Source organism: Rhizobium sophoriradicis, from assembly GCF_025200795.1.
Classification (GTDB): Bacteria; Pseudomonadota; Alphaproteobacteria; order Rhizobiales; family Rhizobiaceae; genus Rhizobium; species Rhizobium sophoriradicis.
Genome location: NZ_CP104154.1, coordinates 113,843 through 168,665, shown reverse-complemented (window position 1 = coordinate 168,665; position 54,823 = coordinate 113,843). Strand labels below are relative to the sequence as shown.

The 54,823-nt window shown below is 61.3% G+C and carries 58 protein-coding genes and 3 pseudogenes (2 of these 61 cut by a window edge); 35 read left to right on the top strand and 26 right to left on the bottom strand.

Features of this window, described 5'->3' with window-relative positions; translation table 11 throughout:
• Positions 1–529, top strand: partial view of a carbohydrate ABC transporter permease gene (locus N2597_RS26390; RefSeq protein WP_077989873.1) — the 3' portion only. The gene continues 365 nt to the left of window position 1, outside the view; only the last 529 of its 894 coding nucleotides appear in the window; the start codon falls outside the window, past its left edge; its stop codon occupies positions 527–529.
• 4 nt (positions 530–533) lie between these two features.
• Positions 534–2,252 (top strand): GH32 C-terminal domain-containing protein, encoded by a 1,719-nt coding sequence (locus N2597_RS26385; RefSeq protein ID WP_183601945.1) that lies wholly within the window; start codon positions 534–536, stop codon positions 2,250–2,252.
• A 63-nt stretch (positions 2,253–2,315) separates the two neighbouring features.
• Here the strand turns inward: N2597_RS26385 and N2597_RS26380 are convergent, their stop codons facing one another.
• The gene (locus tag N2597_RS26380) at positions 2,316–2,819 is read right to left on the bottom strand and encodes a YciE/YciF ferroxidase family protein (RefSeq protein WP_183601947.1); all 504 of its coding nucleotides are present in this window, start codon (positions 2,817–2,819) and stop codon (positions 2,316–2,318) included.
• 337 nt (positions 2,820–3,156) lie between these two features.
• On the opposite strand from N2597_RS26380, the gene N2597_RS26375 reads away from it, so the two are divergent.
• Together N2597_RS26375 and N2597_RS26370 are read left to right on the top strand one after the other, a co-directional pair.
• Positions 3,157–3,684: a sigma-70 family RNA polymerase sigma factor gene (locus N2597_RS26375; protein ID WP_040112008.1), complete on the top strand. Its 528-nt coding sequence runs from the start codon at positions 3,157–3,159 to the stop codon at positions 3,682–3,684.
• 141 nt (positions 3,685–3,825) lie between these two features.
• Positions 3,826–5,163: a cytochrome P450 gene (locus N2597_RS26370; RefSeq protein WP_183601949.1), complete on the top strand. Its 1,338-nt coding sequence runs from the start codon at positions 3,826–3,828 to the stop codon at positions 5,161–5,163.
• Between the two features lie 51 nt (positions 5,164–5,214).
• On the opposite strand, the gene N2597_RS26365 is transcribed toward N2597_RS26370, so the two are convergent.
• From N2597_RS26365 to N2597_RS26350, 4 genes are all read right to left on the bottom strand, one after another.
• Entirely contained in the window at positions 5,215–5,385 is a 171-nt protein-coding gene (locus tag N2597_RS26365) for a hypothetical protein (RefSeq protein ID WP_183736540.1), read from the bottom strand.
• Entirely contained in the window at positions 5,385–5,537 is a 153-nt protein-coding gene (locus N2597_RS26360; protein WP_183601951.1) for a hypothetical protein, read from the bottom strand. Before N2597_RS26360 ends, N2597_RS26365 begins: the two co-directional genes overlap by 1 nt.
• 143 nt (positions 5,538–5,680) lie before the next feature.
• A complete protein-coding gene (locus N2597_RS26355) occupies positions 5,681–6,442 on the bottom strand; it encodes a Crp/Fnr family transcriptional regulator (protein ID WP_183601953.1) in 762 nt (253 codons plus the stop codon).
• 126 nt (positions 6,443–6,568) lie between these two features.
• Positions 6,569–7,081, bottom strand: coding sequence for a ferritin-like domain-containing protein (locus N2597_RS26350; protein ID WP_106796426.1), 513 nt, complete (start codon positions 7,079–7,081; stop codon positions 6,569–6,571).
• Positions 7,082–7,241: 160 nt separating this feature from the next.
• Between N2597_RS26350 and N2597_RS26345 the strand changes: the two genes are divergently transcribed.
• From N2597_RS26345 to N2597_RS26335, 3 genes are all read left to right on the top strand, one after another.
• The gene (locus tag N2597_RS26345) at positions 7,242–7,739 is read left to right on the top strand and encodes a DUF4142 domain-containing protein (RefSeq protein ID WP_183601955.1); all 498 of its coding nucleotides are present in this window, start codon (positions 7,242–7,244) and stop codon (positions 7,737–7,739) included.
• Positions 7,736–8,719: an alpha/beta hydrolase gene (locus N2597_RS26340; protein WP_341356271.1), complete on the top strand. Its 984-nt coding sequence runs from the start codon at positions 7,736–7,738 to the stop codon at positions 8,717–8,719. Before N2597_RS26345 ends, N2597_RS26340 begins: the two co-directional genes overlap by 4 nt.
• 256 nt (positions 8,720–8,975) lie before the next feature.
• On the top strand, positions 8,976–9,695 hold the full coding sequence (locus N2597_RS26335; RefSeq protein WP_040142355.1) for a Crp/Fnr family transcriptional regulator: 720 nt from the start codon (positions 8,976–8,978) through the stop codon (positions 9,693–9,695).
• 60 nt (positions 9,696–9,755) lie between these two features.
• Here N2597_RS26335 and N2597_RS26330 read toward each other — a convergent pair whose 3' ends face one another.
• The 3 genes from N2597_RS26330 to N2597_RS26320 form a co-directional block, all read right to left on the bottom strand.
• Positions 9,756–10,184 carry a DUF983 domain-containing protein gene (locus N2597_RS26330; RefSeq protein WP_183602187.1) on the bottom strand — a complete coding sequence of 143 codons (429 nt, stop codon included), beginning with the start codon at positions 10,182–10,184 and terminating at the stop codon, positions 9,756–9,758.
• Between the two features lie 72 nt (positions 10,185–10,256).
• Positions 10,257–10,532, bottom strand: coding sequence for a hypothetical protein (locus N2597_RS26325; RefSeq protein WP_077989869.1), 276 nt, complete (start codon positions 10,530–10,532; stop codon positions 10,257–10,259).
• Between the two features lie 104 nt (positions 10,533–10,636).
• Positions 10,637–11,008, bottom strand: a complete 372-nt coding sequence (locus N2597_RS26320; protein WP_040112015.1) for a hypothetical protein — start codon at positions 11,006–11,008, stop codon at positions 10,637–10,639.
• Positions 11,009–11,285: 277 nt separating this feature from the next.
• On the opposite strand from N2597_RS26320, the gene N2597_RS26315 reads away from it, so the two are divergent.
• Positions 11,286–11,585 (top strand): hypothetical protein, encoded by a 300-nt coding sequence (locus N2597_RS26315; protein ID WP_009996582.1) that lies wholly within the window; start codon positions 11,286–11,288, stop codon positions 11,583–11,585.
• 16 nt (positions 11,586–11,601) lie between these two features.
• On the opposite strand, the gene N2597_RS26310 is transcribed toward N2597_RS26315, so the two are convergent.
• The 3 genes and pseudogenes from N2597_RS26310 to N2597_RS26300 form a co-directional block, all read right to left on the bottom strand.
• On the bottom strand, positions 11,602–11,856 hold the full coding sequence (locus N2597_RS26310; protein WP_183736539.1) for a hypothetical protein: 255 nt from the start codon (positions 11,854–11,856) through the stop codon (positions 11,602–11,604).
• Positions 11,857–11,875: 19 nt separating this feature from the next.
• A pseudogene (locus N2597_RS26305) lies at positions 11,876–11,996 on the bottom strand (Crp/Fnr family transcriptional regulator); the annotation flags it as partial.
• A 7-nt stretch (positions 11,997–12,003) separates the two neighbouring features.
• The gene (locus N2597_RS26300; protein ID WP_183602189.1) at positions 12,004–13,383 is read right to left on the bottom strand and encodes a sensor histidine kinase; all 1,380 of its coding nucleotides are present in this window, start codon (positions 13,381–13,383) and stop codon (positions 12,004–12,006) included.
• A 235-nt stretch (positions 13,384–13,618) separates the two neighbouring features.
• Between N2597_RS26300 and N2597_RS26295 the strand changes: the two genes are divergently transcribed.
• Entirely contained in the window at positions 13,619–14,347 is a 729-nt protein-coding gene (locus N2597_RS26295; RefSeq protein WP_183601959.1) for a Crp/Fnr family transcriptional regulator, read from the top strand.
• A gap of 412 nt (positions 14,348–14,759) precedes the next feature.
• On the opposite strand, the gene N2597_RS26290 is transcribed toward N2597_RS26295, so the two are convergent.
• Positions 14,760–15,020 carry a hypothetical protein gene (locus N2597_RS26290; RefSeq protein ID WP_009996590.1) on the bottom strand — a complete coding sequence of 87 codons (261 nt, stop codon included), beginning with the start codon at positions 15,018–15,020 and terminating at the stop codon, positions 14,760–14,762.
• A gap of 226 nt (positions 15,021–15,246) precedes the next feature.
• On the opposite strand from N2597_RS26290, the gene N2597_RS26285 reads away from it, so the two are divergent.
• The 11 genes and pseudogenes from N2597_RS26285 (at position 15,247) to N2597_RS26235 (ending at position 28,113) form a co-directional block, all read left to right on the top strand.
• Positions 15,247–16,005 (top strand): FadR/GntR family transcriptional regulator, encoded by a 759-nt coding sequence (locus N2597_RS26285; protein ID WP_009996592.1) that lies wholly within the window; start codon positions 15,247–15,249, stop codon positions 16,003–16,005.
• Between the two features lie 21 nt (positions 16,006–16,026).
• Positions 16,027–17,001 (top strand): sialic acid TRAP transporter substrate-binding protein SiaP, encoded by a 975-nt coding sequence (locus N2597_RS26280; protein ID WP_096770034.1) that lies wholly within the window; start codon positions 16,027–16,029, stop codon positions 16,999–17,001.
• A gap of 246 nt (positions 17,002–17,247) precedes the next feature.
• On the top strand, positions 17,248–17,820 hold the full coding sequence (locus N2597_RS26275; protein WP_040112020.1) for a TRAP transporter small permease: 573 nt from the start codon (positions 17,248–17,250) through the stop codon (positions 17,818–17,820).
• A gap of 4 nt (positions 17,821–17,824) precedes the next feature.
• Positions 17,825–19,231, top strand: coding sequence for a TRAP transporter large permease (locus N2597_RS26270; protein ID WP_040112021.1), 1,407 nt, complete (start codon positions 17,825–17,827; stop codon positions 19,229–19,231).
• Positions 19,232–19,241: 10 nt separating this feature from the next.
• On the top strand, positions 19,242–20,276 hold the full coding sequence (locus tag N2597_RS26265) for an L-idonate 5-dehydrogenase (protein WP_183602191.1): 1,035 nt from the start codon (positions 19,242–19,244) through the stop codon (positions 20,274–20,276).
• A gap of 178 nt (positions 20,277–20,454) precedes the next feature.
• Positions 20,455–21,627 carry a helix-turn-helix domain-containing protein gene (locus N2597_RS26260; RefSeq protein WP_183601961.1) on the top strand — a complete coding sequence of 391 codons (1,173 nt, stop codon included), beginning with the start codon at positions 20,455–20,457 and terminating at the stop codon, positions 21,625–21,627.
• Between the two features lie 94 nt (positions 21,628–21,721).
• Positions 21,722–22,126: a response regulator gene (locus N2597_RS26255; RefSeq protein WP_096762447.1), complete on the top strand. Its 405-nt coding sequence runs from the start codon at positions 21,722–21,724 to the stop codon at positions 22,124–22,126.
• A gap of 26 nt (positions 22,127–22,152) precedes the next feature.
• Positions 22,153–22,545, top strand: coding sequence for a response regulator (locus tag N2597_RS26250; RefSeq protein WP_183601963.1), 393 nt, complete (start codon positions 22,153–22,155; stop codon positions 22,543–22,545).
• Positions 22,546–22,677: 132 nt separating this feature from the next.
• The gene (locus tag N2597_RS26245) at positions 22,678–23,700 is read left to right on the top strand and encodes a chemotaxis protein CheB (RefSeq protein ID WP_183601965.1); all 1,023 of its coding nucleotides are present in this window, start codon (positions 22,678–22,680) and stop codon (positions 23,698–23,700) included.
• 64 nt (positions 23,701–23,764) lie between these two features.
• Positions 23,765–27,737, top strand: a pseudogene (locus N2597_RS26240) (CheR family methyltransferase).
• Entirely contained in the window at positions 27,730–28,113 is a 384-nt protein-coding gene (locus N2597_RS26235; protein WP_183601967.1) for a response regulator, read from the top strand. The pseudogene N2597_RS26240 and the gene N2597_RS26235 overlap by 8 nt, the downstream one beginning before the upstream one ends.
• Positions 28,114–28,193: 80 nt before the next feature.
• Here N2597_RS26235 and N2597_RS26230 read toward each other — a convergent pair whose 3' ends face one another.
• Positions 28,194–28,424: a hypothetical protein gene (locus N2597_RS26230; RefSeq protein ID WP_040112032.1), complete on the bottom strand. Its 231-nt coding sequence runs from the start codon at positions 28,422–28,424 to the stop codon at positions 28,194–28,196.
• A 414-nt stretch (positions 28,425–28,838) separates the two neighbouring features.
• On the opposite strand from N2597_RS26230, the gene N2597_RS26225 reads away from it, so the two are divergent.
• Both N2597_RS26225 and N2597_RS26220 read left to right on the top strand, forming a co-directional pair.
• Positions 28,839–29,009: a hypothetical protein gene (locus tag N2597_RS26225; protein ID WP_183601969.1), complete on the top strand. Its 171-nt coding sequence runs from the start codon at positions 28,839–28,841 to the stop codon at positions 29,007–29,009.
• A complete protein-coding gene (locus N2597_RS26220) occupies positions 29,006–29,488 on the top strand; it encodes a DUF2243 domain-containing protein (RefSeq protein WP_183601971.1) in 483 nt (160 codons plus the stop codon). The genes N2597_RS26225 and N2597_RS26220 overlap by 4 nt, the downstream gene beginning before the upstream one ends.
• A gap of 190 nt (positions 29,489–29,678) precedes the next feature.
• Here N2597_RS26220 and N2597_RS26215 read toward each other — a convergent pair whose 3' ends face one another.
• Positions 29,679–30,971 carry a GGDEF domain-containing protein gene (locus N2597_RS26215; protein ID WP_040112033.1) on the bottom strand — a complete coding sequence of 431 codons (1,293 nt, stop codon included), beginning with the start codon at positions 30,969–30,971 and terminating at the stop codon, positions 29,679–29,681.
• 152 nt (positions 30,972–31,123) lie between these two features.
• On the opposite strand from N2597_RS26215, the gene N2597_RS26210 reads away from it, so the two are divergent.
• The 3 genes from N2597_RS26210 to N2597_RS26200 all read left to right on the top strand — a co-directional run bounded on the left by N2597_RS26210 (position 31,124) and on the right by N2597_RS26200 (position 33,453).
• Complete coding sequence (locus N2597_RS26210) at positions 31,124–32,818, top strand: sensor histidine kinase (protein ID WP_183601973.1); 1,695 nt, start codon at positions 31,124–31,126, stop codon at positions 32,816–32,818.
• Entirely contained in the window at positions 32,815–33,171 is a 357-nt protein-coding gene (locus N2597_RS26205; RefSeq protein ID WP_010048629.1) for a response regulator, read from the top strand. Before N2597_RS26210 ends, N2597_RS26205 begins: the two co-directional genes overlap by 4 nt.
• A gap of 96 nt (positions 33,172–33,267) precedes the next feature.
• Positions 33,268–33,453 (top strand): hypothetical protein, encoded by a 186-nt coding sequence (locus N2597_RS26200; protein WP_040112035.1) that lies wholly within the window; start codon positions 33,268–33,270, stop codon positions 33,451–33,453.
• A gap of 34 nt (positions 33,454–33,487) precedes the next feature.
• Here the strand turns inward: N2597_RS26200 and N2597_RS26195 are convergent, their stop codons facing one another.
• The 4 genes and pseudogenes from N2597_RS26195 to N2597_RS26180 form a co-directional block, all read right to left on the bottom strand.
• The gene (locus N2597_RS26195) at positions 33,488–34,006 is read right to left on the bottom strand and encodes a hypothetical protein (protein ID WP_040112036.1); all 519 of its coding nucleotides are present in this window, start codon (positions 34,004–34,006) and stop codon (positions 33,488–33,490) included.
• A gap of 101 nt (positions 34,007–34,107) precedes the next feature.
• Positions 34,108–34,641, bottom strand: a pseudogene (locus tag N2597_RS26190) (GXWXG domain-containing protein).
• Positions 34,642–34,732: 91 nt separating this feature from the next.
• Positions 34,733–35,230, bottom strand: a complete 498-nt coding sequence (locus N2597_RS26185) for a metallophosphoesterase family protein (protein ID WP_106796440.1) — start codon at positions 35,228–35,230, stop codon at positions 34,733–34,735.
• A 41-nt stretch (positions 35,231–35,271) separates the two neighbouring features.
• Positions 35,272–36,093, bottom strand: coding sequence for a DUF1206 domain-containing protein (locus tag N2597_RS26180; protein ID WP_183601975.1), 822 nt, complete (start codon positions 36,091–36,093; stop codon positions 35,272–35,274).
• Between the two features lie 97 nt (positions 36,094–36,190).
• Here N2597_RS26180 and N2597_RS26175 point away from each other — a divergent pair, with 97 nt between their 5' ends.
• Positions 36,191–36,661: an NUDIX hydrolase gene (locus N2597_RS26175; RefSeq protein WP_183601977.1), complete on the top strand. Its 471-nt coding sequence runs from the start codon at positions 36,191–36,193 to the stop codon at positions 36,659–36,661.
• Between the two features lie 95 nt (positions 36,662–36,756).
• Here the strand turns inward: N2597_RS26175 and N2597_RS26170 are convergent, their stop codons facing one another.
• Positions 36,757–37,755 (bottom strand): LacI family DNA-binding transcriptional regulator, encoded by a 999-nt coding sequence (locus N2597_RS26170; RefSeq protein ID WP_077989859.1) that lies wholly within the window; start codon positions 37,753–37,755, stop codon positions 36,757–36,759.
• Between the two features lie 384 nt (positions 37,756–38,139).
• Here N2597_RS26170 and denD point away from each other — a divergent pair, with 384 nt between their 5' ends.
• From denD to N2597_RS26140, 6 genes are all read left to right on the top strand, one after another.
• Entirely contained in the window at positions 38,140–39,126 is a 987-nt protein-coding gene (gene denD, locus N2597_RS26165) for a D-erythronate dehydrogenase (protein ID WP_183601979.1), read from the top strand.
• Positions 39,123–39,896, top strand: a complete 774-nt coding sequence (locus N2597_RS26160; protein ID WP_040141551.1) for an SDR family oxidoreductase — start codon at positions 39,123–39,125, stop codon at positions 39,894–39,896. The genes denD and N2597_RS26160 overlap by 4 nt, the downstream gene beginning before the upstream one ends.
• 66 nt (positions 39,897–39,962) lie before the next feature.
• Positions 39,963–41,030 (top strand): ABC transporter ATP-binding protein, encoded by a 1,068-nt coding sequence (locus tag N2597_RS26155; RefSeq protein ID WP_183601981.1) that lies wholly within the window; start codon positions 39,963–39,965, stop codon positions 41,028–41,030.
• A gap of 155 nt (positions 41,031–41,185) precedes the next feature.
• The gene (locus N2597_RS26150) at positions 41,186–42,490 is read left to right on the top strand and encodes an ABC transporter substrate-binding protein (RefSeq protein WP_077989857.1); all 1,305 of its coding nucleotides are present in this window, start codon (positions 41,186–41,188) and stop codon (positions 42,488–42,490) included.
• Positions 42,491–42,570: 80 nt separating this feature from the next.
• Positions 42,571–43,497 carry a carbohydrate ABC transporter permease gene (locus tag N2597_RS26145; protein WP_040112046.1) on the top strand — a complete coding sequence of 309 codons (927 nt, stop codon included), beginning with the start codon at positions 42,571–42,573 and terminating at the stop codon, positions 43,495–43,497.
• A gap of 12 nt (positions 43,498–43,509) precedes the next feature.
• The gene (locus N2597_RS26140) at positions 43,510–44,409 is read left to right on the top strand and encodes a carbohydrate ABC transporter permease (protein ID WP_077989855.1); all 900 of its coding nucleotides are present in this window, start codon (positions 43,510–43,512) and stop codon (positions 44,407–44,409) included.
• Positions 44,410–44,586: 177 nt separating this feature from the next.
• Here N2597_RS26140 and N2597_RS26135 read toward each other — a convergent pair whose 3' ends face one another.
• The 7 genes from N2597_RS26135 to N2597_RS26105 all read right to left on the bottom strand — a co-directional run bounded on the left by N2597_RS26135 (position 44,587) and on the right by N2597_RS26105 (position 50,859).
• Positions 44,587–45,633, bottom strand: coding sequence for a hypothetical protein (locus N2597_RS26135; RefSeq protein ID WP_183601983.1), 1,047 nt, complete (start codon positions 45,631–45,633; stop codon positions 44,587–44,589).
• The gene (locus N2597_RS26130; protein ID WP_183601985.1) at positions 45,630–46,391 is read right to left on the bottom strand and encodes an ATP-binding cassette domain-containing protein; all 762 of its coding nucleotides are present in this window, start codon (positions 46,389–46,391) and stop codon (positions 45,630–45,632) included. The genes N2597_RS26135 and N2597_RS26130 overlap by 4 nt, the downstream gene beginning before the upstream one ends.
• Positions 46,392–46,393: 2 nt before the next feature.
• A complete protein-coding gene (locus N2597_RS26125) occupies positions 46,394–47,416 on the bottom strand; it encodes an ABC transporter permease (RefSeq protein WP_183601987.1) in 1,023 nt (340 codons plus the stop codon).
• Positions 47,417–47,485: 69 nt separating this feature from the next.
• The gene (locus N2597_RS26120) at positions 47,486–48,427 is read right to left on the bottom strand and encodes a substrate-binding domain-containing protein (protein ID WP_077989851.1); all 942 of its coding nucleotides are present in this window, start codon (positions 48,425–48,427) and stop codon (positions 47,486–47,488) included.
• Between the two features lie 94 nt (positions 48,428–48,521).
• The gene (locus N2597_RS26115; RefSeq protein WP_096762461.1) at positions 48,522–49,358 is read right to left on the bottom strand and encodes a 3-methyl-2-oxobutanoate hydroxymethyltransferase; all 837 of its coding nucleotides are present in this window, start codon (positions 49,356–49,358) and stop codon (positions 48,522–48,524) included.
• Positions 49,355–49,666: a MocE family 2Fe-2S type ferredoxin gene (locus tag N2597_RS26110; RefSeq protein ID WP_077989890.1), complete on the bottom strand. Its 312-nt coding sequence runs from the start codon at positions 49,664–49,666 to the stop codon at positions 49,355–49,357. The genes N2597_RS26115 and N2597_RS26110 overlap by 4 nt, the downstream gene beginning before the upstream one ends.
• Positions 49,667–49,713: 47 nt before the next feature.
• On the bottom strand, positions 49,714–50,859 hold the full coding sequence (locus N2597_RS26105; protein WP_183601989.1) for a fatty acid desaturase family protein: 1,146 nt from the start codon (positions 50,857–50,859) through the stop codon (positions 49,714–49,716).
• 441 nt (positions 50,860–51,300) lie between these two features.
• Between N2597_RS26105 and N2597_RS26100 the strand changes: the two genes are divergently transcribed.
• The 3 genes from N2597_RS26100 to N2597_RS26090 form a co-directional block, all read left to right on the top strand.
• Entirely contained in the window at positions 51,301–52,326 is a 1,026-nt protein-coding gene (locus tag N2597_RS26100) for a LacI family DNA-binding transcriptional regulator (protein WP_086156596.1), read from the top strand.
• Between the two features lie 120 nt (positions 52,327–52,446).
• Positions 52,447–53,817, top strand: coding sequence for an SWIM zinc finger family protein (locus tag N2597_RS26095; protein ID WP_225881349.1), 1,371 nt, complete (start codon positions 52,447–52,449; stop codon positions 53,815–53,817).
• Positions 53,814–54,823, top strand: the 5' portion of a protein-coding gene (locus tag N2597_RS26090; RefSeq protein WP_183601993.1) for a DUF5691 domain-containing protein. It continues 403 nt past the right edge of the window; the window shows 1,010 of its 1,413 coding nt (coding positions 1–1,010); it begins with the start codon at positions 53,814–53,816; the stop codon falls past the right edge of the window. The genes N2597_RS26095 and N2597_RS26090 overlap by 4 nt, the downstream gene beginning before the upstream one ends.

Genomic DNA, 54,823 nt, shown 5'->3' with positions numbered 1-54,823 from the left:
GCTCAAGGGCCGCGCCGTCATCCTGTCCGTCGTGATTGCGCTCTACGTGATCCCGCAGGAAAGCATCATCATGCCGCTGGTGATCATGGTTTCCAGGGCGGGTATGTCAGATACCTTCGCGGTGCAGATCGTGCCCTGGGTCGCAAGCCCGCTTTACATCTTCCTGTTCTACCAGTTCTTCGCGCAGCTGCCGAAGGAATTGCTTGAGGCCGCAGAGGTCGACGGCGCATCCTTTTTCCGGGCCTATCGCTCCATCTTCCTGCCGCTCAGCCTGCCGGCACTCGCCACCGTGTCGATCCTCATGGGCATCGAGACCTGGAACCAGTATCTCTGGCCGATCCTCGTCACGCAGACCGATTATGCCCGCCCCATCGCGGTGGCCATCGCCACCTTCTTCGGGCAGGACAGCATCTACTGGGATCGGGCGATGGCCGCCTCCGTTTTGATGATGATCCCGATCCTGGGGCTCTACCTCGCATTCCAGCGCTGGTTCGTGAGCTCCTTTATCGGCTCTGCCGTGAAAGGTTGAATTGATGACAAGCCAAGCGATTTCGCCCTCGGATGAAGCGGGGCTGGAGACGATCAGCGCCGTGCTGCCGGCGGGTTGCACGATCCATGCCTGGATCAAGGCGTCGCATGACGGCGCCCCGGCAAAGCTGACGTCACATGTCGATGGAGACCTGGCCGGCGCCGTCGAAACGTCAAATCCCGATGAATTCGAGTTTCGGCCGCTGACGCTGGAACGAGGCGGAGAAACCGCCTTCTCCTACGATCCTGCTACAACAGAGGTCTCGGTACTCTATGCCTTCCGCCAAGCCTCGGTTCTCGAAGAAGGCATCCGGCTGCTGCATGCCCGCCCTGCAAACGCCGCCCCCGAAGTGCCGGGTGGCTATCATTTCCGCCCGCCTTTCGGCTGGATGAACGATCCGAACGGGTTTGGAAGGTTCGGCGGCAAGCTGCACCTCTTCTACCAGCACTATCCCCATAGCCTTCGGTGGAACAACATGCATTGGGGTCATGCGGTCTCGAAGGACTATCTTCGCTGGACGCATCTCCCGATCTTTCTTTTCCCTTCGGATGAACTCGCCGCGCGGGCCGACGGGCGGGGCGGGGCATTTTCCGGCTCGGCGATCGCTCTCCCCGGCGATGAACCCGGCCTTCGCATTTTCTTCACCGAGCACATGAAGGACCGGGAACCGGAAGAACAGGTACAGTTCACGGCCACCAGCCGCGATCTTGTCAATGTCGAGCCGGCGCGCCTCATCCTGCCGGCGCGTCCTGCCGGGCTCGGCCTGACGACCGATTTCCGCGACCCTTACGTCTTCAAGGGGCCTGACGGCAAATGGAAGATGCTGCTCGGTACGCGAGACCGCGAGGGCGGCGTCATCCTGCTCTACGAAACCGATGATCCGGCCGCGGCGACGGGATGGACCTTCCTCGGCACGCTTCACCGCGAGAACCGCTTCGGAATGACGGCGGCGGAGTGCCCCTGCATGCTGCCCCTCGACGGCCCCGCCAACGACCCGGCGACGCGCTGGGCTCTGATCTTCGGTCTGCTGACGAGCCGAGACCCGGCAACGGGTCGGCGCAACATGACGTTTGCGACCGTCGGCCGTTTCGATGGCCGCAGCTTCTCCGTGGAATTCGAACAGGAGCTGGATTTCGGCACCGATGCCTACGCCTTCCAGGCCTTCGTCGACGAGGCTGGCCCGACCGGCATTGCCTGGCTTGCGAACTGGACAGATATCTCAAAGGAGATCGACATGCCGACGGCGATGACGCTGCCGCGCCGGCTGGCATTGCAAGACGGTGCGCTGATCACGCCGCCGGTGTCAGGTGTCGAAAGCCTGCGGCAGCGCCAGCTGGATGCTGGAGGCCTACTGGATGGCCGGACCGTCGATCTCGCCAACGGCTCCGTCGAAATCCTGCTCACCCTCGGGCAGGCCGGCAGCGCTTTCCGCCTCGATCTCGAACACCCCGAGGCGACGGTCGCAGTTCAGCTGAACGACGGCGGGCTGAGCATTCCCTTCTCGGTGGCAAACACCAAGGCATCGCCCCGCTATATCGCCGCCGGCGCGCGCCCGTCGACCATCCGGATCTTCCTCGATGCGGGGTCGATCGAAGTCTTTGCCGACGATGGGCGCTGGACCGGAACCAAGCGGCTGCCCGGCTTCAAGGGGGTGAGCACGGCGCGTCTGATCGCACCCGAGGGAAATATCATCGCCGCCGAAATCTGGCAGCTTGGTCTTTGATCTCAGGAGAAGCAGGTGCAAAGCACGGCCGCCGGGGCGGCGGCCGTTGCTGAATGAACGGGCTCAGGCTGCCTTGCCCTTGCCCTTCACGTTGGCCGAAGCCTCGGCGATCCGCGTGAGTTTCTTGTCGGTCGCCTCTTCTTCGGCCAGCGTTGCCTGCAGCAGCGGCACGGCATCCTTGAGGCCGAGCTGCTTTGCCCATGCGATCAGCGTGCCATAGCGGGCGATCTCATAATGCTCGACGGACTGCGCCGATGAGATCAGGCCGGCGTCGAGGGCGGCCGTGCCCTTGAACTCGTCCATGATTTCCTCGGCTTCGGCGATGATGCCCTGAATGGCTTCGCATGTCTTGCCGCGGGCCGGCTTGCCGACCATCTCGAAAACCTGCTCGAGGCGTTCGACTTGAGCCTGGGTCTCGTCGCGATGCTGCAGAAACGCGGCCTTGCCCTCTTCCGATTGCGCGGCGCGGGCCATCTTCGGCAGGGCTTTCAGTATCTGCTTTTCGGCATAGTAGATGTCCTTAAGGGTATCGAGAAACAGGTCGTTCAGAGTCTTCTCGGTTGCCATTTCAGTCCTCCTGTGGCGTGTCGTGACGACAATCAACTCTCGCATCGGCCGGATGTTCCGCGTGGAAATGACGCCTCCGTGGCTGGAGGCGTCATCTCTATCCGGCCAAGGAAGAGGCCGACCCGAGACTGTCGGGACGGCGATCAGCCGAACAATCGCCGAAAGCCGTTGTTCCCATTTGTACGGTCGTGAATGCTCCCTATCCGCAATGCTGGTCTCGGGCGAGGTCGTGACTGGTCGACGAGAAAGCCGGTCCAGGCAAAACACCGCTTTGTCCGATATCGTACGGCAACGAATAGGACGGCTGGAACTTTCCCTCTCATCCCAGGAGAGAAAAATGACTTCCTCGTCTTCCGTACGTCCTGCGTCGCATTGCAAAGAAAAGTCCGCAATCGAGCTTGAGATCGTCGAACTGACGCCGGCATTGCGCGCCTTTGCCCGCAGGTTTCTGCGCAGTGAGGACGACATTGATGATCTCGTCCAGGAGACCTTGCTGAAGGCGCTGAACTCGCTGCATCTCTATCAGCCCGGCACCTCGCTCAAATCTTGGCTTTTCACCATCCTTCGAAATACGTTCTGCACCAATTACCGCCGGCAAAAACGCGAGCCGGTCGGGATGGATGCGGCGCTGGAACAGGTTGCGATCGCGCCGACCCAGGAGTGGACGCTACGGGAGCACGAGCTGCAGCGGGCCCTGACACGTCTTTCCGACGACCGGCGCCGCGCACTGACATTGGTGGCTGCCGGAACCAGTTACGAGGATGCCGCCAGGATGTGCGGGTGCCGGATCGGCACCTTGAAAAGCCGCGTCAGCCGTGCCCGCGAGTCCCTGCTGCAGATGCTCGGAAACCATCTCGCCGACTGAGCGCCCAGTCGGTTCATCGGCCGGCCGGCAGGAACAAAAGGTCCTCGTCCCGGTTCCAAATTCAAGCCGATAAGATGGCTCTACACGTACAGGTCAGACCCCTCCGCCATGGAGGGCCGCTGCCGACCGGGCTGGAGTGTCATGAATGCGCGAAGCCACGCTGTTTTTCCCAGAGTAAACCGTGCCGGGTGGACCGATACGCTTCGGGTGATCATGACGATCGTGGCCCCGACGGTTGCCAAGGGCATCATCATCCGCCGCCCGACGATCGAGCATCTGGCGGAACGCCAGGACTGGAATGCAAAAGCCGTGAAACAGATGCAGCGGCTGAAAAAGAAATACGGTCCGGCGCCTCTTCTGCTGCCTATTCCATTCCGGCCGCAACTGCTCCTCCTGGATCCGGCCGATGTCTCCACGGTGCTCCAATCTTCGCCCGAACCGTTTGCCGCGGCAACGCCGGAAAAGCACGCCGCCCTTGCCCACTTCGAACCGAAGAACGTCCTTGTGTCGTCGGCCCCGCGGCGCGCCGAGCTTCGGCCCGCTCATGAGCAGGCATTGGCAACCGCAGATCGGCTCCATCCATATTCCGCCCATTTCAAGGGTGTCATCGACGCCGAATTCCTCCAGCTTTTGGGCGACATCAGATCCAACCGGTCGGGTGAGCTCGATTGGCCAGCTTTTTCGCAGGCCTGGTTTCGCGTCGTCCGGCGACTCGTCCTCGGCGAGCGGGCACGCAATGACATCAAATTGACCGAGACCTTGAACGACCTCCGAGGCCGGGCGAACTGGGCTTCTGCCGCCCCGGTCGACCGGCGCGAGCTTGCCCTGTTTCATCAGCAGGTCGGTCGCTATCTCAGCGAACCGGACAAGCACAGTCTCGTCAGCCGGTTTCCGAAAGGCGGTGAGTTTGCTCCGGAAAGCCAGGTGGCCCAGTGGCTGTTCGCTTTCGACGCGGCCGGAATTACCGTCATCAGGACGCTGGCGATGCTGGCCTGCCATGTGAGCTATTGGGGCAAAGCCGTGGAAGAGGCCATGAGCGGGGACCTCGACCGTCCTTTCACCCGCAGTTGCCTGCTCGAGGTCTTGCGGCTCTGGCCGACAACACCCGTCATCCTCAGACAGCTGACCGAGGATATCAAATGTGGCGGCAGGATCATCCCGCGTGGCACGGGCGTCATCATCTTCGCACCATTCTTCCATCGAGACCCCGAGTTCCTCTACGCCAACCGGATGGACCCGAGCATCTGGGGTCCGAATGATGCGTTGCCGGCGGCAGGGCTCGTACCCTTCAGTGCCGGTCCCGTCATCTGCCCGGCACATAATCTCGTACCGACGGTAGCGAGCCTTGCCGTCGGCGCCTTCTTGTCGGCGGCCGATGTTGTGCTGCTCCAACCCTCGCTTGCTGTCGACAATCTGCCCGGCACTCTCGATCACTTCGCCATCCGGCTCCGGCTGGCCGCTCGACGCAGGGAAAAATAGGCTCTGCCCTTCGATGGCGGTCGTTCGCGACGAAAACTCCGCCCGCACCTGCTACATCCTTTGCATTACGCCGTAGACGAGGATCGAGACGTAAAGCAGAAAGGCGATGGCGACCATTGTTGCTAACAGGGCGATGACCAGCCACAGGGGTTTCAGGCCGTTCCGCTGCTGTTCACTGCTCAGCCCGTCCACCCGGACCGAACCGTCTTTCGGCCGTTCCATCACGGATTGGCCTCCCTTGAAAACTCGATGCTATGATCGCTTCTGCTGCCTGCGTTCCAGGAGAGCGTAGTGCCGAGCACGATCAAAAGCCCGACTAGGACGATGGCTGCGATATAGACCGCGAAAGCGCGACGATCCGAACCTTGGTTCATCTTCCTCTCCTTCGGCTCTCGAACCAGCCGAAAGGCGGAATGTTCCGGACAACCGGTTGAGAAGGGCTCTACCAGCGGAGCAGGCGAGGTCCGGCCGCGGGTATGCCGGAAGATAAGTCGCGGCCGGGCTTCGATCCGCTTGCTCAGGCCGGGCGTGTGGGAGGTATGTCGTTCGGACCACGCTTCGGTTTCCTGAGAGGTCCGATCAGCCGCTCATATTCGTCCTCTGCCTTGCCATAGGCGTCGGAGGCGAAGTCCTCCAGGCCGCCGCGATCCCTGACGATCACCAGGCCGCGAACGGAGCGGATGAAGCGGTAGCCTTCGAGCAGATGCAGGGCCGTGGTGACACTCGGCCGCCGCACCGCCAACATCAAGGCGATGAACTCGTGCGTGAGCGCAAGTTCGTTGCCGTCGATCCTGTCGTGACACATCAAGATCCAGCGGGCCAACCGTTCATCGATCTCGTGGACGGCATTGGAGAGGGCGGTGAAGCCGGCCTGTGTGGCCAGAACATAGACGGCCTTGTGGAGCAGGCTGGCAAAAACCGGCTGGGTTTTCATCAGATCGAGCAGCGTGCTTTGCCGTAGACGATAGGCGAAACCCGGCACCTGGACGGTGACTTCCGGGACACTGATGCTTGCACCGACCACCGCAGCCGCCGGTGCAAAGCCGTCGCGACCGAACAACCCTGCTTCGACACGATTGCCCTCGGGCGAGATATTGATGACCGAACCTATCCCCTCGCAGGGAAAATAGGCGTGCTCGATGATTGCGTCGGCCGGGGCGATGATGAAACCGCGAGGTGTGGCGCAGGGTTCGAGATGGGCGACAACCGCCGCATACTCATCCTCGGGCAACAGGCCCAGCAGGCGGTTCTCCTTCGGCTGCATCGTCGTTTCTGCCATATTCGCTCTCCTATGAGTGCGGGACTGCAGGCAGTGTTATGGGTTCATGGACGCGATGGTTGGCCCCCAGCCGACTTCGTCAATCGGTTCCGCTTTGGTCAGCTGGTGAGCCGCTGAATTGAAAGCCTACACCTTGGCCGTCTCGCCCAACTGGCGCAGCGACAGGAACTTCGTCGTAAGAGCGACCAGATTGCCATTGATCCATTCCGCCATCGCCAGCTCTTCGCCCAGATTAGCCTGAAGACCGGACGTAGCCGCTCCGTATCCGCCCGCCTCGGCGACCGCCAGCAGCGATTTATAAGCGGCAGCTTCGTAGTTTTCGAAGGCGAAATTGGCGAAGGCGTTCTTCAGGATCTCATCGCCGGCAGCCGCATGGCCGAGAGCGGCCACGGACCCGGCAACCGAAAGCGCCATATCTTTCAGGGTCGATTTATCCTCGCCCAATCCATCGAGAATCTCCTCCAGCCGCACGATCTGGCCGTCGGTTTCGCGTATATGTCGGTCGAGCTTTTCGGCAACTTCAGGATAGTTCTCGATCCGTTTCAATTGCGGCTTCATGATGCTGAGCGCCTGGTTTTCCATGGCGTGCGCATTTCTCAGACCGACGACGAAGACGTCGCGAATTTCGTTCTCTGCCATATCAGTTCTCCTTTTTCGCCAGCCTAACTGCACGGTCTCGTCCTGGTTCCAAAAGAAGATTCAGGCGCGGCTGCCATGGACGCCGGAACCGTCCCCGCATCCGCTTGTTGGGGAGCATTCGCAATTGCGACGTCGCTAAATCAAGGATGAGGAGACAATCATGCGGCTGATATTCAACCTTTGCCTGTTCTTGTTGACGTCGGTACCCAGCTTCGCTGCCGATGATGCCGCTCGCAGCAAAGCAACCGATTTCGTCGCCCGCGCCGCCATGTCGAATATGTTCGAAGTGGAGGCAGCCAAGATTGAAGCTGCCAAAGGTAAGGCAGAGGACGCCAGGCAGTTTGCCGGCGACATGTTGAAGGATCACGGCCGGGCAGGGTCGACGCTTGCCGATGCGGCCAAGGAGGACGGCATTGCGCTGCCCACAGCGCTCGACGACCAGTACAACAAGAAGCTCGAGGCGCTTCGCCAAAGCGATCAGGCAAATCTCGACCAAGCCTATCTTTCGACACAGCTGACGGCGCATCAGGAGGCTGTAGCGCTCTTCGCGGACTATTCACAAAATGGTCCGGACGGCGCGGTGAAACGCGCCTCGCAGAAGATTCTGCCGGACCTCAGGATGCATTTGACGAGGATCCAGGGGCTGACCTCAAAGTGAGCGTGGCCAGTATCAGGAAAAAAGCCGGTTCGGACCCCTCTTTCACCACGCAGGAACTGCGCGGCGCTCGAAGGCTCAACGCGCTCCTCGGTCTCTTGCCTCGTTACCACACCGATCGGCGCTGGAATGCCAAGACGATCCAAGCCATGGTTCGGGCGGTCCAATCCCTGGTTCCTGATCCGCTGGCCCGTCCCGGCCAAACCGCCGGCCGCGCCACCTTGACCGTTGGCAGTCCTGTCGGCGTAAGAATGATCCTGCCGCGAGCAAACGCTCGTGGCCTTTATATCCATTTCCATGGCGGTGCATGGGTCATGGGCAATGCCCGTCTCGATGACGGCATCACCCGCCCGATCGCAAGGGATTGCGGGATGCTGGTGGCCGCGGTGAATTTCCATAACGCCGTCGATGATCGGCTCGACGTCACCCTCGATGACTGCAGGACGACGGTCAAGTGGCTTGTCGAGCACCTCGCCGAACTGCAGGTTGAACGGATCATCCTCGGCGGCGAGTCCTCCGGCGCCCATCTTGCCGCGGAGGCGCTTCTTCATCTGCGCGAGTGCGGCAAGGCACAGGCAGTTGCAGGATTTGTTTCCATGTGCGGTGGTTTCGACTTGACCGGATCGGAGAGCCTGCGGCGGTCGAACGGAAAGAGTCTCGTGATCGACGGGCCATCGGCGCTCCGCAACCTTCAGCGGCTGACACGGAGCCTAAACGGGCGAGAGGCCAAAGGTCCGCTGTTTGCCGATCTCTCGGGGCTTCCGCCCGCCTTGCTGATCGCCGGAGCACTCGATCCGATCATCGACGACAGCCTTTCCATGGCGCGGCAATGGCAGCAGCAAAGCAGCAACGCCGACTGCGTGATCTTTCCCGAAGCCCCGCACGGCTTCAATCGCTTCCCGACGAAGCTGGCGGCGAGAGCAAACAGAATTGTCCGTGAATGGATATCGAGGACAATCGCGACGGCGGAGGGCTCGAGCTAGGCGGTCATCTGGCATGTTCCGGCTTATCAGCACTTCTCAACATCAACGATCTGTCGCCGAGCGAGTACCGGGACCTTCATCGGCCGCGTCATCCGTCTACCTTGATCACACCATGTGCCTTTTTCGGCCCACTTGCTTCAGACGCATCAGCGGCAGCCGCAGCTCTGTACGCTAGTGCACAGTGTGTTGCTCAACGATTCTAGATGGTTAGGTTCGCCCGCGAGAGGGTCGCATTACCATAGATGCGCGAATGAATATGGATCACCAGCAATTGACTTTTCGAAACGAACTTTTGCGGGCCATGGGGCCGCAGGAGCGTGCACTTCTCGTGCCCTATCTGGAGCCGCTCGATCTCGAGGTTCCCTTGGTCCTTGAACTGGAAGATACGCCTATCAGCAATGTCTATATTCTGGAATCTGGGCTTGCGTCGATCGTGGCGAGATTTCCGGGCGGGCGCGACCTCGAAGTGGGCATCGTCGGCCGTGAGGGCATGACCGGCGCCGCGGTCATACTCGGAGGCGAACAGTCCGCGAACCGGACATTCATGCAGATTTCCGGACACGGCTTCAAATTGCCCGCACCCGTCCTTTCTGCCGCCGTGGAAGAAAGCCGCGCCCTGCGCAGTCTTCTTCTTGCCTATGTTCAGACGCTGCTTGCCCAGACGACCTCGACGGTTCTTGCCAACGGCCATGCCAAGCTTGAGGAGCGGCTCGCGCGCTGGCTGTTGATGGTGCATGACCGAACCGATGGCACGACCATCTGGCTGACGCATGAGTTTCTGGCTGTGATGTTGGGCGTCCGTCGGGCCGGCGTCACCGTCGCGCTACACCTGCTCGAAGGCAAAGGGCTAATCCGCTCCACCCGTCGGCAGATCGTTATCCTCAACCGGCGCGGACTGATCGAAGAGGCGCACGGATCCTACGGTGCAGCCGAAGAGGAATATAGACGATTGATCGGCACTCAACTTACGCGTTGACCTTGGACTGACGTTCGATCTGGCACGTCTGGCCTGCCCGGAAACTTGCGGCTACGCCGATCAGTTTTTGCCTTTTCGCTCGGCTTCTGACGCGTGCCAGTCAGCATCAATCCTGCCCTCTTCCGCTTTATGGAAGAATTGCGAGCAGACGAGCCAGCCCTTGAGCGGACGCAGAAGGAGGACACAGGCAAGTGCGGTCACAGGCAGGGTGACCAGAAGATGAACCCAGATCGGCGGCTCGAACGCCAATTGGATCCATAGGGCGAAGGCGAGGGCGGGCACGGCGGCGATGCTCATTGAGAAGAAAGCGGGCCCATCTGCCGGATCCGCGAAGGAGTAGTCCAGGCCGCAGACATCACAGTGGCGTGCGAGCTTCAGATAAGTCGCAAACAGATGGCCCCGCTGACATCGCGGGCAACGGCCGAGCAATCCAGTGATCGCCGGATTGGTCGTTGGTTCAAATTCGCTGATGTCGTGGTTCGGTTCCATCTCCCCGAACTTCGGCCGCGCCATCGGGTTCCATTGATCCTTCATGCAGGCGGCCGTTCGGATCGCGTTCGGCTATGGCGCCTCCACCTGCCCGCCAGGTTTGAATGCGGTGGCTTTTGTCATACCGCGCGCATTCTGTGTCAGTGCGAGGCGGCCAACCGATAGCAGCTTGTCAGGGTCTGTCACGCCGTGGCGAAAGAGGCCGATCAGCAATGCGGCGATCTTCTGCATCGCAGGGCCGCACAACGGCTCGCCGGTCTCGCGGCAGATCGCATTCAGGATGGACCGCAAGCGGCTGATACCGGCAGAATCCAGTGCTTTGAGATGTTTGGACTGACAGTCAGGCATAGCGCCCTTCCTGATGCCGAAGCTTCCCATTGTGCCGCTTAATAATGGCGTTCGACGAAGGCCGGTACAACTCCCCTGGCAGAACTGTACGGAAGCGAACATCCTCAATGATAATAGGAGGCATCAGGTCCGAACAAAGCCGCGGCCACCGCATCGATATCGGAAGAACGACCGCTCAGCACAAAGCCGCCGGGAGGCGCTTGCGACTGCTGGTGATGGGCAAAGACGAAGGGGATTCGGCGTGTCTCGAGCCAGTCGTTCAGCCAGAGCATGGCTTGATCGGAAATCCTGATGTCGATGATTACCGCCTCGAATTGAAGACCTTCGCTTAAGCGCTCCATCGCGCTGGAGACGACGACAGGCCCGGCGATCGAAGCCTGGCGGCGGATCAATGCCCGTTTTGCCTCGTTCGACAGAAAGCCGGACTCACCGATAATGAGGATCGTCTTGCCGGCGACCGGGTTGAGCGATTTCATGGCGGGCGCCTACAATAGCCTTGGTTTGACGATGATCATGCTGCTCAATGGCGACTCAAACCTCAGGCGATCCGCTTCTGCACCCTGCGTATCACATTCAAGCCTGCCGTGCGACGTTCTTCCTCGTTCCTGCCGAACCTGATCCGACCTCGTTGGTTCCACGGTCTTGTGGCTGGAAATCAACCCGGCAACCGGCATACGTACGCTTCCGTACCCGTGATTGAAATCGAAAATCCGAAGATTAGGATCACCTCACGTAATGGGGAGGAATGCGGAAATGACCCAGCATTCGGGGATTACGAAGCCGGCGCTGCAGCCCGAGGACATCGGCATGTTACACTCTGTACTGAAGGAATGGTGTCGGGAAAAGTCCTGCGAAATCGGCAGTCCGGCGGCGCAGCAGGTTGCGCGGGAACTTGTCTCCTGGTTCGAATGCGGGATCCGCAACCCGCATAGGCTCAGTGGTTTGATGCGGCACATGCATCTGGATTTCGAAAGCTTGCCAATCTCGACAGCCACATCAGGCGCGCGCTCGCCAGCCGTCAAGGCCGACCGGTTAGCGTGTCATGATGAATAGGAGGCGGCCTAACGCCCTAATCGCGGTTTGTTCCTCGTCCCTGAGCTTTCGAGAACGGCGGATTGTCCTCAGACAGATCATCGATGATCTTCAGCATCTCTGCGACGACCGTTCCGATCGACAGGCCCACCGTCTCCTTCAGACGATCCGCAGGTCGATGACATCGATCGCCAGCGCCGATGAGGATTGCTGGGAAGATATCCTCAGGGAACTCCTCCAGCTTCGCGCGACGATCATGCGCCTTCAAACCGGCGCCGCCATCACCTACCATTGATCCCATGTCCCACACCGGACGACCTGATTGTTCTCAGTCCTTCGATGACATGCAGTTCGTTCGACACGCCGGAGCGCCGCACGCCGAGCATAAGCGCCAGGAATTCATGGGGTGAGCGGCAGGTCGTTGCCGGCCAGCGGCCGCTCAAGCATCTCTCGGCAATCGAATGACGAAACCCGCACCCGGCCGTCGATCTTCGATCTGGAGCTCGGCCCTCAGTTGCTGCACAAGCGCGCGCACCACCTTCATTCCCAGGCTTTTTCCGCCATTTTCGTCGGACGAAAATTCCGGGGGCAGGCCCTTGCCGCCGTCCGATACTTCGAGGCGGAGTTCACCGCCGTTGTTGCGCGCGATAACGCAGACTGCGCCGCCGCCATCGCAATAGGCGTGCTTGAAGGCGTTCGTTACCAGCTCGTTGACCAGAAGGGCGATCTGGATGGCACGGTCGGCATCGACAATGCAAGGATCCGCGTCGACGGAGACAGTGTGGAGCGAGGTCGACTGTTCGAGGCGCTGGCACAGACTCGACAGGAAATCGGCGAGATCCACCATTTCGATATGGGGCTGCCGCCACAATTGATCATGCACCTGGGCAATCGTTCCGACGCGCGCTTCCGCGTCACGCAGGGCCTGCTCGACGTCCGGGTGTTTCGTCGAGCGCGCCTGCATCGCAAGCATTCCCGCAACCAGCGCGAGGCTGTTTTTGATGCGATGGCTCATCTCCCGCATCATCACCTGCTGATGTTCGTCGGCGGAGTGCCGCTGGGTGTCGTCGCGGAGCACCTTGAGAAAGCCGGCACCATGGTGATGGGCACGCAGCGGCATCGTCAATCCGCTGCCCCAGAATGTCGAACCGTCCTTACGTAAGTGGAAGCGTTCGTTTTCCGCGCGGCCGTGCTCTAGCGCGGCCTTCATCTCGCGTTCCGGTGCGCCGTCTTCTCGGTCCTCCGGGAGAAAGAGAATACGCGCGTCGCGCCCGAGAATCTCCTGTTCCTCATAGCCGAAGATCCGGCAGGCTCCCGTGTTCCAGCTGATGATCATTCCTTCCCGATCGAAGGCGAAGATTGCATAGTCGATCGCACTTTTGAGAATGAGCTGCAGGCGCTCCTCACTGGCGCGCAGCGCTTCGTCCTGCTGCAGCCTTCGTGTGCGGTCGCGGACGACCTTCATCAGGCCGTAGATCTGGCCGGTGTCGTTACGAAGCGGCATCATCAGCCCGGAGGCCCAGAACATGCTGTTGTCTTTTCGGACGTGCCATCGATCGTCGCTGGCACGTCCGGCGGTAAGAGCAAGCCTCATCTCCTTGAGCGCTGCACCGGCGAGCTGATCCTCGAAGGTAAAGATCACGGCGCTGTTCTGTCCGAGGATTTCCGGTGCTGAATAACCGAAGAGGCGTTCCGCGCCGGTGCTCCACGTCGCCACGGTGCCCTCGAGATCCATCGCAAATATGGCGTAGTCCAGCGCACTCTCGACGATGTGGCGATAGATTTCTGCGCCGTCGCCCGGAAAGGTATTTTGATCCATACCAGAGCACTCCCGGAATTCCATTCCGTTACATTAGCACCTGCGACGGCAGTTTCGGTCCGACGTGCGCTTGCGTACAAAAGCCTTGGGTCTGCGCAACCTGCTCGACGATGCAGGCTGCGCCAGGCGGCTTGCAATCTCTCCTCCCGGGGTCCATAATTGCTGGCATCTTCAGCAGATTTTATGGCGCTGGCGGCTAAGAGCGATGTGCTCTTGCCAAGCAAGGGACAGGGCCATGCGATGCACCCAAAATCTCATCCTATCGCATTTGACGGATACCGAGTTTCTGGCCTTCGAGACGATCCTCGAGCCGCTCATCCTGCCGCGCGACCTCGATCTCGTTCATACCGGCATGCCGGTCAGTCATTATTACTTTCTGGAAAACGGTATAGCCTCCGTGGTGGCGACATCTGCCGCGGGCAGGAGCGCGGAGATCGGCCTTGTCGGCAGGGACGGCGTGTCGCCGCCAGCCCTTATCATGGAAGGGAATAGCTTCCCTTTCCAGGTCACGATGCAGGTCGCCGGCCATGGACGTCGCGTCGAAACCGCTGCCTTGGCAGGATTTCTGCGTGAGAACCCCGCGGTCTTGCCGCTGCTCTCGCATTTTTTCCATAACTTCTTCGCGCAGGTCGCCCACACCGCGCTCTCCAACGCCGTTCACAAGATCGACGTGCGATTGGCGAAGTGGATCCTGATGTGCAATGATCGTCTGAACGGCGCGGAGATTGCCATTACTCATGAGCATCTCGCGACGGTGCTTGGCGTCAGGCGGTCGAGCGTTACCGATGCCTTACACATCCTGGAAGGCGAGCATCTCATTTATTCCACCCGCGGCCTGGTGATCATCCGCAACCGCCGGGCCCTCGAAGCTTTCGCGGCCGATGCCTATGACCTCCCAGGCGTCTCTGGCTCCGCTTCACCCGAAATCGCCCGACCGCCCCGCGCACGAGCCGCCGCCCACTGATGGGCCTCCTGCCGTCGCCGCCGCGCTTGCCATTCCTTGTAAGGCCTCAGCATCTGGCCTGGGAAACGCCTTTCGATGGCGCTTTCGGTGAGAACGATCTTGGCGAAGGTCTCGTCTGTTAAAGAGGATCGGCCCGATCCTTGGCTACGCATTTCCAGTTTTGCCATCAGGCGGAAAAGCTCTTCGTCCGTCATTGATTTGAGCGCTGCGGCGAACGCACGCTCCTGAATAACCGCAAAACCCGCCATGGTGCACCTCCTGCCGATAGTGGCGAGCCCGCTCGCCGTGTTGGGCGGGCGGCCCTAAAGCGGCGTCGCGATCTTTCGGATTCGCTTCTCGCGCTTTAGCTCTTTGTTTTCACGCATGTCGTTGTCGCAAAACCGCTGCACGCTTTTGCGCGAACATGCTTTAGTCACCTTCCCGGCAGATCCTTTTCAGTCGTCGCGGCCGCCGGAAGCCTGTTTTGCGAGCCCTCCCTATCGGAGGCACGCAGGGGCGCCGTCGGGGCGGTGGCGACATAGACACCCACTCCCAGGGCGCCGATGGCAACCACGAAAGCGCCGGCAATGGCAGCGATCGAACGCCGGCCATCCTGCTTGATCATTCCGAAGCAGAGAGCAACGCCCAGAAGGGCCGCTCCTCCCGCCACCGCAAAAAGCCAGAGATAATTCATCGTCATGCTCCCAAATCGGCTACCAAAACACTGGATGGCCGCGAAGGTTCCCAGCACTCAGCAACCACCCGCAGACCCGGTCAGAGCGACCTGCGTCCACAGCAGCATTCGTGTTTCGCGTTTATGCGGCGTATTGACGCACAACCCGAGGAATGGTATCGAGGCGTTAATTGGTCAGGCCAGTTGACCAACCGCGGCTGGAGGAGAAGCCGCCTGGGAGACCGTGATGTTTTCGCCAGTGGAATCACGCCGCCTTTATCGCCAGGTAGCGGATCAGATTCGTTTGATGATCGCGAGCGGCGAGCTTGCCGTCGGCCAGCGGCTGCCGGCCGAGCGCGATCTGGCGGAGCAATTGTCCGTATCACGCCCGACGGTGCGCGAGGCGCTGATCGTCCTGGAAGTCGAAGGCCTCATCAACATCCGCATGGGATCCGGCATCTATGTGGTGCGCCAGCATAGCGCCAATGCCGCGGCAAGCGAACGCGAGCCGGTGGAGGGACCTTTCGAATTGCTGCAGGCGCGCGCCATCATCGAATGTGCCATTGCCGAGGAAGCGGCGGGCTGCGCCAAGCCGGACGGCATCGCCGTGTTGGACGAGGCGCTGATGCGCATGAGCGGCGGCGTCAATGATGCGAGCGCGGTGCTTGCCGCCGACCGTGCCTTCCACACCGGCATTGCCGCCATCGTCGGCAATGCGACGCTGATCCGGGTGACGGGCGAAATGTTCGACATGCGCATGACCCCTTATTTCGCCAGGCTCGCCAGCCATTTCGAGGGGCCGACGACATGGCGCAGCGCTCTCGACGAACATCGGGCCATTCGCGATGCGATCGCCGCCGGCGATGCGGCGGGCGCAAAGGCCGCTATGCGCACCCATCTTACCATGTCACAGAAGAGGTTTTCCGAGAGCTTCGGGGAGGAGTTTTCGGGAGAGGAGAAGCGCGGCTCCGCTAAGGGGCGCGCGAAAGGAACCGTCAAGACTTAACCGAGCTCGGAGGAGAGAGCGATGAAGAGCAGACTGGCAACAATACTTTGCACCGCAGCCGCGATTATGGCGAGCACGGCGATCGCCCACGCCCAGACCGTGCTGAAATGGGCGCATGTCTATGAAACGTCCGAGCCCTTCCACACCGATTCCGTCTGGGCCTCGGAGGAGATCGCCAAGCGCACCGACGGACGCTACAAGATCGAGGTCTATCCGGCCTCGCAGCTCGGCAAGGAAGCCGACATCAACCAGGGCCTCAAGCTCGGCACCGTGGACATCATCATATCGGGGTCGAGTTTTGCGGCGCGCGACTATAAGCCGATCGGTGTCACCTACTTCCCCTATATCTTCCGCAGCCCCGATCACCTGATCGCCTATACGAAGAGCGACGTCTTCAAGCGCCTCGCCAAGGGTTATGAAGACAAGACCGGCAACCACATCGCCGCCGTCAGCTACTACGGCACGCGCCATACGACCTCGAACAAGCCGATCGCCAAATGCGCTGATATGCAGGGCCTGAAGATCCGCGTGCCCGACGTTCCGGCCTATCTCGCCATGCCGCGTGCCTGCGGCGCCAACACGACGCCAATCGCCTTTGCCGAAGTCTATCTTGCTCTGCAGAACGGCACCGTCGAGGCGCAGGAAAACCCGCTGACGACGATCGAGGCGAAGAAGTTCTTCGAAGTCCAGAAGAACATCATTCTCACCGGCCATATCGTCGACCACCTGAACACGGTGATCTCCAAGCAGCTGTGGGCGAAGCTCTCCGACGAGGACAAGAAGATCTTCGGTGAGGTGATGCAGCAGGCGGCAGAGCGCACCACCAAGACAATCGCCGGCAAGGAGAACAGCCTCGTCGCAACCTTCAAGGAAAAGGGCCTGAATGTCGCCGAAGTCGATAAGTCCGACTTCGAGAAGACTGTGATGGAGAAGGTCAAGTTCGAGGACTTCGGCTACGAGAAGTCCGACTGGGAAGCCATTCGGGCGATCCAGTAAAAGCTCGTCAGCGATGCCCCTCACCCTAACCCTCTCCCCGTTTTGACGGGGAGAGGGGACGTGCCCTGCGAAACGTTGGCGAGGGACGGAGACGTTGCCGCATATCCCCTTCGCCCCGTTTACGGGGAGAAGGTGCCGGCAGGCGGATGAGGGGCCACGCCTCCAGCAAAGAACAAGGCTTATCGACAAATTAAAGGTCGCGCCGCCCGCGCCGCGCCATTCTCCCCAACAGGAACAAGGCCGATCATGTCGCAAGAAATTCACACGCCAATCACGGCCGAGGAAATCGGCCACGAATTCGAAGGGCACGCGCCGACTGCAAATGTCGCGGATTATGCCATCGAGGACTGGATCACGTTGATCGTCTTCTGGCTGATGACAGCTTGCGTCTTCCTGCAGTTCTTCACGCGTTATGTGCTGAACGACAGTTACGCCTGGACCGAGGAAATCGCCATCAACTGCCTGATCGGCGTCGTCTTCCTGGGGTCCGCCATGTGCGTGCGCATGTCGCGGCACATTCAGGTGGATGTGTTCTATCACTATATGCCGGCGGGCCTGGCGCGCGTGCTCGCGACCTTCGTCGATATCGTCCGCATCGGCTTCTTCGCCTATGGCTGCTATCTGATGTGGCGTTACGTCGAGATCGTCGCCGACGAGCAGATGGTCACCATCGAGCTGCCGCGCAATATCGTCTTTTACTCCGTCCTTGTTGCCTTCGTACTGATGCTGATCCGCGCGGTCATCGTCTTCATCGCCAATATGCGCCGCGGCTACTCCGTCCTGGAGCGGCCGGAAGAATTCCAGACCGTCGAAGGGTAATCCCATGTTGCTGCTGCTTGGTTCGTTTCTGCTGCTGATGCTTGTCGGCGTGCCTGTGGCCATTTCGATGGCCGTCGCATCCGTGCTCTATATCGTACTTTACGGCATCGCCCCTGACATAATCGTCGCCCAGCGCATGATCGCCGGTGTCGAAAGCTTCCCGCTTCTGGCCGTGCCCTTCTTTATCCTCGCCGGCAATCTGATGAACTCGGCGGGCGTCACCGGCCGCATCTATTCCTTCGCCGTCGCGCTCGTCGGCTGGATGAAGGGCGGGCTGGCGCAGGTCAACATCATCGGCTCGGTCATTTTCTCCGGCATGTCGGGCACCGCACTTGCCGATGCGGCCGGGATCGGCACGATCGAGATCAAGGCGATGAAGGATCACGGCTATCCGGTCGAAGCGGCGGTCGGCGTGACGGCGGCGTCGGCCACGCTCGGCCCGATCTTCCCGCCATCGCTGCCTTTCGTCATCTACGGCATGATGGCCAATGTCTCGATCGGCGCTCTGTTCATGGCCGGCGTTCTGCCCGGCGTCGTCATGACGCTGCTGATGATGATCACCGTCGCCGCCTTTGCCTATTACAAGCGCTGGGGCTCGGACGCACCCTTCGACGTCAGGCAGTTGCTGTCGGCCGGATTGGAGATCCTCGTCGTGCTGATGGTGCCCGTGGCGATCTATCTGATGATGCGGGCTGGGCTGTCGATGAATGCGGCCACGGGCATCGCCCTTCTCGTGCTTCTGGCGCTCGACTGGTATTTCGCCTTTTCCGCCGTCATGGCGCTGATGACCCCGGTGATCCTGATCGGCGGCATGACGATGGGCTGGTTCACGCCGACCGAAGCCGCGGTCGCCGCCGTGCTCTGGTCGCTGTTCCTCGGCCTGGTGCGCTACCGCACCATGACGTTCTCGACGCTCGCCAAGGCCAGCTTCGATACGATCGAGACGACGGCATCCGTTCTCTTCATCGTCACCGCGGCTTCCGTCTTCGCATGGCTGCTGACGGTCAGCCAGGCCGCACAGCTGCTTTCCGATGCGATCCTGTCGATCACAGACAATAAATGGGTGTTCCTCATCCTCGTGAACCTGCTGATGCTTTTCGTCGGCTGCTTCCTGGATACGATCGCCGCAATAACGATCCTCGTGCCGATCCTGCTGCCGATTGTCGCCAGGTTCGGTATCGATCCGGTTCAGTTCGGCCTGATCATGACGCTGAACCTGATGATCGGCCTGTTGCATCCGCCGCTCGGCATGGTGCTGTTCGTGCTGTCCAGAGTCGCGAAACTCTCGGTCGAACGCACCACCATGGCGATCCTTCCCTGGCTGGTGCCGCTTTTCCTCGCATTGATCCTGATCACCTTCATCCCGGCCGTATCGCTCTGGCTGCCGCAGCAACTCGGACTGTTGAGATAGGAGAGCCATGATGCGGACACGTCTGGCACGGCTTTACCAAAAGGGCGATCTCAGGGTGGAGACCGACACCGTTCCGGCTGCCGGCCCAGGCGAGGTGCTGCTGAAAATGGCAGCCGCAGGCATCTGCGGCTCCGACCTGCATTATTATCAGGATGGCGGCTTCGGACCGATCCGGGTGCGCGAGCCGATCATTCCGGGTCACGAGGCATCGGGAATCGTCGAGAGGGCAGGGGAGGGGGCAGACCTGAAACCCGGGACGCTGGTGGCGGTCAACCCCAGCCAGCCCTGCGGCCAATGCGAATATTGCGGGAAGGGACTGCCGATCCACTGCCTCGACATGCGTTTCATGGGCAGCGCGATGCGCCTACCGCATGAGCAGGGCATGTTCCGGGAATGGCTGGTGGTGCCGGCCAGGCAGTGCTTCGCAGTCGGAGCGGCGACGACGGCCGGGGAAGCCGCCTGCAGCGAGCCCTTGGCCGTTTGCCTGCACGCGGCATCGCGTGCGGGAGAGATCTCGGGCAAGCGCGTCCTCGTCACAGGCGCCGGCCCGATCGGCTGCCTGATGGTTGCCGCCGCCCGCTATCACAGCGCGGCCGAAATCGTCGTGACCGATCTGGCCGACGCGGCACTGGAGAGAGCAGAGGCGATGGGGGCGAGCCGGACGATCAATGTGTCTCGAGAGGGTGCGGCGCTTGCCGAATTCGAGACGGGGAAGGGCTATTTCGATCTCGTCTTCGAATGCTCGGCCGCCGCGCCCGCCATCCGCAGCGCCATTGCCGCCATCAGGCCGCGCGGCACGATCGTGCAGGTCGGTGTCACGGGAGAGATTCCGGTCCCGCTCAACGCCATCGTCGGCAAGGAACTCCATATCCATGGCACGCAGCGGTTCCACGAGGAATTCGCCGCCGCCGTCGCGCTGATCTCAAGTCGCGAGATCGACGTGCGGCCAATCATCAGTCACAGCCTGCCCCTCGAAGAGGCCGACGCCGCTTTCATCCTTGCCGGCGACCGTACGGCTGCTTGCAAGGTGCAGCTGACCTTATAGAGCACGGAAGTTTTCGCGGGCGACGACATGGCGCAAAAGCGCGGCGCGCTCGGGGAGCCTCAGCTTATTGAGGCTATCGGCGAACCTAGGGTCGATGGTCGGTCGTGCCGCTTCGGAACAGGTGCGCAACGCGAACGTTTCCAGTATAAATCGACATGGTGCTGGGAGACAGATCCGCATGAATACGGCTTTTGACAAACCTCGGGGAAGGGTTGTCCTGGTCGTCGAGGATGACTATGTGCTGGCGAGTGATCTCGCTTCCAACCTGAGCGAAATCGGCGTCAAGATTGTCGGCCCTGCCCCCAACGTCGAGCAGGCACTGAAATATATTGATGATTCGTCCCAAATCGACGTTGCCATTTTGGACATTAATCTGGCCGGAACCATGGTATTTCCGGTTGCCGACGAGCTATCAAGGCGCAATATCCCCTTCTTCTTTGCAACCGGCTACAGCCGAGACGTTGTTCCTCCGCGTTTTGCCGATCGCATTTTCGTGAAAAAGCCGTTGGACAAGAGCGCGGTTTACGATGCGCTTTCCGACTGCCGGCGCTCAATTGAAAAGGCGGCGGGTGGCCAAAAGAACTTGATCCTTTCGATGCTTTCTCGACGCGAAAGCGAGATCATCCGGCCACATCTGAAGCCGGTGCAGCTGATCCAAGGTGAGGTCCTCGAGCAGCAGTTTGCAGAAATAACAACGGTGTCCTTCATCGAAACCGGTGTCGTTTCCCTTGTCGCCGCGTCTCTCGATGGCAGACAGGTCGAAGCCGGCCTGATCGGACGTGAAGGCGTGACCGGTGCCGGGTTGTTGGAGGGCGACTGGCGAACGCCTTACAACCTTATGGTGCAGATCGAAGGAACCGCGCAGCGCATCGACGTCGATAGTTTCCTTCGTCTTACGCACCGAGCCCCGCAGTTGCGCTCTCTTTCACATTCCTTTTCGCGAGCGCTCGGAATTCAAATCAGCTACACCGCCTTGGCCAACGGACGATACTCCATAGAACAGAGACTGGCGCGTTGGTTGCTGATGCTTCTCGACCGAACAGACAACCCGGTGCTGCATCTGACTCACGAATACATGTCCTTCATGCTCGGCGTCAGGCGCTCCGGCGTGACGGGCGCGCTCCACGTCCTGGAGGGCGAGAAGCTCATCAGGTCCGTACGAGGGAAGGTCATCATTGTGGACCGGGCCGGACTCATTCTCAAAGCTCACGGCTCCTACGGCATTCCGGAAGCTGAGTACGAGCGCCTGATGGGATTCCCGTTAAACGGTGCAAGGAGCGCTGGGAAAAACACCGTCAATCACGCGCCCATTTTCGCACCCCCCATACGCGGGCAAAAAGGACGCGAATAGATTCTGTCATGGCCGGAACCTTGTGAAGCTATTATCCGTTCGACGGCGCAACTTTCGCCCGCAGCGGGAGTTCGGCATGCGAAGGAGCTGGATCATGCAAAGACCATTTTCGTTCGCGGGGCGATTCTACCTGGTCGTCGAAGACGAGTACCTCGCCGCTTCCAGCATGGTCATGGCGCTGGAGGACGCAGGAGCCGAAGTCGCCGGGCCTGTATCTAATGTCGCCGGCGCTTTGAAGCTCGTCTCTGAGCGCGCGTCCGAACTTGATGCCGCAATTCTCGACATCAACTTGCGTGGGATAATGGCCCACCCGGTGGCCGAGAGGCTTGCCGAGCAAGGAATCCCCTTCGTTGTCGTCACGGGTTACGACTGCGATTCCGTGCCCGAGCCATTCAGCATGATGCCCTGTCTCAACAAACCCTGCGATGAACAAGAGCTGCTGACGGTCCTGGCTGGTCTGCCGGTACGGCAGCCGCCCGGAGTCCGCCGCTCTATTTGACCTCCGGTCCGATTGGAAAGAACCCAGTGGAAAAAGGCAATTACACGAAACTCTTCTCGGGGAAGCGTATCCTGATCGTTGAGGACGAGTATTTTCTTGCCGACGAGACCCGCCGGCAATTGGAGGATTTCGGCGCGACCGTCATTGGCCCTGCGGCGAATGTTGGCCGCGCGCTTGACCTCATCAATCGCGAACGCGTCGATGCGGCGATCCTGGACGTCTTTCTTGGCGACGAGCTGGTATTTGCTGTCTCCGATGAACTGGAGGAACGAGAAATCAATTTTGTCTTTGCGACCGGCTACGACCCGTCACACATCCCCGCAAAGTATCGAGGGTGTGCTCTCTGCGAGAAACCGACCGAGCTCGAAAAGATCGCCGTCGCGCTCTTTGGCCGGGCAGGGTCCCAGCCTCTGAATTGATCACCCCAGCCGGGCTCCGGGAATCTGCAGCTTTCGGCGGTGCATGCAGCAACGAGCGGAGCGATTCCGGGTGCCCGGCGGAACCAAGAGGGCTCGTCGGTTGTTGAACCTGATCAGGAAAGGTCAAAATCTATGTCTTCCAGCGCGACCAAGGATATCATTGCGATTGGCGGGTCGGCAGGGAGCAGTGCTGTCTTGAAAACCCTGGTCGCTGATTTGCCCGCCGACCTTCCTGCAAGCGTCTTCGTCAGTACCCATATTCCCGCGAATTCTCCGGGCTTTCTGCCGGAGATCCTATCGGTACGGTCCAAGCTTCCGGTAACGCAGGCGATCGACGGGCAGCCGATCGAGCGGGGCCACATCTATCTCGCTGCACCCGATCGCCACTTGTTGCTCATGGGCGAGACGATCAAGTTCGGTGCCGGCCCCCGGGAAAACATGGTCCGGCCGTCGATCGATCCCATGTTTCGCTCTGCTGCCCTGTCTTTCGGCCCACGGGTGGTCGGGCTCGTGCTGACCGGGATGCTGAACGACGGAGCGGCAGGATTGCACGCGATCAAAACCAATGGGGGGACGACCGTAGTGCAGCACCCGCTCGACGCGGAGGCAGACCAGATGCCCTTGGCGGCGCTTGAGGCAGTGGAGGTCGATCATGTGGCCCCTGCGGCTGACCTTGGCAAGCTCCTCGCCGGCATCGCAGGAAGCGATGCCGGGCCGGCTTGCGGTTCGCCATCGGACGGTCTGCGGCTGGAAGTCGATATTGCGGCTGGCGCACGACTTGGCAGTGCCGAACTTCGCAAGATCGCCTCTCCGACTGCCCTAACCTGTCCCGACTGTCACGGCGTGCTTTCCGAGGTTCGCGGCTCGCAGCCGCTGCGATTTCGCTGTCAGATCGGCCACGCCTATACCGCCGACGCGCTTGTCGCGCATATCGATGAGCTCGACGCGGCGATCAGGATTGCCATGCGAGTGATGGAGGAGCGGCTGACGCTGGTGGAGCGGATGGCGCGGGACGCGCGCGACACCGGCCGCACCGCCGTCGCCGAGCTCTACGAGGCAAGGGCTGTCGAGTACAAGCAGTATTCGGAGACCTTGCGGCAAGCTGCCCTGACGTCTCTGCGCCTCGGTCGCGCATCGCGTTTCCAAGATAGCTGATAAAGTTGTATCTTTCTGCTGTGCCGAACGTCTAGAGTCGGCGCAGCAGAGGCATGGATCGATGATGGCGTACGACGAACAGCAAAGCATGGAGCAGCAGGCAAGCGCGCCTGACCAGGGCCGCCACGAACAGCCGGTCGTGATCGTCGGCATAGCGGTGTGTGCGCAATCTGTTAGCTCACTCGAACAGATATTCTCGCAGATCAACCTAGACCTCGGTGCATCCTACCTTGTGGCGGTGCGTCAGGAAGGGGTCGATGCCGCTGCCGTTCTTGATATGCTCGGGCGGCAGGATCGACTGGCGGTGACGGTCGCAGTCGATGGAGAGCGGATTGTTCCAAATCATATCTACATCGGCGGGTCGGACGATATGATGACCCTCGAAGACGGTCACATCCGCATTCGGCCGGCTTCGGAGCCGATCGGCCATCGAGGCACGATCGACACGATGTTGATCTCACTCGCGGAGCATGCCCAGGAGCGTGCCATTGCCGTAGTCCTCAGGGGGCTCGAGAGTGACGGAACAGCCGGTGTGGCGGCGACCAAGAAATTTGGCGGCCTGTCGATTGTGGAGTCAGGCGAAGGCGCCGATGGTGGATCTCCCGAGGAAGGGGGAGGGGCGTTGGCAATTGCCGACCTGCGCCTGCCGGCACAGGGGATTGCAACGCATATCTCGCTATACGCCGGCAATGTGACCGAGGAAGAAGACGCTGGTCTCGATGACGAACCGCCAAGCGCGATCGAGGCGCAGATCACGCAGATTGCCACCATTCTCCGCAATGTCACCAGCCATGACTTCCACGGATACAAGCGCGGCACCTTCACGCGGCGCGTTCAGCGACGCATGCAGGTGCTGCAGATCGGCAGCATCGAGGCCTATATCGAGCGGCTGCGCGCCAGCCGCGACGAGGTCCAGAACCTTTTCCAGGACCTTTTGATCGGCGTGACGCAGTTCTTCAGGGATCCGGCCGAGTTCGAAGCGCTTGAGCGCGAGATTCCTAGGCTGTTCGAAGGCAAGGAGCCGGGAGACCAGTTGCGCGTCTGGGTGCTCGGTTGCGCCACCGGCGAGGAGGCCTACTCGATCGCCATGCTGCTACGCGAGCATATGGCCACCATGGATTACCCCCCGGATGTGCAGATATTCGCGACCGATCTTGACGCGCGCGCGCTGGGGATCGCGCGTGGCGGCCGCTATTCCGCGGCAATAACCTCACAGGTACCGCCCGAACGGCTGGCCCGCTGGTTCGTGCGTGAAGGCGACACCTATTGCGTCGTCAGGAATTGCGGGAAATGTGCATCTTCTCGCCGCACAACATCGTCAAGGATGCGCCATTCTCGCGCATCGACATCCTGTCTTGCCGGAACCTGCTGATCTATCTCGACAGTGAGCTGCAAAACCGGGTGATCCCGATCTTCCACTTTGCCCTCAGGCCAAGCGGCATCCTGTTTTTGGGTTCTTCGGAAAACGTCACCCGCCACGCCAAGCTTTTTGCACCCGTCGACCGCAAAAATCGGCTGTTTCGAAGGCTGGAAACGGCCACTCGCATTATTCCCGATTTCCCGCTCAGTCCGCGCCCGCGCAGCCCCGACCATCCGCTTTCGGCACCGGCTCCGATGCTGCAGACCGGGCGGCTGTCGGCTACGATCAGCCGGCAGGCGGAGGTCGTCGCCGAACGCTTCGCCCCCGCCTATGTGGTCGTCGATTCGCATTACGACGTGTTGCATTTCTCCGGACGCACAGGCCGCTATCTCGAACCGGCGTCGGGGACGGCGACGCTCAACCTGTTGAGCCTTGCCCATCGCGACCTCCGACTCGACATGCGTTCGGCCCTGCAGCGTGCGACGACGGAAGCCGTCAAGGTCGAGGTGCCACGGGTGCTGCTGCGCCAGGATGACCGCACCTACGCCGTTAACATCATCGTCGAACCGCTCGGCAGCGGCGACGTCACCTCGCTGATCGTCCTGTTTCAAGACGCGGGGCAGGTGGCCGAAGGCACTGCGCCCGATGGCGGAAGGCTGACGAGCGAAGAGCATGTCCAACGTCTCGAGACCGATCTGCGTGTCACTCGTGACCGGTTGCAGGCGACGATCGAGGAGCTGGAATCGACAAACGAGGAGCTCAAATCCTCCAACGAAGAATATCAGTCGATCAACGAAGAGCTGCAGTCGGCCAATGAGGAGATGGAAACCTCGAAGGAAGAGCTGCAGTCGGTCAACGAAGAACTGCAGACGGTCAACGGCGAGCTTGCCCACCGTGTTACCGAACTTGACCGGACCAATTCCGACTTGAAGAACCTCCTCGAGGCAACGCAGATCGCCACCGTTTTCCTCGACAACGATCTGCGCGTCAGGAGCTTTACCCCGGCCGCGACCGAAATATTCCATCTGCTCGACACTGATGTCGGCCGGCCGCTCGACCATGTCGTCTCTCGCGTCGCCTATCCGGAACTGCTGGACGATGTTCGCCTCGTTCTCAGAACGCTTGTGCCTACTGACCGAAAAGTCAGCGACCCCACCAACAATCGGCACTACGCCGCACGCGCCCTGCCTTACCGCAGTGTCGACAATTATATTAGCGGTGCTGTCGTCACCTTCACCGACCTGACCGCCACTTACGAGGCTGAAGTTGCGCTTCGACGCAGTGAGGAGCGCCTGCAGCGAGTCCTGGAGACGGATGCGGTCGGCGTTATTTTTCTCAATCAGGATGGCGTCATATTCGACGCCAACGAAGTCTTCCTGAAGATGTCGGGTTACACCCGCTCGCAAATGGAGCGCGGCGACCTGCACTGGCGCCGGCTGACCCCAGAGGAGCACCACGCCGAGAGCGAGGCCCAGATGGAGGTTCTGCAAGAAACGGGCAAAATCGGCCCCTATGAGAAGGAGTATTTTCTCGCCGATGGGACGCGTCGCTGGATGTTGTTTGCCGGCCGCGACCTTGGCGACGGCACGGTCGCCGAGTTCTGCATCGACATCTCGGCCCGAAAACAGGCGCAGGCAGCTCTGCGGCAGGGGGAGGAGCAGTTCCGCCTGTTCGGCGAAGCCTCCACCGACGTATTGTGGATCCGCGATGCGGAGACGCTGCAATGGGTCTATCTGACGCCGGCCTTCGAGACCATCTATGGTGTCGACCGCGAGCAGGCGATGACCGGCAACAATTTCCGAAGCTGGGCGGAACTGATCATTCCCGAAGATCGGAACAGGCGCTCTCCGAGATCGGCCGGGTGCGGAATGGCGAGCGCGTCGAATTCGAGTACCGCATCAGGCGCGCCTCTGACCACGAGATCCGCTGGTTGCGGAACGCGGATTTCCCGCTTTTCGGGGAGGAAGGAAACGTCAAGCAGATCGGCGGTATCGGCCGCGATATTACCGAGGAAAAAGCCTCTGCCGAGCGGATGAAGGTTCTCGTCGCCGAGCTTCAGCACCGCACGCGTAACCTGATGGCCGTCGTCCGGTCGATGGCCGAAAAGACCATGCGCACCAGCACCGATCTGGCCGACTTCCACGAAAGGTTCCGGGATCGTCTGGACGTGTTGGCTCGAGTGCAGGGCCTCTTGTCGCGGCTGCAGGAAGGCGATCGCATAACCTTCGACCAGCTCATCCGCTCTGAACTGGCCGCGCATGGCACGCTGGAAGGCGAAAACAGCCGGATAAGCCTGCAAGGTCCTGATGGCGTCAGGCTTCGTTCCACGACCGTGCAGACAATGGCATTGGCCATGCACGAACTCGGCACCAACGCGGCCAAATATGGAGCGCTCAGCCAGGCCCGGGCGCATCTGGCCATCACCTGGCGCGTCGAGCAATCCGGCGAAGGCGGCAAGCCATGGCTGCATGTCGAATGGCAGGAAAGCGGGGTGAAAATGCCACCCGCGGATTCCGGGCCGCAAGGGGGTGGTCAGGGCCGCGAACTGATAGAGCGAGCGCTGCCTTATCAGCTCGATGCGAAGACGTCCTACGTTCTCGGTGAGGACGGGGTTCATTGCACGATCGCAATTCCGGTTTCTCTCAGCAATCTGATCGAGGCCGAAGCCTATGGCTGAAGGGCTGCTGCGCGGACGCCGCGTGCTCATCGTCGAGGACGAGTTCATGTTGGCGGAGGACATGTCCCAGCAACTCGCCGAAGCGGGTGCGCTCGTGCTGGGACCGGCGCAATCTCTTGAGCGCGCATTCGAGCTGCTGACCGCAGCCGATGTCCTCGACGCAGCGGTCCTGGACGTCAATCTTCATGGAAAGCAGGTGTATCCGATTGCCGACACGCTTGTGGAACGCCATGTTCCTTTCGTGTTCACCACCGGCTACGACGCCTCGACGTTACCAGCAAGGTTCAAGTCGATGAGCTGCTATGCCAAGCCCGTCGACATGTCGCGGCTGATAGAAACGCTGCAAGCGGCAATCGCCGCCGCACACCAGTCATAATCCCATGTCCACTATCGTCGGACAAATTGCCGGTCCGTCGATAAGCGCTGCAACCGTCAGGCTCCGCCTGTCTGCTTGCCTCACGCCCCGCTTGCCAACGCAAGAAGCTCCGCCTTGAGCCTGTCGAGGTGAGCAACATGCATGATCTGAGACTCTTCGAAATTCATCAGAAGCCGGTTCGCTTCCGTGACGTCGGCGCCGCGATCGATCAGCTCAGCCACGATCTCACGCTGCCGAGCCAGGTGCAGTTCTCCCGCAGCGACATGCTCGCGCGCCTGCTGCAAATGTTTCTCCACCATTGTCCGGTCCATGTGGACCTCCTTTCCTGCCGCGGCAGATCATGCGCCTAATATCTACCTGAGGAAACAGTAATCATTGGTCGCAAGAGGCAGGGATTCTTCGGCGTTCAACCGTGCCGCCGACACCGTTTGGAGCGCGGGCGATTGCAAGAGAAAGTTCGCCGCCGCGTCAAACCGATCTGAAGCCGCATTATCGCAGTATGGCAATCATCCGGCTACCTCCTCCCACGAAAGTCACCAACCGTTGCCGTCACATTGCACACGCAGACATGCCCTCCGCAAGAGGCCTCGCCCACGCTCCTGCGCCACGGCCAGCATCCACAACAACGTGCGATACCGCACAGAAACAAAGCGAACCTCGCCTTGTTACTGGTAAATCCGCACGGGAAATTCCCTGCCGGCGGCCATCAGGAACGGGAGCAGGCAATGAACACGGCAAGGCAGTCGGCGCTGCTCCTCGGTTGGTTGACGTTGGCGCGCTGGATAGCTGGCGGCCTTGCGGCCGGCCGTGAAAATGCGGAGCTCCTCCATCGGCAAAGAGCGGCAGCCGGCTTCATCTCGGCAGTCTCCACGGCCGCGATCCCGGTGATCCGATGAGCTCAACCACCCGCGTGGCCATTGATCGGCACTTCCCACGGTCCTCGGGTATCCTGTTCGGCCTTGGCCTCGGCGGCTTCTTCGACGGCATTGTCTTCCACCAGCTGCTGCAGTGGCACCACATGTTCAGTGCCTGGTATCCGATCGACTCTATCGACAACCTCGCGTTCAACACCTTCTGGGACGGGGTTTTCCACTCGGCGACCTATCTGTTCCTTCTCGCCGGCCTGTTCATTTTCTGGCGCTCGGCGCGCCGCCCGCATTTTCGCTGGTCAACCAAGGAATTGATCGGCACGGCGCTGACAGGCTTCGGCCTGTTCAACCTTGTGGAAGGATTAGTCAACCACCAGCTGCTGGGCATCCATCATGTGAATGAAACTGCCGATCGGTCAGCATGGCTCTACTGGGATATCGGCTTCTTATCGTGGGGAGCGGTCATGCTCGCTGTCGGCTGGACAATGATCCGCAGGCGAGTATGACTGATAGCAGCCCTTTTCTGCTCCGCGAGTTCCGGACCGCCATGATGGGCTGCCTTCGGTCTGGACCGTGTCTTCGCCACCCAACCAGTCTGGGCCGCTCTACCATTCCGAGTGCGGTTCACCCGAGGACAATTTTTCCATTCGCAGCTTTTTGGTTTCGCGCCCTGACGGCAAACCAGCCCCGGACATGTCAGCGTCGGGCGGCGATCTGTTCCGCAGCAGGCGGCGGACGGCGAAAGACTGAGACCTGGTTGCGCCCCGCTTCCTTGGCGCGATAAAGAGCCATGTCGGCCTCGTGCTGGAGATCAGCCAGGGAAACGCCGGTGTCGACCGCCGATTTGAAGGCCACGCCGACGCTCAGCGTCACCGACGGGCCGACGCTGGAAGACGGGTTCGGAAGCGCGGCGGCTTCCACGCTTTCACGTATTCGCTTCGCCACCGCGACCGCATCTTCTTCTTCGACATCGGGAAGGACGATGAGAAATTCCTCGCCGCCGTGTCGTGAGACGAGGTCGCGATCGGCACGCACGCAGCTCTGGATGATGCCGGCGATCTTGACAAGACAGCGATCACCTTCGCCATGCCCGAGCTTGTCGTTGAGCGCCTTGAAGTGGTCGATGTCGCACATGAGCATGGCGACGATGCCGGTTTCACGGCCGTGGCGCCAGAGGCTCTCAAGCGTTTCCATCATCCAGCGACGGTTGGCGATCCCCGTCAGCGGATCGGTTCTGGCCAGCCGTTCCAATCGGGCATTCGCATCGGCCAATTCCGCGACGCGGCGCTGGTCCCTGCAGTCGAGCAGAAATGTCTTCTGCGCCAGGATGTTCATCGTTCGCCTGGCGACCACGGTCGCGATGATCCCACAGGAGAAGAACAGGGTCCCGGCTACGACACTGCCCGCTTCCACGAGCGGGTTGTACCATTGAAAAGCGAAATAGAGGCAGAGGGCATAACAGGCGATGGCGATCGTCCAGCCGAGCGGCACGCTGAAGATGGTGATGGCGCTTGTGGCGACGAACAGCATGATGGTCAGATGGCGCTCGTAGAATTCGCCTCCCGCAAAGACGCCGACGAGTGCGACCGACAGCAGAATGAGGCACATTCCGCCGAGGAGCGATGCGCGTTGAACCGCCGCCGGGCGCGGCTTGGTCCAGACGAGCGCCGTCAGGATCGCCGCCGGCGGCAGCAGGCAGGCCGGGGCGACCATCAACAGGGCAACCTCACGGGGAAGCAGCATGGCATTCAGCGCCAGCGTCAGAACGCCGACGAAAGCGACCCATGTCATCCAGGACCGAATGACTTTCGCCCTCTGGCGCCATAGCCTTTCGTCGAACCGGCGCCGCAGGTCGCCCGACAGGCGAATGTCGCGGGTTCGACCCGATAAAAGGCGTTCGACCTCATCCGCCATCGCGCCGGTCAACGGCTGCGGCGAGAAAGACCCGGCTGCAGGACGGTCGAAGGACGTGCTTTTGGCATCATTCATCTTTGCTCTATCTAGCCGCAATCGGAAACTCGGCAAGGCTGCCGCGCGGACGTCCTGATTCCTGCGTTGATATTTTGTAAACAAGTTTGGCCGCGTGATCTGGGCCAGACCCTTTCGAACATGCTAACTAGCTTGTTCCGAGAGGGAGCAGGATGAGACTTAAGCTGGTCGCAGTTGCGGTCGCGGCGCTGGCGCCGGTGGTGGCGATGCTCGTTTACAACGAAATCGCGCTCCGCCATCAGCGCAATGAAGAAGTGCGCGCATCCGCGGCACAAGCGGCCAGACAAGCATCTTCGGAAGTCGACAGGATCGTGGAGGGCCTGCGCGCCCTTCTCGTCTCCGTGTCCGCTATGCCGTCCGTGCGGCACCTCGACGTCCGAGGCTGCAATGAAGCTCTCAAATCGGTCGCCGAGAACATTCCGAACATCCGCACCATCTTCGTCGTCGGCCTCGACGGACGGCCGGTCTGCGGCAGCATGGCTTTTCCCGATGGCGTGACGTTCTCAGATCGCGACTATTTCCAGCAGGTGCTCAAGACCAAGAGCTTTGCCGTCGGCAGCTATACCCAGAGCCGCCTTGTCGACAGACCCGTGCTGCCGCTCGCCATGCCGCTGACGGAAGGCGACGCCGTCAAGGCCGTCATCGTCAGCGGGATCCGGGTGGACTGGCTGCAGAACCGCATTACCGAGCGCGGCGTAGCGCCGGGCAACGAGGTGACCATAGCCGACGACAAGGGAATCGTCGTCGCGCGCGTCCCCCTTCCCGAACGGTTCGTCGGCACTGTCATATCCGACGAATACCAGCGCCTGGTCCATGCCGAGCAGCCCGACGTGGTCGAGATCATCGGCCAGGACGGAACAGCGCGCATCCTCGGCTATCGCCCGATCGCTCTGCCGTCCAGCCCCCTTTATGTCAGCGCCGGCTTCTCGAAACCGGAGGTTTTCGCGCCGATCAACCGGGCGACATTGATGAACACGCTCGCCATTTTCGGCGGCGCGCTTTTCGCTTTCCTCGCCGCCATCTTCATCGGCAACCGCTTCATTCTGGCGCCGATTTCCAGGATCGCGGATGTAATGGAAAAGTGGCGCGGCGGCCAAACGACGGCGCGGACCGGCATGAAAGGACCAGACGAACTCGATGTCGTCGGTGCGACCCTCGACCGGCTGCTTGACGAACTCGATGAACGAAGACGCCAGAGCCAAGAGGCGGAGGAGGAGCGCAGCCTCCTTGCCCGCGAACTGGCGCATAGGGTCAAGAATGGCTTCACCCTCGTTCAGGCGATCGCCCGGCAAACCTTCTCGCGCTCCGATCCGGAAAGATACAATTCCTTCGCCGAGAGGCTCGCAGCGCTCGCCGGCACGTATGATCTCATCCTGTCGCGCGAGGGGTCGGCCTCGCCCGTCAGGGAGATTGTCTCCGCAGCCTTGCGCGCCCACGTCGCGTCGCAGACCGAGCGCATTCGCCTGGATGGCCCGGAAGTGGTTCTTCCCGCAGACATCGCCCTGCCGCTTTCGCTCGTGGTGCACGAGCTGGCAACCAACGCAACCAAGTATGGAAGTCTCGGAGGCGAGTATGGAACCGTCACCATCGAGTGGAAGCACGATGACGGACGCGTCCTTCTCGTCTGGACGGAAGCGGGTGGACCGCCGGTTTCAACGCCGACGAAAAGGGGCTTCGGTTCGGTGCTGATCGAACGGGCCTTCCCGTCGAAGGCGCAGGCGCGCTCCAGGTCGGACTACAGGCCTGGGGGCCTCGTCTTCGAAGTAATATTTTTGATCGGGGAACCGGTTGCGAAAGGCGAAGTTGACCCTCTGGGTAAGGATGACATGCATACGAGCGGAACATGAAAACCAAGGTAGTCGTGGTCGAGGACGAAGCTCTGCTGCTGATGATGGCAGTCGGCATCGTCGAGGAAGCAGGCTTGGAAGCGCTCGAAGCACGCAATGCCGATGAGGCTCTCATGCTCTTCGAAAGCGTGCCCGGGATTCGGATCCTGTTCACGGACATCGACATGCCGGGAAGCATGGACGGTTTGAAACTCGCAAATGCCGTCCGCAATCGCTGGCCGCCCGTCGAAATCATCATTGTCTCCGGCATGAAGCAACCGGGCAAAGATGAATTGCCCGAGCGTGGCGTTTTCTTCCCCAAGCCTTACGATACTCGCCAGCTCTGCGACGCGCTCGTCAGAATGGCCGCCTGATAGGTGAGCCGGGGTACCGGCTAGCCACCTGGAATACCGCGGCCAGCATCCTTCTGGAATCCTGTGCGTTTCCCGATCAAACAGCGGTAGAAAATCATGTCCAAACGTGAGCTCATCGATACTGGCACCGACAAGCGCTACGTCCGCCGCAACGATCAGGGCCGCTTCACCGAGTCGGCGGACGTCGGCCGCTCGCTGTCGGCCGACAAGCGGCGCAAGGCGAAGAATGATGCGAAGCCCGGAGAAGGCGATCGCGGCGACCATCACGCCAAAAAGCACTGAAACCAAGGCAGCGATCGGGATGTTGCGAGGCCTGCTATCTCTTAGCCGCCGAGGGCCGCTGCAAATCGATGCGACTGGTCACGACCGACTGGCCAGAAGCAGGATCTTGGTCGACGGTCTGCAGCCGAAGCCGGTTCTGCCCGACTTTCTCGATCATCAAAACTGCGTCTCGATCACCGTTGACCAGCCGCGCCCAGGTCACACGCAGGTTGAGGGCGGTACCTTTCCTGCTGCCTGCAAGCTTCGACGGCAGTCCTAACGGCCCGACATAATTGCCGGTATAACGCTCTCCGTCAGCCTTGACGGTCGCCGAGAAGGTTCTGGTGAAAACCGCAAGGCCGCGACACTTGCCGTTCATCGAAACGGTGGATGCGCTCGCATCAGATCGGAGGGTGCAGGAGACGTTCAGGTTCGTGCCGCCAATCCGCGTGAGCACCTTTCCAGTCCCGCTCCAGTCGCCGGCCAAAGACTGCAAAAAACCGACCTCTGACGCCATTGCCCCGACAGGAAGACAAGACAGCAGGAGCAAAGTTGCGATCAGGAAAGTACGCATGGTAGCCCCCAAATTTGCGTGTTCGGACAACAGATCGGCATGGCAGATTGTTCCCGGCGTCGGATCGTTTTTGTTGCGCGTGAATGGCGGCGCTTTACGACTTACGCCTCCGTCGCTGCGATGGCGTCGATTCTGCGCAGCTTGAAGAAATAACGACGGTCGTCACCTGCAACACACATCATGCCAGCCAGCTCTTGCGCATTCATCCTGCGAAAATAATCGACGATCGGCTGCCCGTCGTAACGCATTGCCGCGGTGGCGTCGTCCCCCGAGGTCTGAAGCGCAAGCGATGCGGTCGTGCCCCGCGCACGCAATGCCTTCTGCAGATAGGAGAACCAGGTCCGCGCAACCCTTGTGCGCCCGAACGGTGCGGCCTTGATGGCCAGTCCAACTGGTAAAAACCGGGGTTCAATGGCCACCAGCCGATCCGCACGCCACTAAAAGAGCAGTGCGTCCGCGCGCATGTCTCCGTGAAACCGCTTGCCGAACCAGCCAAGGTTCTCGAGAACGCCGTCGAGCGGGTGATCGGACGGAATGCCCGCCCCCCTCCACAAGCCGATCATCTCGCCCGGCCGAACCGGCTTCAGCGAAGAGAACCAGGCCTTCATCTCGTCCTGCCGACCCATGCTTTCCATCCGTTTCCAGTCACGCTAGCGAAATCTCTCGCCCACCATAAAGCAAACGGCGGCGCCACCGGCCAGATCATCCTGTTTCGATGCGGCGGGATCAAAGCCCGCGCTTCGTTGACAACAAGGCATCCAGAGACACCGGCCTGAGGCCCTGCCGATCGACGCCGACATCGTACTGGCGCGGCAGGGGCTTCAGACGGCCGTGGGAATGTCCGTGCAGATTGATCGATTTCTTGCCCATCTTGTTCCAGGTGCGGAACGGGTAGTGGCACAGGATCAGCAGATGGTCGTCCAGCGTCATCTCCTTGTAGTGCTGAACACTTGCCCATCCCGTCGCCTCCGTCGTCGTCGGAGGATCATTGTTCCCGACGATGAGGTGCTTGCGCCCGTTCAGCATGGAAAGCAGCTGGTCGCAGTCCCCGCCGCGGAAAGACATGACGTCGCCGAGATGCCAGATGTCGTCCTGCGGACCGACGATCTCGTTCCAGTTCCGGATCAGCGTCACATCATGCGAGGCCATGTCGGGGAAGGGGCGCCGGTCGATGCGGAGGACGCGCGGATCTGCAAAATGGGTATCGCCGGTAAAATAGATCATCTGACAGAGATGGCGCAGCCCGCGCCGTTGAAAAGCCGTTGCTAATGGCCAGCTGTCGGGATCGGATGTTTAACATCGGCAAGGGAAGGGCTTCGCACGATGCGATAGCGCGCTTCAATGAGGTTATAGACACCGAAGGCCGCCAGTCCGATCGCGACGGCGATGTAGAGGATCGAGCCGAACGGGAGCTGTCTCACCCACTCAAGCGCGTCCGCCATACTGCCCGCCTGTTGCGGGTCGACGCGGAAGCCGGCATAGGCGAAAAAGATTCCCATGATCGCAAAAACGACGCCGCGGGCGACGAGCCCGTATATGCAGACCGTGGTCACCACGCCGCTGGCGTCGGCGAGCCTGAGATAGCGCTCGAATTTCTTTGTAATGCCCTTGGCTGCCGTCACCACCCCGCCGATGATAAAGCCGAGGCCGACGGCCACGGCGAGATAGGCCCCGAACGGCTGCGACATGATCCATTGGGCCAAGCCCTTCTCACCCGATCCCTCGCTTCCGCCGCCGCTGAAAAGTGCGTGTCCCAGCGCGTATCCGGCAAGCCCGAGGTAGACGACAGCGCTGCCGAAGAGAACCGCGCGAATGGCGACAGCCTTGGCGGTGCTGCCGTGGCCATCGCTGTCGGCCAGGGACTGCGCCAGTCGCCAGCCGACGAAACCAAGAAGTCCAAGGCCGATGAGCCCGACCCAAACGCGGCCGAAGGGCTGTCCGAGAAGCGTTGAAAGTGCCGACTTCGTTTCCGGCTCTCCCCCGGCGACGCCGGAGAAGAGGGCCAAGCCCGCCACAAGAAGGAATACGGCGCCGCGCGCCACATAACCGCTCTTCGCAAGCAGGTCGAAACGAAATCCTTTGGGCATGATATTCTCCGTGCGTCTGTGTGGCTGTCATCCCTAACGCACCACCGCGCGGAAAGTTGTCATCGAGGAATGACCATGATCATCCGGGGAGTTGCCGATGCCGGTCCGTAGCGCCGGACTTCTCATCTACCGCTTTTTCGAGACGCGGCTGGAAGTCCTGCTCGTCCATCCCGGCGGTCCGTTCTGGGCGAAGAAGGACGAGGGCGCCTGGTCGATCCCGAAAGGATTGATCGAACCCGGTGAAGACGAATTGTCAGCAGCGATCCGGGAGGCGCAGGAGGAGCTAGGCGTCGAAATTCAAGGAGCCTTCGCCCGGCTCGGAGAATATCGCCAGCCCAGCGGAAAAGTGGTGGTCGTCTGGTCAGCGGAGGCGAACGCGACGCTGAGTGTCGAGGCGATACGCAGTTCGGAGTTTCAGATCGAATGGCCACCGCGATCGGGCCGCATTCAGAATTTCCCCGAGGTCGACCGCGTCGAATGGTTTCCAACCGCAAGGGCGGAGATCAAGATCCTCAAGGGTCAGCGCGCAATGATTGCCGACCTCCTCAAGCAACTCGGTCGAGAATGATGACCGCCTTGCTCCCCTCATTCTATTTCAGAGACTGCAAGTTGCGAACCGACGCTTGACCAACGCGCTTGAGGCGATGACAGGCGTAAGGACCATCAGCCGACCCCGGTGATCTCCGGCGTGAAGGCAATTATCTTCTCGGATATGCGGCTTTCGTCTCCGCTGCTCGCAGCGAGCAGAAGCGCGGCGGCGGTTTCACCCATCTGGCGTCGTGGCGAAATCGAGGTCGCGATTCTGACGGGGAGGGCACTGGCAACATCCAACCCGTTGAATCCGGCGATCAGGATTTCCGTGGGGCTGGCAATGCCGAGCTCCAGACATGCAAAGGCGCCGCCTGTGGCCATGTCATCGTTGGAATAATAGATGCAATCGAGATCCCGGGTCGCCGCGAGCATGGAGAGCGACAGCCGCTTGCCGTGCGCCACCGAGGAATAGGGGGCGTTGATCCGCTCGTCCACGAATGAAAGGCCACTCTCGCGCAGCACCTTCTCGAAGCCGGCCCTTCGTTTGCCGGCCCGCAAATCTCGGTCGATCGCGCTGCCGATATAGCCGAACCGCCGCCGGCCGGCCGCCAAAAGCGCCTTTGCCATCTCTTCTCCAGCCTTGCCGTGCGAAAGGCCGACGTTGAAATCGATGGGCGTGCCGTCGAGATCCATCAGCTGGATGACGGGGATCTCCGCATTCTGCAGCATTCTGACCGTTTCTGCCGGCTGATCGAGACCTGTCACGATAATGGCGGCAGGCCGCCAGGAGAGCATGTCGCGAATGATCTCGCGCTCCTTCGCCATGTCGTAGTCGGAGATGCCGAAAACGGCCTGCATGCCTGATCCCCGCAACCCGGCCGAGATGCCCGCCAGCATTTCGGGAAAGACGATGTTCGACATGCTGGGAACGACGACGGCGACGAGGTTGGTGCGCTGCGACGACAGCGAGAGCGCCAGCCGGTTGCCGACATAGCTCAGCCGCTCGGCCTGCTGGAGCACTTTTTCGCGCGTCTCCTTGGAGACGTCGGCCGCGCCCCGAAGGGCCCGCGATGCCGTCATCTTGCTGACGCCGGCCGCGGCGGCAACCTCTTCCAATGTAGATTTGCGCATCGAACCGATTCCTTAGTCGAATTGCCTCGCCAGCGGCCAACACCAGATTCATAGGCTCTTTTGCAAAAAAGGAAAACACGCACTACTTGACATATGCGACCAAAATAGGCGTTGTTACCGATACCGGTATCGATACCAGCGAACAAACCTGGAGCAGAAACGGGACGGACAAAAGCTTCGGGCGTCCGGCATCGTAGAAATGTTTGACTGCCAAGATCTGCGCATCAGCCAATCCGGCTTGACCTGCAGGTTGCATACCTATCTGAATTCGATCGGACACATTCCGATCGCGCCGCCAGTTGCGACAGGCAGTGACCGCCAGGACAACGCGACGAGCAGTGCGACCTTGCCGAAGACACCGGCCGAACGGGAGGAAGAGCCGCCATGCATGTGATGATTTTGGGCGCAGCCGGCATGGTCGGCCGCAAGCTGATCGAGAAGATCGCGCGCGAGCCGCTGGCTTTCGGCCGGCCCGTCACCCGGCTGACGCTGGCGGACGCCTTTCAGCCGCCGGTGCCGGAATCGCTCCGGCCGATCTCGACGGCGCTGACGGTCGACCTCGCCGGTGCGGGCGCGGCCGAGAAGCTAATCGAAGGCCGGCCGGACCTGATCTTCCATCTCGCCGCCATCGTCTCGGGAGAGGCGGAAGCGGATTTCGACAAGGGATATGCCGTCAATCTCGACGGCACGCGTGCGCTGTTCGATGCGATCCGCCAGGCGGGCCTCACCAGCGCCTATGTGCCGCGCCTCGTCTTCGCCTCCTCGATCGCCGTCTTCGGCACGCCGTTTCCCAAGGTCATTCCCGACGAATTCTTCACGACGCCGCTGACGAGCTACGGCACCCAGAAGGCGATCGCCGAACTGCTGCTTGCCGATTATTCGCGCCGCGGCATTTTCGACGGTATCGGCATCCGGCTACCGACCATCTGCGTGCGACCCGGCGCGCCCAACAAGGCGGCATCGGGTTTCTTCTCCAACATCCTGCGTGAGCCGCTGGTCGGCAAGGAAGCGGTGCTGCCGGTCAGCGACAGCGTCCGGCACTGGTTCGCGAGCCCGCGCGCGGCCGTCGGCTTCTTCGTCCATGCCGCGACGATCGATACGGCAAGGATCGGCGCCCGGCGCAACCTCACCATGCCGGGTCTTTCCGCGCTGGTCTCCGAAGAGATCGAAGCCTTGCGCCGCGTGGCCGGCGACAAGGCAGTCGCCCTCATTAAACGTGTGCCCGATCCGGTGATCGAACGCATCGTCGCCGGCTGGCCGACGCAGTTCGACGCCGAGCGGGCCTCTTCGCTCGGCTTCAAGGCGGAGACGAGCTTCGACGAGATTCTGAAGGTACATATCGAGGATGAACTCGACGGGAGGATCGCATGAGCATATCGACCAGCGGAGAGGCAAGAGTAGCGCTTGTCACCGGCGGCGGCACCGGCGTCGGGCGCGCCATATCCCGTGGTCTCGGCGCTGCCGGCTACACGGTCGTCATTTCAGGGCGTCGGGCCGATGTGCTCGACAAGGCCGCTGCTGAGCTTGGCGGCGAGACGGGCGCGGAGTTCTTCGCGGTTTCCGCCGATGTCGGCGATGCCGCTTCGGTGCGGGCGCTTTTCGACGCCATCTCGGAAAAATACGGGCGGCTCGACCTCCTGGTCAACAATGCCGGCGTCACTGTGCCCGGGCTGCCGCTGGAAGAGGTTTCCTTTGAGCAATGGAGCGCCATCGTCGCCGCCAATCTCACCGGCGCTTTTCTCTGCACCCAGCAGGCCTTCCGGCTGATGAAGGGCCAAAATCCGCGCGGCGGGCGCATCATCAATAACGGCTCCGTTTCCGCCACCACGCCGCGGCCGAATTCCGCACCTTACACGGCGACGAAGCACGCCATAACAGGACTGACGAAATCCACCGCCCTCGACGGGCGGGAATTCGACATCGCCTGCGGCCAGATCGATATCGGCAATGCCGCCAGCGACATGACGACGAGGATTGCGGCCGGCGTGTTGCAGGCAAACGGCAGTATGGCTGCGGAGCCGACGATCGACCCGGCGCATATTGCCGATGCGGTCGTCTACATGGCGGGCCTGCCGCTCAGCGCCAATGTGCTGACGATGACTGTCATGGCGACGAAAATGCCCTTCGTCGGGCGGGGGTGAACGGGCCGGGCTGACGCCGGCCGAAACCGACATATATGCAGTGCTCATGATCTGGGAGGAGGGAGTATGGCAAACGTTCAATTCGAAGATGTCCGGAAATCATTCGGCGCGCATCCCGTCATCAAGGGGGTGGACATCGATATCGCCGATGGCGAATTCGTCATCCTCGTCGGCCCCTCGGGCTGCGGCAAATCCACTCTTCTGAGGATGCTGGCCGGGCTCGAGAACATTTCCGGCGGCGAGATCAAGATCGGCGGGCGCGTTGTCAACACGCTGCCGCCCAAGGACCGCGACATCGCCATGGTGTTCCAGAATTATGCGCTCTATCCGCATATGACGGTGGAGCAGAACATGGGTTTTTCGCTCATGCTCAACAAGGCGCCGAAGGCGGAAGCCGAGAAACGGGTGAAATATGCCGCCGGCATCCTCGGCCTCGACAAGCTGCTCGACCGCTATCCGCGCCAGCTTTCCGGCGGCCAGCGCCAGCGCGTCGCCATGGGCCGCGCCATCGTGCGCGATCCCGAAGTTTTCCTGTTCGACGAGCCGCTCTCCAACCTCGATGCGAAACTGCGCGTCGCCATGCGCGCCGAGATCAAGGAGCTGCACCAGCGCCTGAAGACGACGACCGTTTACGTCACCCATGACCAGATCGAGGCGATGACGATGGCCGACAAGATCGTCGTCATGCATGACGGCATTGTCGAGCAGATCGGTTCGCCGCTCGAGCTTTACGATCGTCCCGCCAATCTCTTCGTCGGCGGTTTCATCGGCTCGCCGGCGATGAACATGATCCACGGCAGGCTCGATCCGGAAAATCCCGGTGAATTCGTCGCGGCCAACGGCACGCGACTGCCGGTCGCCAAGCCGCCGGCGAGTGCTGTGGGCCGCGACCTCGTCTACGGGCTGCGCCCGGAATATATCTCGCTCGATCCGAATGGGCTGCCGGCGGAGATCGTGGTGATCGAGCCGACCGGATATGAAACACATCTGACCGTCCGCCTCGGCGGCAGCGAGGTCAGCTGCGTCTTCCGCGAGCGTGTCGATGCCCGCCCGGGCGAAGTCATCCGCGTGGCGATCGACGCTGCGCATGTTCACCTCTTCGATGCCGAAGGCGGCAAGAGGTTGACCGACTGATGCCATCCGGCGGCACGGGAGAGGAGGAGTTCTCCCTGCTGCGGAGAGCAAGCATTCCGGGAGCGTAAGCTCCCCCGGAGATGCGAGTCCGCCGTTCACCAAGCGGGAGGTGAATGCCGGAGAATTGCTCCCGCTATTCAATGAGGAGGAATCTCATGACGATCAAGAGACGTGAATTTCTTGCTGCATCGGCAGCCGTAGCCGGTGTCGCCGGCCTTGGCATCAAGCCATCCTTTGCGCAGGCCGAGCCGACCTACACGCCGGAAAGCGGCGCAAGCCTCAGACTGCTGCGCTGGACGCCTTTCGTGAAGGGCGATGAGGATGCGTGGATCGCCAATACCAAGAAATTCACAGAGGCCACAGGCGTGGAAGTGCGAATTGACAAGGAAAGCTGGGAGGACATCCGTCCGAAGGCGGCCGTCGCGGCGAATGTCGGCTCCGGACCAGATCTCATCATGTGCTGGTTCGATGACGCGCATCAATATCCCGACAAGCTGGTCGATCTCACCGAACTCGGCAACTATCTCGGCAACAAATACGAGGGCTGGTACGACGGCGTGAAGGGCTACGCCACACGCGACGACAAGTTCATCGCCATGCCGCTGACGACGATCGGCAATGCGGTCGTCTATCGCGACAGCCACGTCAAGGCGGCCGGCTTCAACGAATTTCCGAACGATACCGCGGGCTTCCTCGAGCTATGCAAGGCCATGAAGGCGAAGGGCACGCCCGCCGGCTTCCCGCATGGTAAGGCCGTCGGAGACGGCAACAACTACGCCCATTGGCTGCTCTGGAGCCATGGCGGCAAGATGGTCGATGAAAGCGGCACGGTGACGATCAACAGCCCGGAAACGCTCGCCTCGATCAACTACGCCAAGGAGCTCTACGCAACCTTCATTCCCGGCACGGAAAGCTGGCAGGACGTCAACAACAACCGCGCATTCCTGGCGGGCCAGGTATCGCTGATCGCAAATGGCGTCTCGGTCTATTATACGGCCAAGAATGATCCGAAGCTCGCCGAGATCGCCAAGGACATGCGCACGACGAACTTCCCGATCGGACCGGTCGGCAAGAGCGTCGAGCTTTTCCAGACGAGCTCGCTGCTGCTCTTCAAGCACACCAAATATCCGGAAGCGGCCAAGGCCTACATCAAGTTCATGATGGAAGCCGACCAGATGAACGCCTGGATCCAAGGCTCCAGCGCCTATTGCTGCCAGCCTCTCAAGGCCTTCGCCAAGAATCCGGTCTGGACCGCCGATCCAGTCCACGCACCCTATGCGCACGCTTCGGAAAAGCTGCGCCCGAACGGTTATGCCGGCCCGCTCGGCTATGCCTCGGCCGCGACCATGGCCGATTATGTGCTGGTCGACATGTACGCCGCCGCCGTCACCGGCCAGAAGTCGCCGGAGGACGCGATGAAGGAAGCCGAACGTCGGGCGAACCGCTACTACCGCGTCTGATCCGGAACCGAGGGTTGCGGCATGCCTGATACCGGCATGCCGCATGTCCTCAAGGACTGAATGCAATCTGGAGACCAGCAATGTCGACCTTGAAATCCGGGGATACGCGCGGCCCCTCGCTCATGCAGAACAACAATGTGCTCGGCTTCCTGTTCATGCTGCCGGCCGCCGTGTTTCTGGTCTGCTTCCTCACCTATCCCCTGGGGCTCGGCGTCTGGCTTGGCTTTACCGACACGAGGATCGGCCGAGACGGCATCTTCATCGGCTTGGAGAACTATCAGTTCCTGGCCGATGACGCGGTTTTCTGGCTGTCGGTCTTCAACACCATCCTTTACACGCTGGTCGCGTCGGTGCTGAAATTCGCGCTCGGCCTGTGGCTGGCGCTGCTTCTGAACCAGCACCTTCCGTTCAAGTCCTTCTTCCGGGCGATTGTGCTGCTGCCCTGGGTGGTGCCGACCGTGCTTTCGGCGCTCGCCTTCTGGTGGATCTACGATTCCCAGTTCTCAATCGTCTCCTGGTCTCTGATGAAGCTCGGCCTGATCGACGCGCCGATCAACTTCCTCGGCGATCCCACAAATGCACGCATCTCTGTCATCGTCGCCAATGTCTGGCGCGGCATCCCCTTCGTGGCGATCTCGCTGCTCGCCGGCCTGCAGACCATCCCGGCCTCGCTGCAGGAGGCCGCCTCGCTCGATGGCGCGACGAGCTGGCAGCGCTTCCGCTATGTGACGCTGCCGATGCTGACGCCGATCATCGCCGTCGTCATGACCTTCTCGGTGCTCTTCACCTTCACGGATTTCCAGCTGATCTACGTGCTGACCAAGGGCGGGCCGGTCAACGCCACCCATCTGATGGCCACACTCTCCTTCCAGCGCGGCATTCCGGGCGGGCAGCTCGGCGAGGGCGCGGCCATCGCCGTTGCCATGGTGCCCTTCCTGCTCGGAGCCATCATGTTCAGCTTCTTCGGTCTGCAGCGCCGCAAATGGCAGCAGGGCGGCCAGGATTAAGGGGGTATAACGATGTCGACCAATCTCAAAACGGCCGATGAGGTCCTGACCGACAATGCCGAGGGCATGAGCTATCTGAACCGCCTGCCGCGCCGCGTGGTGATGCTCTACCTGCCGATGGCGGTCTTCGTCTTTGTGCTGCTCTTTCCCTTCTATTGGATGGCGATCACCGCCGTGAAGCCGAACGAGCAGCTGACGGATTACAACAATTACAGCCCGTTCTGGGTGGTCGGGCCGACGTTCGACCACATCAAATACCTCTTCCTGGAAACCTCCTATCCGGGCTGGCTGTGGAACACGATGCTGGTGGCTGTCGGATCGACGGCGCTGTCGCTGGTGGCCTCGGTCTTCGGCGCCTATGCGATCGAACGCGTGCGCTTCACCGGCTCGCGGCAGATCGGCCTCGTCATCTTTCTCGCCTATCTCATTCCGCCGTCAATCCTGTTCATCCCGCTCGCCTTCATCGTCTTCAAGCTCGGCATCTACGACTCGCGCCTGGCGCTGATCTTCACATACCCGACCTTCCTCATTCCCTTCTGCACCTGGCTGCTGATGGGCTATTTCCGCTCCATTCCGTTCGAACTGGAGGAAAGCGCGCTGGTCGATGGTGCCAACCGCTGGCAGATCCTGGTCAAAATCATCCTGCCGCTCGCCGTGCCCGGCCTGATCTCCGCCGGCATCTTCGCCTTCACCCTGTCGTGGAACGAATTCATCTATGCACTGACCTTCATCCAGTCCTCGGAGAACAAGACCATTCCGGTCGGGGTACTGACCGAGCTGGTGCGCGGCGACGTGTTCGAATGGGGATCGCTGATGGCCGGCGCGCTGTTCGGCTCGCTGCCTGTCGTCATCCTCTATTCCTTCTTCGTCGACTACTACGTGTCGTCGATGACGGGCGCGGTGAAGGAGTAGCGCCCGGACCGGGCTTATCGGCAACGGGCAAGGCAAGTCATTTTGCCTTGCCATCGAAGCCGCTCTGCACGCAGCACTGACAGTGCAGGGTAGCAGTGCGATTCCGCTCCAACACGCCGATACTCAGTGGCCCGGTTTTCGGCCAGGGCTCTACCCACCGATCTTGCGTCCTTCGCCTCAGTCGAGAAAGTGCGTCCGGAAAGCCAGGCGCCGGAACCCTCCTCGATCGCCGCAAACTTCTATCGCGCGGTCCACCACACGAATATCCTCGACGCGTTCGCCTGAAGGCCACGAGATGGCGCCTATGGCATGCCTCGCTTCAGCTTCCCCGTCCCGGACGAGGGTGAGTGCCCCGGGACCTGAGAGGTCGTTTTCGCTGGAGTGGCTGCGCAAGGCTGCGGCCGCACTCTCTTCGACCCCCAAACAGCCGAAGTGTCGGCTCGACCACGGGGGATAGTCGCGGCCGCCGTTGGAATGCCAGAAAATAGTCATGGGCAAGCGGCGGGCATTCCGGAGGGAAAGAAACAGATCTCCCTCGACCGGCCGCGTCACCGCGGTCCAACCCAAGCTGTGTTCGCGGCCTTCTATGGCGATGACGACATCCTCATGCCGCGGGTTCCACGGGAACCGGCTCAGATCCACCGATCCGTCGATCCCAGGAAAGCGGTCGGGCGCCGTTGACCGCGAGGGGTAGCGCAGGCCGGAACGCCCACGGGCGGAATCGACTTCGGGCGGCGCTGGCGGCGTCTCCCATGCCGATTTGGGGGAGCAACTGATGAGTCCGCCCCGAGGCAGCGACACGTTGGCATGGTTCGAGATGGCAATGCGGCCGCTCCCGCCGGCGAAGACATGGCGCTGATAGACCCAGGCGTGCCCGTCTTCAACCTCGAGTTCCTTGGTGACGGTCGCGCCGCAGACGGTGCGTTGCAGCCTGGCCCGCAGCCGCCCGGCCTCCTGTTCGGTGACGTGCCAGAGTGAATTGGCGGTCCAGCCATGAAGGGGTGATCCCTCTTGGCTGCCTGCGAAGGGTGCGCAGAAGAAATCGCCGCCGAGCACCATCAGATGCGGCGGCGTACCGGGCGGCATTATCTCCTCCGTGCCGACCCAGGGCGCACGGTGCAGCAGAGCGATTTCGTGCCCCTCATCTTCCACGGTAAAGCCGTCGAGGAGACCGGTCCGCGCATCGAAGCCGAAGCGGATTCCCTTGGCACGGATATCGATCATGCCGCGATATGTTCGCCTGTGATGATATTTTCGACCTCCTGGATCGATGAGGTCGCGGGGCTTAGATCATCGGCGACGACGGTGCCGCGTCGCATCACCACCATGCGGTCCACCACCTGGAAGACATGATGGATGTTGTGCGCGATGAAAATGCAGGAGTGCCCGGTGTCGCGTGCCTCGCGCACGAAACGCAACACGCCCTGGGTTTCGGCGACACCGAGATTGTTGGTGGGTTCGTCAAGGACGATGAGGTCGCTGTCGAAATACATGGCGCGTGCGATTGCCACCGCCTGCCGTTCCCCGCCGGACAGCGATCCGATCGGCGTAGTGGGCGGAATGTTCTTCGAAATGCCGACTCGCTTCAGAAGATCGGCGGCAACTGCGTTCATCCGCTCCTGATCCAGCCGGTCGAGGAAGCGGGGGCCTGTTCTGAGCTCCCGTCCGAGAAAGAGATTGCGGGCAATGGAAAGCTGCGGGACCAGGGCAGAGTCCTGGTAGATGGTTTCGATGCCGCTCGCGATCGCGTCGTTGGTGCTGCGCAACCGCACTTCGCGGCCCTTGATGACGATCTGGCCGGACGTGTAGGGAACCGCGCCCGACAGCACCTTGATCAGGGTGGACTTGCCCGCGCCGTTATCGCCGAGAAGGCCGACGATCTCGCCCTTTCTTATGGTGAGGTTGACATCGCGCAAGGCGTGGACGCGACCATAGAATTTCTCAATGTGTCGCATCTCGACGAGGGTTTCGGTACCGCTCATCCTCAGACCCCCGTATTGTGCCGGCGCTCGAGGCCGGCATGGAGCGCCATCATCGCCAGGATGATCGCACCGATGAAAATATTGTAGGCGAGACCGGGCACCCCGATCAGGACGATCCCGTTGCGCATCAGTCGCAGGATCAGGACGCCGAGCAGGGTCCCAAGAATTGTCCCGCGGCCGCCATTCAGCACTGTGCCGCCGATCACCACCATCGCGATGACCTCGAGTTCGTAGCCGGTTCCGGCATTGGGGTTGGCGGCCGAGACGCGGATCGACGAGACGATGCCGGCAAAGGCCGCCATCGCGGCGGACAGCATGAACAGGATGACCTTGACCCTGGCGATCGGCACCCCGCGGTTTCGAGCAGCATTGGGATTGCCGCCGGTCGCCTGGATCCAGTTACCGAACCGGGTGCGGGTCAGGACGTAGTGTAGCGCCAACGCTAGCGCCACGAACCAGATGAGGCTCATGAAAACACGCAGGTCGCCGATATAGAAGTCGCCGACCAGCAATTGCGCCAGCCACTGCTCTTCGGCGTCCCAGGTCCGCTGCGGAAAGCCGGCCGTCAGCCACAGAGCCGTGCCGCGGATGACCAGCAGCGTGCCCAGCGTCACCAGGAATGAAGGGATAGCGAGACGGGTGACGAACAGACCGTTGAAAAGGCCGATCGCCAGAGCGACGGCTATTCCCGTAAGGAACGCCAGCGGTAAGGGAAGCACGTCCGCATTGAACAAAGTCCACATCACCACGGGGGCGAAGCCGAAGACGGAACCGACCGAAAGGTCAAATTCCCCTGCCGTCATCAGAAGGGTCATTGCGAGCGCGATGAGGCCGAGTTCGACGGTGAAAGTGAGGGCATTGCCGACATTGATCAGCGACAGGAAGGCGGGGTTGATCGCCGTGAAAACGACGAGCATCGCGATCAGACGGACGAAAGGCCCGAATTCCGGATAGGCGATAAACGTCCTGACCAGGCTAGGCCTGTCGCGTGGCGGAGTAAGAGCGTCGCTGCTTTGCTCGATCATGGTGGACTCTCGCGTTGGGGCTATAACAGGCATCCGCGGCAAGCTACCGCGGATGCCGGGATGGCATGCTTATTTGCCGCCCATGATCTTAGCGTAGAACGGCGCCTTATCGGCCTCGTAGAGTGCGCCTGTGATGATGTCGAAGTTGATCGGGATGCCGCTCGCTTCAGACATCAGCGCCGAGAGGCACATGTATGAGGTTGCCAACGGATCCTGCCACATTCCGGCATTCACATAACCTTCGCTGACCTCTGTGGTCGTATCCAACGAGTTGCCCCATCCCACCACCGGAATCTCGCCTTTGGCGATGCCGGCCTGATCCCACACGCGTTTGACGGAACCGGTTACGAGATCGCCGAGACCGATGACGGCATTGATCTTCTTACGGTTGGCGGTCACGTAGTCGGTCATCCGGTTGATGGCCTCGGCCTGGTCGTAGGACGCATCCTGGATTTCCCAAGTGATCCCGAGCGGCTTGAACACTTCGTCGGCACCCGCCGATTCCTCTTCGCCGTAGCCTGCACCCGGAACTTCGAGCGGCATCCAGACGAAATCTCCCTTCTTCACCAGCTTATGGTCGACCAGATACTGTGCCCAGGTGCGGCCGACGACCTTGAGATCGACGCCGACATAGGCTCTCCAGGCCGGCGCCGGGTCCTTGGTGTTGAAGTTGATGACCGGGATGTTGGCCCGGTTGGCCTCGTTGACAACATCCACCAAGGTGCCAGGCCCCGGGCTCGTCGTGCAGATGCCGTTCGCGCCGGCGGCGATGGCGGCGCGGATGGCTTCCTGATGGCTCGGTACATCATTCGAATGGAAGGACGTGTTCACCTTCACGCCGGTATCGGCAGCGAATTTCTCGGCACCCTGAAGAAAGTAGGTCCAGACCGGATCGGTCGGGGAGCCGTGCGATATCCAGTAAAAGGTTTTGTTCGCCGCACTCTGCGCCATTGCTGCTGCCGGCATCAGCGCCAATGCGGCCACCGCGCCCAGAAAAGTCCGTCTCAGCATGTCCCGTTTCCTCCCTTTGGTTTGGCCGGTCTATAGCTCCTCCCGGCCGGTGAAAGCTGTTGTATGACGCGTGACGTGGCGGCGGGCGGCCTCCTCATTGCCGATCGACCCCGTCGATGAACTTCTCCAGTTCGCGCGGATCCATGCGGATCAGATGACAATCCTGCGGGAAGGCACCACCGGCGACGTCCGCGGCATATTCGGTGAAAGCTGCGATCCGCTCGCGTTGCAGCCGCGCATATTCGGCATCGAAATCGCGATAGGTTCGGGCGTGGCGCGGGACGTGACCTTCGGTGTAGCCCAGTATATCGTTGGCGAAGAGATACTGCGCGTCGCAGCCAGCCCCGGCACCCATCGACCATAAAAGGATTTCGACCCGTTTGCTGATCTCGGCCGCGACTTCGGCGGGCACCACTTCAATTTCGACCGCGAAGGCACCGGCGCTCTCATAGGCTTTGACCTCCTTGAAGAGCCGCAACGCCGCCTCGGCAGTCTTGCCGACGGCTTTGAAGCCACCGGTCCAGGTGGCGCGGGTAGGAACCAGCCCGACGTGACCAACGACGGGAAAATATTCACGGGAGAGCTTTTCGACCGTCTTCAGCGAGCCCGAACAGTAGACCGCGTCGGCGCCGCGGCTCAGCGCATTGCCGCACCAGCGCAGATAATCGTCCGGGGTACCCATCTCGAGATGGGTCTGCCCGGTCATCGAGAAGACCGTCGGCGCAACCGCGCGGTAGTGCGGATCAAGGACGATCTCGGCCGGCACGGAGGCGATATCGATCCCCGCCGCTTCGGCGGCTGCCGCCTCATCGAGGCTGAAATAGCGCAACATGGTCAACTGACGCCGGCCCTTCCAGGCGCGCAGGTCCGCCACCGTCGGCAAACGGCGTGATGCGGCGCCCCGGCTCTCCTGTCTTCTCAACTCTGTCATTCGACCAGCACCAGGACTTGCCCGCCCTCGCGCCGGACGGAATAGGTTCGCAGGTTCTCGCAGGCAGGCGAGCGCTTGGCCTCACCCGTTCGATAGTCGAATTGGCCATTATGTCTGGGACACTCGATCACATAGTCGAGCACCAATCCGTCTGAGAGCTCCACCTGCTCGTGGGTACAGAGCCCATCGGTGCAAAAGAATTCGTCGTCAGGGCTGCGAAAGATTGCAAAGCTCCGTCCGCCATGGATCCAGCCCAAAACGTCTTCCTTTTCGATGTCGTCTTCGGCGCAGGCAGCGATCCAGGGCATATGGTCCTCGTTTCCATGTTCAATGGGCATCTCTGATGGCCGGGCGATCATGCGAGGGACCTTTCCGGCACAGCCGCATGCAGCTCTTCGCGATAAGGCTTCGCCCCTTGCGGCAAGGCACGCTTGAGATAATAGCCGGGCTCCCGTCTCTGCCGCATGATCGCTTGAAACATCTCGCGATAGCCGGCCCAGATCGAGGTGTTGGCGGGCGGCAGGTCGTGCTTGATCGCCTCGTGCAGCCTTGCCAGCGCATGGTAAGGCACCATCGGGAACATGTGGTGTTCGACGTGATAGCCCATGTTCCAATAGATGAAGCGGCTGACGGGATTCATATAGACGGTGCGCGAATTAAGCCTATGGTCGAGCACGTCCTCCGCGAGCCCGCCGTGCTGGAGGAGCCCGGTCATCACCATATGCCAACAGCCATAGATGCGCGGACCGCCGATCAGAAGAAGCGGGATCGCCGCCTTCCAACCTGCACCGGCGACGAGCATGCCTATGGTGGTCAGTATAGCGGCCGCGTAGATTGCCATATGCACCCGCGCCCAGAACACCGCCTTGGGCCATTCGCTCTCGGGCACGTAGTCCTTCTCGTCCGGCGAGAGGGCGCCGGCCGCATTACGCGCCAGCGTCCTGAGGTTCTGCCAGACCTCGACCACGCCGGTATAGGCGAGCGCTTTCAGCGTCAGCGCGATTGGATGCATCCAGGCGATCTCAGGGTCTCGGCCGACAATGATTGTATCGGTATGGTGGCGGGCGTGGCTCCAGCGCCAGTTCACCGGGTTGCGTGCCACCTGAAACGAGCAGATGTGATAAAGCACGTCATTCATCCAGCGCGTGCGAAAGGCGGTGCTGTGGCCGCATTCGTGCCAGCGTGCATCGCAGGCCGAGCCATACATCACCCCATAGGCAAACCAGAACGGCACCGCCCACCAGCTGCCCCAGAACCAGATGCCGCCAACGGCAAAAGCCACGTGGAGAACTGCCCATAGAATCGTGTCGCGGATCGCCGGCTGATCGCTGCGCTGCATCAACTCCTTCATCAGCTTGCGCGGCACGTCGGTGTGATACCATTCGGCCGCTACCAGACCCGCCTCGACGGCTTGTCTGGCGGAAGCACCGGTCAAACCGTAGTCGCGGGGGAGGGCGGCAGACTGCCCGCATGTTTCGCTATTAGCCGAATTGGCGCTCATGCGATCATCTCCGGTGGCGGGAACAAATGCTGCGCTGAAAGCGACTGACCGGTCCCGCTCAAGCCGTTCACCTGTATTGCCGCCGGCACCTCGGACCGCTCCGGACACATCACCCGTTCGCCCCTACATCCATATTCATCACGCAGGGCCGCTGCGAGATCTGCCGATCCTCGGCCTGCCACCGGTGATGTTGTAATGACCCTGCTGATGCCAAACTGGGCTGCCGATAGAAGCTTCGCAACTCGATATCACATCAAATCACATCAGTTGCCTCCTCCCATATTGATTGGGTTTCAGCGGAACTCTTGGTAATTATTGTATTTTAGACGCTCACTTCATTTCGCGGTTCTTACTTATGTTGCAGGTGGGGTATGATGTAATTAGCCTCATCTTTTGATGTGACAAAACGGCATTTCCCTCAACTGTGCAAAGGGAAGGACCATGAAGAAAACGACCATTTCCGATGTCGCCCGGAAGGCTGGCCTCTCGACTGCAACGGTCGATCGAGCATTGAACGACCGTGGTGGTGTCAGCGCCGCCAATCGCCAGAGGGTGTTTCGCGCCGCGAAGGAACTGGGCTATCTGCCGACCGAGGGAATGCTTGCCTTGCCCTCGCGCCCCGCACATCTGGAGTTCTTCATCCCCTTTGCGCACAACTCATTCATGCAGGACGTCGCCAGGAAGATCACCACCTTCGCGTCATCCCTGCCGCTCGTGGCGTCGTGCAATGTCACGGCACTCGACGGCATCGACCCTGACGCGCTCGTAGCGGCGCTGGAAGGTCTTCCGCTCCGGACCAACGGCGTCGGGGTGATTGCCGTCGATCACCCGAAGACACGGCATGCGATCCGGCGCCTGTGCGAATCCGGGGTCCGCGTCGTGACCATCGTGACGGATGTTCTCTCGACCCCACGCTCTGCCTTCGTCGGCGTCGACAATCTGGTGGCGGGGCGAACCGCGGCGCTGATCATGGGCCTCACGTCGCGTGAGAAGAAGGGATCGATAGGACTGTTCCTCGGCTCGCGAACGCTCCACGGACACCAGCAGCGGGAATATGGATTCCGGACATTGCTGGAGGAGCAATTCAAGCATCTGACGATCCTTCCTGCCATCGAAACCCGTGACGAGAACAAGCTGTCCCAGCCGGCGATGGAACGGATGCTGCGCGACACCGACGATCTCGTCGGCGTCTATTGCGTCGGCGCGGGCAGGGCCGGCATCGCCGAAGTTCTGCAAGCAGCGAAAGGAAACAAGCGTCCCTTCGTCATCATGCATGACCTCACTGACGCGACGCGGGCATGGCTGGCAGAAGATCTGATCGACGTCGTGATCGACCAGAATGCGCGCCTGATCGGCGAGCAGGTTGTCATAAGGCTCCTCGGCTCGATCGCGGCAAGCACGCCGACCTTGTCTTTGAAGAACATCGAGCCACGGATCATCTTTCGCGAGAATATCCCACTCGTTTGAAGCAGAGTGATTCCATGGCGGGTTGTTGCGCCGGGCAGGCGTTGCACTTTCTGCTGTGCCATGCCAGAAAACACGCGACAGTGGAATGTGGCCGCGTCGGGGGGTCCATTGAGTTTGAGTTTGGCAAAAATAGAAGAGCTTGCCCCGGATCAAGGCTCGCTCGCCGCGGCCAAGAAGCTTCTCAAACCCTCGAGCTGGCCGACGCTCGCCCAGGACGGATCGGGCCTCATCTGGGGCGAATGCCAAGGCTCCGGCGCCACGCCCTACAGAATTTCCGTCACCGAAGCCGATGCCGGCTACAAATGCAGTTGCCCCAGCCGGAAGTTTCCCTGCAAGCATTCGCTCGCCTTGATGTGGATGCGCGCTGACGGCAAGGTCGATTTTGCGACCGGAACGGCGCCGGACTGGGTGAACGACTGGCTGTCGCGCCGACGCGGACCTTATGCGGGCGCTTCAACAGCCGGGGCCGATAAACCCAAAGCGTCGATCGCGGCGACCGAGGAAATCGAGGCGGTGGTTGATCCGAAGGCCGAGGCCCGCGCCGCGGCGGCTCGGGAACGCAACCGGCTTGAGCGCGAGACGTCCATCGCCAACGGTCTCGACGAACTCAATACCTGGATCGCCGACCAGATGGATGCTGGTTTCGCCGCCTTTCCGGCCAAGGCAACCGCCACCTGCCGGGTGATGGCCCAGCGTCTGTTCGACGCCAAGGCTTCCGGCCTGGCGCTCCGGGTCGATACCATTCCGGCGCGGCTTTTCGCCCGCGCCGAGACCGCCCGCCCGATTGCCGCCATTCAGGAGCTCGGCACGCTGCATCTCCTGGCCGAGGCCTATCGCCGCCAGGATGGCCTGTCCGAGCCTCTGCGCCAGGATATCAGGCAGATGATCGGCTGGAACCTCACGCGTGAAGCGCTGCTCGAGGATGAACGGGCGCTGCGCGTCTCCGGCGCCTGGCGAGTTTGGGCGACCCGCAGCGAGGTGCAGCCGGATAAGCTCCGCCGGATCGAGACCTGGCTTCACGGTAGCGACAGGCATGCGGTGCTCATCGAATACGTCCCGGTTTCGACGGGCGCCTCCTCAAGCGGATACAGCGTTGGCGACGCTTTCGAAGCGGAGTTGATCTTTTATCCGTCGAGCGTGCCGTTGCGCGCGCTGATCGCCAGCCAGGCAACCGGCAGCGCCATGTCCGACGCTCCGCTGGCGCTTCCGCCGCACGATCTCGCCGACGCCTATGGCCTTTACGAGGAGGCCTTGATCGAAAAACCCTGGCTCAACGACTATCCTGTCATGTTTCGCGGGGCGCGGCTCAGGCGCTCGGGCGAAAACATCTATCTCAGCGGACATGGGATCAGTCTTCCCCTTGCGAAATCGCAATCGGCGGCAAGCTGGCCGCTCCTGCAACTCGAGGCGATCGACGGCGCCGGGCTTTGGGATGGCTCCGAGCTGACGCTCTGCTGGTCGGAAACGGCGCTTGGGCGGTGGACTGCATGAACTTGACCAGCCTGAAGAACGAGCTCCTGCCGAAGCTTCTGTCCGGCGCGCGGGGCGGTTTGCCGCTCGATAGCATCGGCGCGACCGATCCGCTGCGGACGCTGGCGCTTGCCGGCCAGGCATTGCGGTTCGACCGTCCGCCGCAGCCGGGACAGTTCCAAACCGAGGCGGCTATCGCCGATCATGCGGCGATCCTGCCGGACGCGGCAAGGAAGCTCCTGCTTCGGCTGCTTTCCGGCAAGAACCAGGCGTCTGCTCAACTGTCCGCGGCAATCGTCCAGAAGCTTTCCGAAAAGAAGCTCCGGCTGCATCCGTTCGACCTGCCCAGGCTCGAACCGTTCGTGAAGGCCCACGCCGAAAATCTCGGAGCGGAAGCGCTCGCCTTTTCCGAGCGTGAAACGCCGGTCGCGCAGAAGCAGAACTACTTCGCGCCGGACAGCCTGAGTGACGATACCTGGATGCTTGCGACGCCAGCCGTGAAAGCTGGCTACATCAACGGCCGCAGAGCTTCCGATCCGGATGCCGCGCGGGCGATGGTCGAGGCAGCCTGGACGTCGGAGAATGCCGATAGCCGCGTGCGCCTTCTCGCCGCGTTCTGGAAAAATCTGTCGGAAGCAGATGCGCCGTTTCTGAGGAGCTTGGAGAAGGATCGCGCGCCACGCGTTCGCGAGCTCGCTCAGAGGCTCCTCGTCCGCTTGCCGGGGTTCGAAGGGGACAATCCGGCTTTGCGCGCCGCCCTGGAACGCATCAAGGTTTCCCAGACCGGGCTGATTTTCAAGAAGCCCGCCCTGTCGCTCGACGTGCCCGCCACCGTGCGAGATTTTACGAAGATGAGCTGGCTCAACGAGACCTTTGGCCCAGTCGGTCTGGAGGTTCTTGCCGACGCCTTGTCGATGACGGTAGATGGTGTGGTGGCTGCCGCCGAAAAGCAAGGCGACCTCTTGGCGGCACTGCTCTTTATGGCGACGCAGGATAGGCGGCTGGATATCGTCAAGCTGATCACCGA

Excerpts from the sequence above, each read along its gene's own strand:
- N2597_RS26145 (WP_040112046.1), top strand. The coding sequence starts at position 42,571 with ATGTCGACCTTGAAATCCGGGGATACGCGCGGCCCCTCGCTCATGCAG.
- N2597_RS26270 (WP_040112021.1), top strand. The coding sequence starts at position 17,825 with ATGTTGCTGCTGCTTGGTTCGTTTCTGCTGCTGATGCTTGTCGGCGTG.
- N2597_RS26335 (WP_040142355.1), top strand. The coding sequence starts at position 8,976 with ATGGATCACCAGCAATTGACTTTTCGAAACGAACTTTTGCGGGCCATG.
- N2597_RS26350 (WP_106796426.1), bottom strand. The coding sequence starts at position 7,081 with ATGGCAGAGAACGAAATTCGCGACGTCTTCGTCGTCGGTCTGAGAAAT.
- N2597_RS26300 (WP_183602189.1), bottom strand. The coding sequence starts at position 13,383 with ATGGATCAAAATACCTTTCCGGGCGACGGCGCAGAAATCTATCGCCAC.
- N2597_RS26360 (WP_183601951.1), bottom strand. The coding sequence starts at position 5,537 with ATGAACCAAGGTTCGGATCGTCGCGCTTTCGCGGTCTATATCGCAGCC.
- N2597_RS26275 (WP_040112020.1), top strand. The coding sequence starts at position 17,248 with ATGTCGCAAGAAATTCACACGCCAATCACGGCCGAGGAAATCGGCCAC.
- N2597_RS26195 (WP_040112036.1), bottom strand. The coding sequence starts at position 34,006 with ATGCGTACTTTCCTGATCGCAACTTTGCTCCTGCTGTCTTGTCTTCCT.
- N2597_RS26160 (WP_040141551.1), top strand. The coding sequence starts at position 39,123 with ATGAGCATATCGACCAGCGGAGAGGCAAGAGTAGCGCTTGTCACCGGC.
- N2597_RS26185 (WP_106796440.1), bottom strand. The coding sequence starts at position 35,230 with ATGATCTATTTTACCGGCGATACCCATTTTGCAGATCCGCGCGTCCTC.
- N2597_RS26175 (WP_183601977.1), top strand. The coding sequence starts at position 36,191 with ATGCCGGTCCGTAGCGCCGGACTTCTCATCTACCGCTTTTTCGAGACG.
- N2597_RS26110 (WP_077989890.1), bottom strand. The coding sequence starts at position 49,666 with ATGCCCTGGATCGCTGCCTGCGCCGAAGACGACATCGAAAAGGAAGAC.
- N2597_RS26150 (WP_077989857.1), top strand. The coding sequence starts at position 41,186 with ATGACGATCAAGAGACGTGAATTTCTTGCTGCATCGGCAGCCGTAGCC.
- N2597_RS26180 (WP_183601975.1), bottom strand. The coding sequence starts at position 36,093 with ATGCCCAAAGGATTTCGTTTCGACCTGCTTGCGAAGAGCGGTTATGTG.
- N2597_RS26365 (WP_183736540.1), bottom strand. The coding sequence starts at position 5,385 with ATGGAACGGCCGAAAGACGGTTCGGTCCGGGTGGACGGGCTGAGCAGT.
- N2597_RS26125 (WP_183601987.1), bottom strand. The coding sequence starts at position 47,416 with ATGATCGAGCAAAGCAGCGACGCTCTTACTCCGCCACGCGACAGGCCT.
- N2597_RS26120 (WP_077989851.1), bottom strand. The coding sequence starts at position 48,427 with ATGCTGAGACGGACTTTTCTGGGCGCGGTGGCCGCATTGGCGCTGATG.
- N2597_RS26105 (WP_183601989.1), bottom strand. The coding sequence starts at position 50,859 with ATGAGCGCCAATTCGGCTAATAGCGAAACATGCGGGCAGTCTGCCGCC.
- N2597_RS26255 (WP_096762447.1), top strand. The coding sequence starts at position 21,722 with ATGCAAAGACCATTTTCGTTCGCGGGGCGATTCTACCTGGTCGTCGAA.
- N2597_RS26200 (WP_040112035.1), top strand. The coding sequence starts at position 33,268 with ATGTCCAAACGTGAGCTCATCGATACTGGCACCGACAAGCGCTACGTC.
- N2597_RS26310 (WP_183736539.1), bottom strand. The coding sequence starts at position 11,856 with ATGGTAGGTGATGGCGGCGCCGGTTTGAAGGCGCATGATCGTCGCGCG.
- N2597_RS26380 (WP_183601947.1), bottom strand. The coding sequence starts at position 2,819 with ATGGCAACCGAGAAGACTCTGAACGACCTGTTTCTCGATACCCTTAAG.
- N2597_RS26260 (WP_183601961.1), top strand. The coding sequence starts at position 20,455 with ATGAATACGGCTTTTGACAAACCTCGGGGAAGGGTTGTCCTGGTCGTC.
- N2597_RS26225 (WP_183601969.1), top strand. The coding sequence starts at position 28,839 with ATGAACACGGCAAGGCAGTCGGCGCTGCTCCTCGGTTGGTTGACGTTG.
- N2597_RS26355 (WP_183601953.1), bottom strand. The coding sequence starts at position 6,442 with ATGGCAGAAACGACGATGCAGCCGAAGGAGAACCGCCTGCTGGGCCTG.
- N2597_RS26375 (WP_040112008.1), top strand. The coding sequence starts at position 3,157 with ATGACTTCCTCGTCTTCCGTACGTCCTGCGTCGCATTGCAAAGAAAAG.
- N2597_RS26100 (WP_086156596.1), top strand. The coding sequence starts at position 51,301 with ATGAAGAAAACGACCATTTCCGATGTCGCCCGGAAGGCTGGCCTCTCG.
- N2597_RS26290 (WP_009996590.1), bottom strand. The coding sequence starts at position 15,020 with ATGAATTATCTCTGGCTTTTTGCGGTGGCGGGAGGAGCGGCCCTTCTG.
- N2597_RS26285 (WP_009996592.1), top strand. The coding sequence starts at position 15,247 with ATGTTTTCGCCAGTGGAATCACGCCGCCTTTATCGCCAGGTAGCGGAT.
- N2597_RS26345 (WP_183601955.1), top strand. The coding sequence starts at position 7,242 with ATGCGGCTGATATTCAACCTTTGCCTGTTCTTGTTGACGTCGGTACCC.
- N2597_RS26320 (WP_040112015.1), bottom strand. The coding sequence starts at position 11,008 with ATGAAATCGCTCAACCCGGTCGCCGGCAAGACGATCCTCATTATCGGT.
- N2597_RS26230 (WP_040112032.1), bottom strand. The coding sequence starts at position 28,424 with ATGGACCGGACAATGGTGGAGAAACATTTGCAGCAGGCGCGCGAGCAT.
- N2597_RS26325 (WP_077989869.1), bottom strand. The coding sequence starts at position 10,532 with ATGCCTGACTGTCAGTCCAAACATCTCAAAGCACTGGATTCTGCCGGT.
- N2597_RS26265 (WP_183602191.1), top strand. The coding sequence starts at position 19,242 with ATGCGGACACGTCTGGCACGGCTTTACCAAAAGGGCGATCTCAGGGTG.
- N2597_RS26370 (WP_183601949.1), top strand. The coding sequence starts at position 3,826 with ATGAATGCGCGAAGCCACGCTGTTTTTCCCAGAGTAAACCGTGCCGGG.
- N2597_RS26220 (WP_183601971.1), top strand. The coding sequence starts at position 29,006 with ATGAGCTCAACCACCCGCGTGGCCATTGATCGGCACTTCCCACGGTCC.
- denD (WP_183601979.1), top strand. The coding sequence starts at position 38,140 with ATGCATGTGATGATTTTGGGCGCAGCCGGCATGGTCGGCCGCAAGCTG.
- N2597_RS26130 (WP_183601985.1), bottom strand. The coding sequence starts at position 46,391 with ATGAGCGGTACCGAAACCCTCGTCGAGATGCGACACATTGAGAAATTC.
- N2597_RS26245 (WP_183601965.1), top strand. The coding sequence starts at position 22,678 with ATGTCTTCCAGCGCGACCAAGGATATCATTGCGATTGGCGGGTCGGCA.
- N2597_RS26155 (WP_183601981.1), top strand. The coding sequence starts at position 39,963 with ATGGCAAACGTTCAATTCGAAGATGTCCGGAAATCATTCGGCGCGCAT.
- N2597_RS26135 (WP_183601983.1), bottom strand. The coding sequence starts at position 45,633 with ATGATCGATATCCGTGCCAAGGGAATCCGCTTCGGCTTCGATGCGCGG.
- N2597_RS26140 (WP_077989855.1), top strand. The coding sequence starts at position 43,510 with ATGTCGACCAATCTCAAAACGGCCGATGAGGTCCTGACCGACAATGCC.
- N2597_RS26210 (WP_183601973.1), top strand. The coding sequence starts at position 31,124 with ATGAGACTTAAGCTGGTCGCAGTTGCGGTCGCGGCGCTGGCGCCGGTG.
- N2597_RS26215 (WP_040112033.1), bottom strand. The coding sequence starts at position 30,971 with ATGAATGATGCCAAAAGCACGTCCTTCGACCGTCCTGCAGCCGGGTCT.
- N2597_RS26205 (WP_010048629.1), top strand. The coding sequence starts at position 32,815 with ATGAAAACCAAGGTAGTCGTGGTCGAGGACGAAGCTCTGCTGCTGATG.
- N2597_RS26170 (WP_077989859.1), bottom strand. The coding sequence starts at position 37,755 with ATGCGCAAATCTACATTGGAAGAGGTTGCCGCCGCGGCCGGCGTCAGC.
- N2597_RS26315 (WP_009996582.1), top strand. The coding sequence starts at position 11,286 with ATGACCCAGCATTCGGGGATTACGAAGCCGGCGCTGCAGCCCGAGGAC.
- N2597_RS26115 (WP_096762461.1), bottom strand. The coding sequence starts at position 49,358 with ATGACAGAGTTGAGAAGACAGGAGAGCCGGGGCGCCGCATCACGCCGT.
- N2597_RS26330 (WP_183602187.1), bottom strand. The coding sequence starts at position 10,184 with ATGGAACCGAACCACGACATCAGCGAATTTGAACCAACGACCAATCCG.
- N2597_RS26295 (WP_183601959.1), top strand. The coding sequence starts at position 13,619 with ATGCGATGCACCCAAAATCTCATCCTATCGCATTTGACGGATACCGAG.
- N2597_RS26385 (WP_183601945.1), top strand. The coding sequence starts at position 534 with ATGACAAGCCAAGCGATTTCGCCCTCGGATGAAGCGGGGCTGGAGACG.
- N2597_RS26280 (WP_096770034.1), top strand. The coding sequence starts at position 16,027 with ATGAAGAGCAGACTGGCAACAATACTTTGCACCGCAGCCGCGATTATG.
- N2597_RS26235 (WP_183601967.1), top strand. The coding sequence starts at position 27,730 with ATGGCTGAAGGGCTGCTGCGCGGACGCCGCGTGCTCATCGTCGAGGAC.